Raw genomic sequence first — 42,883 nt, 5'->3', positions numbered from 1 at the left:
GCGGTTCTGCAGGCGGTCGAGGAAGTGGAAAACGCGCTGTCGGCGGTTCGCCGCGATGCGCAGACGGTGGCCGCGCTGCGTGCCCAGGTCAAGACGACCCAGGAAACGCTGGATCTGTCGACCGCCAGCTACAAGGACGGCGCCTCCTCGCTGCTCGACGTTCTCGACGCCCAGCGTCAGGTCTCGCTCGCCCAGGCAAGCCTGGCCGCGGCCGTCCAGCAGATGGCCAGCGACTACGTCGCGCTCAACGTCGCCATCGGCGGCGGCTACAACCCGGGCGGCAACACCGCCCCGGCCAAGCCGGTCGCCGCAAAGGCAAACTGAGACGACGACAGAAATTGAGAAAAAGCCCCGGTTCGCCGGGGCTTTCTTGAGCGCTCGTCGTGTACGATACCGTAAGATACGCCCCTTGCTCATCCGCATCCTGTAAAATCGCTCCCGGTTTCGACTGATCGTCGCAACCGCTCCAGCACCAGTACGGAAACGGGGAGTGAGACAATGGGCAACTTGAAACCGCTAGGCACGGCGCTATTGGCCGGACTGTTCCTGGCGACCCTAGCCGATGTATCGTGGAGCACAGAGCAGGCGCAGCAGCGCCAGGCGGGGCGTGACATCAAGCAGACCACGCGGCAAAGCGCCCGCGATACCAAGCAGGATTGCCGCGCCGCCAATCAACAAAGCAACGCGGCATGCCGGCAGGACAAGCGGCAGACCAAGCAGAGCGGTCGGCAAACCGCGCGCGACCTGAAATACTGAAACGCCACGGAGACTCGCAACGCTCCGCTTCGACGAAGCGCTGCGTATCTCCCTAATGTTGCGATCACATGCTGGCCTGCACGCTGTGCAAGCCGGCATAGATCCCGTCGCGCGCCATCAGATCCTCGTGCCTGCCCTCCTCGACGATCCCGTCGGCAGTGAGCACGAGGATGCGGTCGGCGTGGCGGACCGTCGACAGGCGATGCGCGATGACGACGGTAGTGCGCCCCTTGGCGAGCCCAAGCAGCGCCTGCTGCACCGCCCGTTCGCTCTCATTGTCGAGCGCGCTGGTGGCCTCGTCGAAGATCAGGATCGCCGGGTTCTTCAAGAACGCCCGCGCGATCGTCAACCGCTGCCTCTGCCCGCCGGAGAGCCGCACCCCGCGCTGGCCGATGTCGGTATCGTATCCATCGGCAAGCGCCGTGATGAACTCATGCGCATTGGCCGCCCGCGCCGCAGCCTCCACCTCCGCATCGGTGGCATCCGGCCGCCCATAACGGAGATTGTCGGCAACCGAGCCGGCGAAGAGATACACGTCCTGCTGCACCACGCCCACATGTCCGCGCAGCGACGACAGCGTGACATCGCGGATATCGGTGCCATCGATCAGGATCGACCCGGCCTGCACGTCGTAGAAACGGGGAATGAGCGAGCATAAGGTGCTCTTTCCCACCCCTGACGGACCGACCAGCGCCACGAACTCGCCGGGGGCGATGGTGAAGGACAGGTTCTCGAACACGCCACTCGTGTCGGCATCATAACCGAAGCTGACATCCTCGAACCTGATTTCACCCTTCGGCGTCGACAGCGTATGGGCGCCCGGGCGATCGACGATATCGGGCTCGACATCGAGGATCTCCATCGCCCTCACGAAGCCCGTATAGCCCTCCTGCCAGAGCCGCACGAAATTGGCGAGCCGCTGCACGGGATCGACGAGCACCGCGACGCAGAGCAGGAAGGTCAGGAGATCGGCCACCGTCATCGCCGACGACACGATCCTGATGCCGCCGATGACGATGACCAGGATGGTGATGAACTGCGCGAAGCTCTCCGTTCCCACGGAAAACCACGCCTCGCTGCGATAGCCATCGGCGCGGCTCACGAGAAAGCGCTCGTTCTGATCGGCGAAACGATCCCTCTCAAGTTTCTCGTTGGCGAAGGACTGCACGACGCGGATACCCGCAAGGCTGTCTTCCAGCCGCTCGTTGACGCCGGCGATCTGCTGCTTGCTGCGTTCAAGCGCGCGGTTCATGCGGCGATTGAAATGCAGCGCGTAGGCGATTGCGAGCGGTGTCAGCAACAGGATCAACCCTGCCAGGAGAGGATCGATATAGAAGAGCACCAGCATGGCGCCGCCATATTTGAGGATGGCGATCGAGACATCCTCGGGACCATGGTGGAACAGCTCGCCGAGCCAGAGGGAATCGCTGGTGATACGGCTCATCAGCTGTCCGGTGCGCTGTCGATCGTAGAAGCTGAAGGAGAGCTTCTGGCAATGATCGAACAGCTCTTGGCGGACGGCGGCCTCGATGCGCGCGCCCATCACATGGCCGCGATAATCGACGAAGAACACCGCGATCATCTGCACCGCGAGCAGCGCCAGCATGACGGCGCCGACCTTGAGGATCAGCACGGTGGCCTCCCCCGCATCCGCGATCACGAGAAGGCGGTTGGTGACGATATTGGCGCAGATAGGCAACGCCACGGCGGTCGCCGCGACGAGAATGGCGCAGACGACATCGGCGCAGAGCAACGGCAGATGCGGACGGTAGTAGCTGAGAAACTTGGCGACCCGAGATCGGCGCCGCGCATGTTGATCGGCGGTGGTATCAGGCTCGGACGTGGTCGGGAGTGGTTTACGACGCGGCGCGTCTTTTCGCGCGCGGGCGAATTGAATAGACATGAAGCGGAGTGTCCTTGTGAGTGATCGTTCCTTTCGTTCTGGACAGGATCGCTTTCATGACAGTCTCCCTGGACGAGTTTGCGTTCAGCTTCGCGCCATCCTTAACAGATCAATGGTCCGCCCGCAAAGGCTGCTCCGGGCAGAAATTCAGGAAAACACGCTTAACGTGCGTTAACGGCGCGAGCAGCGCATCGGCCGCCCGTTGGCAGCGCATTCAAGATTCCGATCCGGATCGAGACATTACGGCCTCTGGTGCCAGCCGTTTTCGACCCGTCGTTTCGTTCCGCGACAACGCGTCTGTCGCAGCCTGAAACACCCGCAAGCCTTAACCTTACTGGGTAACCAATCCATTAGCATCCTGTTGAAAACGAAGGCGGTTATGGCAATCTTCAGCCATGACAAACATCCGCTCTCCAAGATTCAACGCCGATGATATGGGACGGTCGCGGGAATGCGAAAGCGTCTGCAAAGGGGCGATAACCGAAGTTGTCCGTCGCGCAATCGCGGCGGGATGGCGTGAAGCAGAAATCGCGCTTCACCTGGCAGATGCAGCAGAAGATTATGTCATCTACCTGGCAACCAAGCCGGACCGTCGCCTGAAGGCGGCAAACAACAACTAGTTGCGAATGGGGGCGACTGACGTCGCCGGAGCAAGGCCTGCTTACGAGGGGAAGCGACCTGCCTGCTCCGAAACATACGCATCGAGACTGCCTGCGGCGCGATCGCCGCACGATGATTTGAGAGCGGCGTCCCACCCGCCGAACAACAGCATGGCCTCTGAAACGAGGCCATGCTGTTTGATTTTCCAGGCTCAGGCTTGCTGGCTCAGCCCTGCGGCCGGTTTCTGAAAGCCTCGGCTTCCGCGTAGAACTTCTTTTCCCACTCCTTGTGGTTATCCAATCCTTCGCGGATGAACGGCGTGAAGACGGCGAGGTTCATCAGCGCCCAGTTGACGAAGCGGGCCGGAAACTTCAGCGGCTTGTCGAAGTCGACGAACAGCACCACGCGGGTCTTGTCGGTGTGGTTCCAGGCTTCGTGCTCATAGGCATCGTCGAAGATCAGCGCCTTGCCTTCCTGCCAGTGGCAGATCTGGTCCTTGACGCGGATGGCGAGCTTGTCGGCCGGCTCCGGCACGATCATGCCGACATGCAGGCGCAATACGCCGTTATAGGGGCCACGATGCGCCGGCAGATGTTTGCCGGGCTCGAAGATCGAAAACATCGCCGTCTTGAGGCCAGGGATCTTCTGCACCGCGCGCCACGTTTCCGGGCATTGCGCGATGTTCTGTTCCGACTTCACACCGAAGCCGAGAAGGAAGAAGGTCTTCCAGCCGGAATCGGTCGAGATTGTCTTCACGTCGGTGGAAATGTCCTGGAAGGTCGGCAGCTCGCTCTGGCGCACCAGCACGCGCTCCAGCTCGGCGCGGATCTGCGGGTAAGCCGCCTCGACCTCCTTCGCCCAGGGGAAGGTGGCATTGTCGTAGACCGGCGGATTGCCGAGCTTGGCGTATTTGAAGTTCAGCTTCTCCGCCCAGGCGACGATGCCCATGAAGAACCGTGTCACGGGGCTCGGGCGCCCCATCGGGGCGATACCCGAGGTGCCGAAGGTCTGTCCCTCGGGCTTGGAATCGGCGGATTTGGGGGAAGAAAGGTCAGCAGTGCTGTCAGTCATGGGTGTTCCAATGCGCGATGCGTAAACTGTCATCTGTCACTCAGGATATGGACATCGCAGCCGATTGCGCAAGTCAGGCCTCCGTGAGGTGAGGTCAAATGTCGCGACCCCGGGGGCCATCTCCCCTGGTGACTGGGGGCTTTCCTCGCATACGACCGGTTTCCACTAAAATCAATGGGAGACGGATTTGGAGAACAGGTTGACCACCAGCACGCCCGCGATGATCAACCCCAGGCCGATGACAGCGGGCGTATCCAGCCGCTGCTTGAAATAGATGAGACCGACGCTGGAAATCAACACGATGCCGAGCCCGCTCCAGATCGCATAGGCGATGCCCACAGGGATGACCTTCAGCGTCTGCGACAGGCAGTAGAAGGAGGCCGCATAGCACGCGACCATCAGCGCGGTCGGCCAGAACCGGCTGAACTGCTGCGAGAGCTGCAGCGCCGTCGTGCCGATGACTTCGAGCGCGATCGCCGTAAACAGGAGCGCATAGACCGCAACCGGTGCCATGATGGTTTATCCTCTATTCCAGGGACGTTAGCGGGCGGTCAGCTCGACGAGGCGCGCCAGAAGCGCCTGGCGCTGCGCGTCGTCGGAGGCGCCGCCGATCATGTCGGCGAGCCAGAGGCCATCGGCGGCGAAACGCACGATCTGCGCATCGATAGACGAGTCCGTACCGACATATTCCTCGATCCGCCCGTCGATCCACTCCCCCCAGCGCTGCCGCAGCCGCGGCTCGGCCAGAAGCGCGATCGTCACCTGCGCCCAGTGGCCGGCGTCGTCAGGACTGTCGCGCAGGCCGGCAACGGCATTGAGATAGGCGCGCGTGAAGCGGCCGTGCGGCACCGGATCCTCGCGCATGCGCTCGTCGAGATCGGCGTCGAAGCGCGCCAGAAGATCCTCGAACAGCGCATTGAGCAACGCATTCTTGGTCGGAAAATGGTGGAGAAGGCCACCCTTGCTGACGCCTGAGGCGCCGGACACGGCATCGAGCGTCACGGCACTCATCCCCTGCTCGTTCGTCAGGCGCGCGGCGACATCCAGCAGCTGCTGGCGGACGACGGCGGGTTGCTTGCGGCGGTGATGAGCGTTTGACATCATGCATAAAGATACCGTCTGGACGGTTTTGTCAAGATATCGTGAAATTCGACCACCGAGGTTGGCGCGAAATGTCGCGCTTGGTGGTGCGGGTTCCGGTTGCGATCGAGGCTGCGGCGGTGCATGAAGGGACAAGCTGTGAGGAGCCGCGCCGTGAGCGAGAACACCATTACACTTTACGAGGCCGTCGGCGGCGACGCCACGATCCGGGCGCTGTCGCACCGCTTTTACGAGCTGATGGACACGCTGCCGGAGGCGAGCCACGTTCGCGCGGTCCATCCGCCGACGCTCGAGGGCAGCGAAGCGAAATTCTACGAATACCTCACCGGCTATCTCGGCGGCCCGCCTGTTTATGTCGAGAAATACGGCCATCCGCGCCTCAGAAGCCGCCATTTCATTGCCGAGATCGGCCCCGTCGAGCGCGACGAGTGGCTGTTATGCTTCCGCCAGGCGCTGGAAGAAACCGTTCCGAACCCGAAGCTGCGCGAGATCATCCTGCCGCCGATCGAGCGGCTGGCCGATCACATGCAGAACAAGCAATAGGCTTGCTATAATGACGCTCAATCAGCGCTTGTCGCCGCTCTTCCTGGTGCTCTCAGGCCTCTTCGGCTTTGCCGGCGTGGCGCTGGCCGCGGCCGCCGCCCATCTCGATGGCGACGGACACTTCCTGGCATCCGCATCCGCCATGTGCCTCGCCCACGCCCCTGCCCTCTTGGCACTGACATTGGCGGGCGAGAAGCTGAAGACCGCATGGCTCGCCGGGCTCCTTATGGGCGTCGGCACGCTGCTGTTTTCAGGGGATCTGGTGACGCTTCGCTTTGCAGGCTCAAGCCTGTTTCCGATGGCGGCGCCCACGGGCGGCTTCGCCATGATGTTCGGTTGGCTGGCAATCGCCGCCGGCGCCGTCTTCCGCAACCGCGCCGTATAATCTGGCTGAAAATAACCGGTCTATGCCTGCTGCGGGATCCGTCCGAAGCGCAGCAGATTGCCGTGCGGATCGTGAATGTAGAACTCTTCCATGTTCCACGGCCGCACCGTCATGTCACTGAGCTTCTCGACCCCGCGCGCCTTGTATTCCGCGTGAAGCGCGCCGATGCCGCCGCCGCGCAGATAGACGGATGTGCGCTCGCAAAGCGACCGATCGTCCGTCAGCCAGAAATGCAGCTCCATCTCGTCGCGACGCAGGATGAGATAGTCCTTGTCCTGATAGACGATCGTCTCGAAGCCGAGCCCGCCGCGATAAAAGGACAGCGTCTCGCCGATATCGAGCGACGGCAAAACCGGCAGAACCTCGATACGATCTGGATTGTCAGCCACCATCGCTCAAATCCCGTCCACGACCTGAAAGCCCTCGAACAAGGGCGGGCCCTTGTACATCGCCTTGCGGTCACCGGCATTGCGATGGGCGGCGCGGAACTGCTCCGACTTCGTCCAGTTGAGGAAATCCTCTTCGCTGCGCCAGATCGTGTGCGAGGAAAACAGCGTATAGCCCTCCTCCGCATTCTCCCGACCGCGCAGCAGACGGAATTCCACGAAGCCGGGCACGTCCGAAAGGCTGGAATCGCGGTTGCGCCAGACATCTTCGAATTCCGCCTCCGACCCGATCGATACCTTGAAGCGGTTCATCGCGATAAACATGGGAGCACTCACGCCTTGCGTTTCCTCTCGGCTTCGGGAGCCTCGAAGGCTATCACATTGCGGCCCTCAAGGGCATCGCGCCCGAGCGGCTTTTCCGGCAATTCGCCCGGCATGCGCGCTTCCCAGATCGGAAACTGCTCGACATTGGGATAGTACCTGCGCCGCTCTTCGCGTTCCATCATCAGCTCATAGAGTTCGGGCACCATGCCATCGCCATTGTGTGCGGCCAGCTTGTGCAGGCCGATCAACGTATACCCTTCCGGGTGTCTATCGCTCATCGGGTGGCGTTTCGCTCGTTCATGGTCGTCAGCGCCCGCTCGAGGCTCGACTTGCTGCCGTTGCGAAGCGGAATGAAGGTCTTGCCGAACTTCTTGCAGCCGGTCTTTACCCTGAGGCACGCATCATGGCTGATACAGTCGATCGGGCAGAAGACGCAATCGACGGAGGGAAGCACCGTATCGATGCGCGACACCGCCTCGCGCAGGCCGCCATCGTGGTGGATCAGCTCAGCGCCGAAGTTGCTGGCGATCTGGCGCAGATGCGCCACCTGGCAGTCGCGCCCGCCGACATAAAGGAAGCTGCGGCCATCGAGTTTGGAACGTCCGGAGGTCTCCTCAACCGTGCCTGTATCCGCACTCACGCGGATTTCCCGGTTAGAACCCTTCTTCGCCTTACGCGCCATTGACCACCCGTTCGTTCATTGATCGGCACACGATTGCTGCGTGTGTGGGTGGACCTTAGTAAACTTGATTTTTAGAGTAAAGTATAAAGTTGATTGTTTTGATCATATTTTCTCAAGGGCCCGATTTTATCAGCGGGCCGCTTGCTGTCAGCGACCCGTCGTGACCTGCACTTCCTGGGTGAAGGTCCAGATCGGCTTGCCCCATTCGGCCGGCAGCGGCGGGAATGGTGCTGCGCGGCGAACGCCATCAACCACGGCGGCGTCGAGTTCGGGAATGCCCGAGCTGCGCGCAACAGACAGGCTGCTCACGCCGCCAGAGCCGTTGATGCTCAACCGGATGCGAACGCTCATCGCGGCATTCATCCGCCGATATTCGGAAGGCACGCGGACGGACCGCCTGATTTTCGATTGCACCTTGCCCGGATAGTTGGCGACAGCGGCACTGCCGGAGCCGCCGCGATTTCCGGCGCTACGCGAATCCTGGTCGGAGGCCTGGTCGACGCCATCGGAAGCGCCGCGTCGGCTATCCTGCTTGTTCTCGCCCTGAGAGCCCGAGCGCGTGACAACCTTCTTCGGCGGCTGCTTCTTCTCGACAGGCTTCGGCTTTTCCACCGGCTTCTGCGCAACCGGCTTCGGGTCCGGCGTCGGCACGGTCTCCGGCTCAGGCGGAATTTCCGCCGTCTCGGTCGGCTGAACCGGCGTCACATCCTCAGGCGTCGCAGGCGGCGTCTCGGTAACCTCCGGCTGAACCTCCGTCGGCACCTCGGTTGCCATCGGCTGAACGACCGAGGTCTCGGCCGGCACCTGCGATGTCAGCACCTCAGGCTCGACCGCCGTCATGTTCTCAGGCGAGACGCGCGTCACTTCCTGCGTTGGCGCGACAGGCTGCGGATCAACCGGCTGCGCGTCTGGCTGAACCTCTGTCGGCTGCTGCGCGACTTCAGGCTGCACCTGTTCCGCCACGATCTCTTCCGGCTGCGGCTCGGCCGTCTCCTCACCCGACGATGCCTGGTCGAGATCCGAATCGCCGAGCATGATCACACTCACCGTCTCGCCCGCCTCTTCCTCCGGCTGCTCCGGAGTGACGACGACGCCGACGATCAGGGCGATGGCGAGCGCGCTGTGGAAAATGAAGGAACCGATGCAGGCAGCCGTCACGCCGAGCTTGCCGCGATGCGGCCGGGTGGCCGCCGGCATCTCGACGCTCGCATCCATCAGCGGCGCCGCCGCATGGCCGTTGCTTGCGCTGCGCGGATCCTGCGGGAAGGACGAAATCTGCGCCTGGCGCGTGTAGTGCAGAACAGCCTCGGCGGCCGGCTGGCGTGCCACGTTGCGAAGATCCGACAGCTCGTGGCCGGGATGCATGCCCGGATTGTTGTCGTTCACACCGCCATCGGCGACCGCCTCGTCGAAGAGAACCTGTCTCGCCTTTGATCTCGCTGAAACCACCATTTTGGACGCCTTGTACCGCTGCAACGGAAGAGGCCGGGGCTACCCCCGGCCGTCACTCAACCTTCGAAAGGAATGGAAACCTGGGAGCGGGTCACAAGACCCTTCATGCACTCGCCCTTGTCAGGCCCTTCGCACGCCGGCGTGTCATTGATCAGCAGCCGCGTCACCGCCTCGCATTTCACGTTCGGCATATCGAACTGCCGCACCCGCTTCTTGCCCTGCGGCAGATCGCGAAAATCGAGAACGGTGATCTTGTCGACGGCGTTCTTGTCGTTGAAGAAGGCAAGCTCGAAGGACACTTTGGTGATCGCTTGCGGCAGCGTGTTCAGCGCCACGAAGGTCATCATGCAGCCCTTCTGCGAAGGCGCCAGCGCGTTGAGCTCGACATCGAGCGCTGCCTTCGGCGCGGCGGCCGTGGCGGGCTCCTGCGCATAGGCCTGGATCGCGCCCGAAAGGACCAGGGAGCCGGCTGCCAAAAGCGTTGCAAATCGGGTGACCGGCCTCGTGACTACCATTGCGTCTCTCCACTGAAATTCTGAAACTTGACTACAAAGTCCGCTATTGCGTCTTTAAAAAATGATGACTATGAAAGTCAAGATAATTGTAGGTCGTAAGGGCATTTTTGGCCCACCTAAAGAAGCAAAAAAGCCAACGAAATGATGGTCGATAAGCCGGACACACTGAAGCAAACGCTGTTGGCGCGCGACGCCATGGCCGAGGTCCGAATCCTGGAGAGCAGCGAGATTTTTCGCGGCGCCAACGAGATCGTCATTCGCCACGACGGCGCCTTGTACCGGATGAAAATCACCCGCCAGGGCAAGCTAATTCTGAATAAGTAGGGGTAGACATATGACTGAGAACACCAAGCCGTCGCCGGCCGAGATCCGCGCCTTCCGCGCCGAAAACCCGAAGATGCGCGAGCGCGATATCGCCGCCCAGCTCAAGGTTTCCGAAGCAGCGCTCGTGGCCGCGGAAGTCGGCATTTCCGCCACCCGCATCGACGGAAGCGCGATCAAGCTCCTGGAGCGCGTCGCCGAACTCGGCGAAGTCATGGCGCTCTCGCGCAACGAAAGCGCCGTTCACGAAAAGATCGGCGTCTACGAGAATATCAAGACCGGCGGCCAGGGCGCCATCGTGCTCGGCGAAAACATCGACCTGCGCATCTTCCCGAGCCGCTGGGTCCACGCCTTCGCGGTGACCAAGAAGGATGGCGACCAGGAGCGCCTGAGCCTCCAGTATTTCGACAAGGCCGGTACCGCTGTGCACAAGGTGCATCTCCGCCCGACCTCCAACGTCGAGGCCTATCACTCTATCGTGAACGACCTCAAGCTTGAAGACCAGTCGCAGGACTTCGTTGCCGACGACAGCAAGACGGTGGCCGACGAGAGCGGCAGCGTCACCAAGGACGAGCTGCGCGACCACTGGAGCAAGATGACCGACACGCACGAGTTCTTCGGCATGCTGCGCAAGCTGAAGATCGGCCGCCAGGCCGCCGTGCGCACCGTTGGCGACGACTTCGCCTGGCAACTCGACAACACCGCGACCGCAGAGATGATGCACGCCTCGGTGAAGTCCGGCCTGCCGATCATGTGCTTCGTCGGCAATGACGGTATCGTCCAGATCCACTCCGGCCCGATCTTCAACATCCAGCCGATGGGTCCGTGGATCAACATCCTCGACGAAACCTTCCACCTGCACCTGCGTCAGGACCACATCGCCGAGACCTGGGCCGTGCGCAAGCCGACCAAGGATGGCCACGTCACCTCCGTCGAAGTCTACGGCGCCAATGGCGAAATGATCATCCAGTTCTTCGGCAAGCGCCACGAAGGCTCCGCGGAGCGCGCCGACTGGCGCGACATCGTCGAAAGCCTGCCCAAGGCGACCAGCGTTGCGGCGTAAGCCGAAGGAGATGACGATGCCGAACCATAATAGCGGTTCATTCAAGAAGACATCCATGCTGCGGGGCCTCATGGCCCTGCCGCTGGCAGCCTCGCTCCTCGCCTTCTCGCCGGCTGCCCATGCCGAAGACAAGATCGACAGCACCCGCCTGATCTCGATCGGCGGCGACCTCACCGAGATCATCTATGCGCTCGGCGAAGAAAAGCACCTGATCGCCCGCGACACGACGAGCCTGTTTCCCGAACAGGCCCTGAAGCTGCCCGACGTCGGCTACATGCGCGCGCTGTCGCCCGAAAACATCCTCGCCATGAACCCGACGGCGATCGTCGCCGTCGAAGGTTCCGGCCCGCCGGAAGCGCTGACGGTGCTGCGCAGCGCCAGCGTCCCCTTCGAGACGGTGCCGAACGCCTATACGCGCGACGGCATCCTCGCCAAGATCGACAAGGTCGGCGCGCTCCTTGGCGTCGAGCCAAAGGCAGCCGAACTGCACAAGCAGGTCGCGACCGATCTCGACGCGGCAATCGCCGACGCTGCCAAGCACCCGGAAAGCGAACGCAAGCGCGTTCTCTTCATCCTCAGCATGCAGGGCGGCAAGATCATGGCTTCGGGCACCGGAACGGCGGCCGATGGCATCATCAAGCTCGCCGGCCTGGTCAACGCCGTCGGTACCTTCCCGGGCTACAAGCCGCTGACGGATGAGGCGATCATCGAAGCCAAGCCCGACGTCATCCTGATGATGAACCGTGGCGATGGCGCAGGCACCAAGAACGAAGACCTGATGAGCCAGCCGGCGCTGGCACTGACCCCTGCCGTACAGAACAAGGCGATCATCCGCATGGACGGCCTGCACCTGCTCGGCTTCGGACCGCGCACCGCAAGCGCCGTGCGCGAACTCACCAAGGCGATCTACGGGGGCTGACCATGGCGGTACTGAACGACATGGACGGACGTCGCATCGTGTTTTCGGCCTCGGGGATGCGTGAGCGTCACCGGGCCGGCGATCGCTCGCTGCTGGCACTGGCGGTCATCGCGCTGCTGGTGGTCGGCTCCGTCCTGTCGTTGCTGTTTTCGGTCACAACGGGCGCCTCGGATGCGTCCTTCCTCGACGTGATCGCCAATGTCACCGGATCGGATGATGCGCTCAGCATGCGCGACCGCATCATCATCTTCGACATCCGCATGCCGCGCGCCATCCTCGGCTTCCTCGTCGGCGGTTCGCTGGCGGTGTCGGGCGCCGTCATGCAGGGCCTGTTTCGCAACCCGCTGGCCGATCCCGGCCTCGTGGGCGTCTCCTCCGGCGCCGGCCTCGGCGCGGTCGTCATGATCGTGCTCGGCGGCGGCTTTGTCGCGCCGCTTTACGTTTTGCTCGGCATCTACGCGCTGCCGCTCGCAGCCTTTGCCGGCGGCCTCGCCACGACGCTGCTGCTCTACCGCATCGCCACCAGCAACGGCCAGACCTCCGTCGCGACCATGCTGTTGGCCGGCATCGCGCTCGGCTCGCTTGCCGGCGCCATGACCGGCCTGCTCGTCTACATGGCCAACGACCAGCAGCTGCGCGACCTCACCTTCTGGGGCATGGGCTCGCTCGCCGGCTCGACATGGACCAAGATCGCGGCCGCCGGCCCGATCATCCTCCTGTCCTTCGTCGTCGTCCCCTTCCTCGCCAAGGGCCTGAACGCCATCACGCTCGGCGAAGCCGCAGCCTTCCACATGGGCGTTCCCGTCCAGCGGCTGAAGAACATCGCCATCGTCACCGTCGCGGCCGCCACGGGCGCATCGGTCGCCGTCAGCGGCGGCATCGGCTTTGTCGGCATCGTCGTGCCGCATGTACTGAGAATGGCGATCGGCCCCGATCACCGCTATCTCCTGCCGGCCTCGGCACTGCTCGGCGGTTCGCTGTTGATCTTCGCCGACGTGATCGCCCGCACCATCGTTGCGCCCGCCGAACTGCCGATCGGCATCATCACCGCAGCCGTCGGCGGCCCGTTCTTTCTCTGGATCCTGCTGCGCCAGCGTTCCCGCCTTGCCCTTTGAGTATCTGCCATGATCGAAGTCTCCGGCGTCTCCGTCCGCCTGTCGGGCAAAACCATCGTTGAAGACGTCGGCTTCACCGCCGCCTCGGGCAAGCTGACGGCAATCGCCGGGCCGAACGGCTCCGGCAAGACGACGACGATGAAGGCGGTATCCGGCGAACTCCCCTATAACGGCTCGATCCGCATCAACGGCGAGGACGTGCGCGGGCTGCAACCATACCAGCTGGCGGCCGTGCGCGGCGTGCTGCCCCAGGCAAGCAACATCTCCTTCCCCTTCACAGTGCGCGAAATCGTCCGCATGGGTCTGACCTCGGGGCTGAACCGCAATCCCGAACGCGCCGAGCAGACGGCAGCCAGGGCGCTGGCTTCCGTCGATCTCGACGGCTACGAAGGACGCTTCTATCAGCACCTCTCCGGCGGCGAACAGCAGCGCGTGCAGCTTGCCCGCGTGCTTTGCCAGATCTCCGAACCCGTCGTCGACGGCAAGCCGCGCTGGCTGCTTCTCGACGAGCCGGTCTCCAGCCTCGACATCAGCCACCAGCTGACGATCATGCGCCTCGCACGCGCCTTCTGCGATGCCGGCGGCGGCGTCATCGCCGTGATGCACGACCTTAACCTGACGGCGCTCTTCGCCGACCAGATCATTCTCATGCAGCAGGGTGGCCTCGCGGCCCGCGGCACGGTGCACGAGGTGCTGACCGACGAGACCATGCACTCGGTCTTCGGCTGCCCGCTGCGCATCAACAAGGTGCCCGACGACGGCACCCCTTTCGTGCTCGCCCACAGCGCTGTCGGCGGCTGATCACGCACGGAACCTTTTGCCCACAGCCGGCGTTAAGCCATTGATTTGGGTCATTGCCGGGCATCTGTGTTCATGCAAGCTTGCGTTCTGATCCTGTGTTTAACCAGGCGGTGCGAAACCGCGCCGTAACAATGGAGAAAACCATGGCATCTTTCCTTCAGTCCGGCCGTCACCGTCGCAATGGCAGCGCCGCTCTTCACAACATCGAGGCAACGGTCGAGGACCAGATCGCGTCCCTTCAGGATGAGATCGCGTCGCTGACGAAGCTGATCAGCAAGAACTCGCGCAAGCAGAGCGAAAAACTCAGCGCCCAGGCGGCATCCGGCTACGAAGATCTCGTCGCCCGCAGCGAGGACTTGCTGCGCGACCTGCAGGATGGTTATCTGCGCGGCGCTTCCGAAGTGCGCGACACCGTTCGCAGGCACCCGGTCGCCACCATCGGCGCTGCTGCCGCATTCGGACTGGTCGTTGCCCTCCTGGCACGACGCTAAGGAGGCTAGATGCTGTTCCCGATCCTCAGCCTCCTGGTAGGCACGAGTGTTCACCGCACCGTTGCGCGCACCAAGCGCAACGGTATTTTCATTGCCATCGCCGCGATTTTCGTGCTGACCGCCTATGCGCTGGCCGTCACAGCCGGCGCGATCTGGCTTGCCGGCATTTACGGCGCTGTCGGAGCAGCACTCTTTCTGGCGGCCTGCGCGCTTCTGATCGCCATCATCGTGATGATCATCATGATGGTGATGAATGCGCAGGAAGCGCGACGCGCTAAGGAACGCAAGCAGGCATTTGAAACTGCTGCTGCGGCCAGCCTCGGGATCATTCGCTCGCAGCCGCTTCTGACCGCCGGCGTCATTGCCGCCATGGTCGCCGCCAATCTCTTCACCTCGAAGGATCGCGACTGACGGCGCTTGCGCTTGCGCTGAACGCATAAAAAAACCGGCGCCTGCAAGGGTCAGCCGGTTTTTCATTGTCTGATCAATGCGCTCTCAGAAGGCGAAGGCCTTCGAGGTCAGCGGCGACGAGGTCGCATCCGGTCCGAAATCGGCCTCACCGGTGATCTGCAGCATTTCCTGCAGCCGCTGGCGGGCGCGATTGACGCGGCTCTTGATCGTTCCGACCGCGCAGCCGCAGATTTCGGCAGCTTCCTCGTAGGAGAAGCCGGAGGCGCCGACCAGAATGATCGCTTCACGCTGGTCGCTTGGCAGTTGCTCGAGCGCCTTCTTGAAGTCCTGCAGGTCGAGCGCGCCATATTGCGACGGGTGCGTCGCCATTGATTCCGTGAACAGGCCGTCGCTGTCCTGAATCTCGCGTCCCGCCTTGCGCATCTGGCTGTAGAGCTCGTTGCGCAGGATGGTGAAGAGCCAGGCCTTCATGTTGGTGCCCATCTCGAAGTGGTCCTGCTTGGCCCACGCCTTCATGATGGTGTCCTGCACGAGGTCATCGGCGCGGTCATGGCGACCAATCAGCGAGATGGCGAATGCGCGCAGGCTTGGGAGAGCCGAAAGGAGCTCGCGTTTGAAGCTTGGTTGCTGCTTGTCCATAGATCAACCTTCACTTCGCTGCTTTGGCCGAGGCCATTTCGGCCTGGTCGAGCTTTTCGAGGAGATCGAGGAAACGATCGGGAATCGCTTCTTCCTGAACGGCAGCGTAAAGCGACCTCAAACGCACCCCGATCTGGCTGTTGGGATCCATGATGTCGCTTGCACGTAACTCAGCGCGTTGGCCGTCTATGTCTTCGTTGTTCCGGCTTGTCATTAACTTTTCACTTCTTGTCCGTTGTCTCTAAGCCTCGCGTACCGCTGCGGGAAAACCTTCATTCCGGTCCCCCGCCGCCTCGGTCGAATTCTCGCCGGACAACCCTCTCGGAATGCATGTCATGTCGCAGGTCAGTTTACGATGAGCCCCTTCTCGTGGGCAGTAGAATGCGCGGTGGTAAAAAAAGTTCCTGATCATCTGGAACTTTTTTCAGGTAGTGTGCGTTCTCGATGCACTGGAGCTGTTTTTCGGCCCTGCTTATGGGAGCTTTCTATGACACTTTCTACTCGAATTGCGCCGCACCTTCCTTATCTGCGCCGCTATTCACGGGCGTTGACCGGCACACAGACATCAGGCGACGCGTATGTTGCCGCAGTGCTTGAGGCAATCATTGCCGACATATCCATTTTCCCTGACACATCGAACGACCGCGTTGCACTCTACAAACTGTTCACGACGCTGTTTGGTTCCTCGACAGTGCAGGTTCCAGAGCCCTCCTCCCCTTACGCCTGGGAGCAGCGCGCCACCATCAACCTCGGCAAGGTCTCGCCGCGCGCGCGCCAGGCCTTCATCCTGGCCTCGGTCGAAAACTTCCGCGTCGGCGAAATCGCCGAAATCCTCGACAGCGAGGAGAGCGAAGTGGCGACCCTGCTCGACAGCGCATCGCGCGAGATTTCCCGCCAGGTCGCGACCGATATCATGATCATCGAGGACGAACCGCTGATCGCCATGGATATCGAGCAGATGGTCGAAAGCCTCGGCCACCGCGTCACCGGCATCGCCCGCACCCACACGGAAGCCGTGGCGCTCTATAACAAGACCAAGCCGAGCATGGTTCTCGCCGACATCCAGCTTGCCGACGGCAGCTCGGGTATCGACGCGGTCAACGACATCCTGAAGACCTCAAGCGTGCCGGTGATCTTCATCACCGCCTTCCCCGAGCGCCTTCTGACCGGTGAGCGTCCCGAGCCGACCTTCCTCGTCACCAAGCCATTCAATCCTGACATGGTCAAAGCTCTGATCAGCCAGGCGCTTTTCTTCAACGAAAGCACGAAGGCAGCCGCCTGACGCTATATTTCAGCCATTGCGGAACAATGCGAAAGGGGGAGCGTTCCAGTCCAGCTGCAGCGCTCCCCGGATATTAAGATTTTATCTAGCGCTTGCCTCTAAAAAGAAGCGGTGGGCAGACGTGACCGAGAATGCTCGGGTCTGCTGGCGGCATAAACGGATTGAAGGAAAGGCGGCTGGGTGAAGAGGACTGGACCATTGGCCGGCACGCCCTTCGCATTGGAAGGCAAGGAGCTCTTGATGGAGCGGGCGCTCGCGAGCGCCGGCATCGCCGTTGTCTATCAGGATCCCGACCTCGGCATCGTCTACGCCGAGAACCTCCCTTCGCATCTTGAACACGCCGTTCTCCCCGGCGGCAGCGACGCCGACATGTTCGGCGAGGTCCACGCACGCAATCTCGAAACACTGAAGCGCAAGGTGCTGGAAACCGGCACGCCCGCCAGTACCGAGGCCGACATCGCCATCGACGGCGAGATGCGCACCTACGAAATCAAGGTGCAGCGCGTCACGCTCGGCCATGAGATCGGCCTGCTGTCTATTATCACCGAGATAACCGAGACCAGACACCGCGAGAAGGTGCTGAAGTCGCTTCTGCGCGAACTCTCGCACCGCTCGAAGAACCTGCTCGCCATCATCCAGGGCATCGCCACGCAGACCGCCCGCAACACGCTGTCTCTCGACAGCTTCCTCGTGAAGTTCCGCGGCCGGCTTCAGTCGCTGTCGAACTCGCAGGACCTCATCACCGACAGCAGCTGGCGCGGCGCCTTCCTCTTCGAACTCACCCGCAAGCAGTTCGCCCCCTATTGGCCTGAGAGTGCCGGCCCCCTGCCCGTCACCGGGCTCAATGTTCACCTGACGCCGAACGCCGCGGTGCATGTCGGTCTTGCGCTCCACGAGTTGATCGTCAATTCGGCGACCTTCGGCGCCATTGCCGGCGGTGCGCCCGCGATCGCGCTTGACTGTCAGGAAACCACCCACGGCGACCGCAAGGCGATCAGCTTCACCTGGACCGAAACGCTGCCCAACGACGAAGTCCACGAGTTCAGCGACAACAGTTTCGGCCGCATCGTGCTCGAGCGCGTCGTGCCCTCGTCGGTCAACGGCAAGGCCGATCTGCGCCTGACGCCAGGCCGCATCGAGTATCACCTGCTGATCCCCGATACCGAATTCGAGATCCTCAAGCGCGCGCCGCAGCAGGTCGGCGGCGTCTGACCGTCACTATCTTGCATTCCATCAATTTTTATTGAATCCCGCGCACAAGAAAACAGCCAGTGCGAGGGCGGCGCACCGGCTGTTTTCACTCACCGGGAGGGGACCGTGAGTGTGATCCGAAGGTGGTTTGGGGGCGCGCATTTTTGGGTCGATGCGATCACCATTCGGATATCGCCATAACGGGCTGTGCGAGGAATGGTTCCCGCTCTTCACGAAAAATCTCTGATTTTTTCAATTATTCTTCCGCTGTGAAGATCGGCGCGGCCGCAGGCGCTCATCGAGCAACTTGACAGCAATCAACTCAAAATCGAAAAGCCGTTCTAAAACAAAAGGATAAATTGACCCTCAAGCCCGCCTCATGCTAAAATTTTACCGTTTGATAAATTTTTTATCCTGAGTTACGCTTCGTCCCACTGGCCGTTTACCTATAATGAGGGAACTTCAATGGAACGTCTGGACACTGGGATTCATGCTGGCCGGCTTTCGCCCGCCGAGTATGACAAGAATTTCTCCGATCTTCACCCCCGCCTCGACAAGCACGAGGCCCTGGTCGCCTCCGACCGCTGTTATTTCTGTTATGACGCGCCCTGTATGACGGCCTGTCCCACCGCCATCGATATCCCGCTCTTCATCAGGCAGATATCGACTGGCAATCCCCTCGGCTCCGCCAAGACCATCTTCGATCAGAACATCCTGGGCGGCATGTGCGCCCGCGTCTGTCCCACCGAAGAGCTCTGCGAGCAGGCCTGTGTGCGCAACACGGCCGAGGAACGCCCCGTCGAGATCGGCCGCCTGCAGCGCTACGCCACCGATGCGGCCATGCAGGCTGGCAAGCAGTATTACACCCGCGCTGCTTCGTCAGGTAAGAAGATCGCCGTCGTCGGCGCCGGCCCGGCCGGGCTTGCTGCCGCGCACCGCCTCGCGGTCAAGGGCCATGAGGTCGTGATCTACGACGCCAAGCCGAAATCCGGCGGCCTCAACGAATACGGCATCGCCACCTATAAATCCGTCGATGGCTTCGCACAGAAGGAAGTCGACTATGTGCTCTCGATCGGCGGTATAGAAGTCCAGCACGGGCAGTTGCTCGGCCGCGACTTCCAGCTCGCCGACCTGCAGTCGCAATATGACGCCGTCTTCCTCGGCATCGGCCTCTCGGGCGTCAACGCACTGCGCGTCGAGGGCGAAAACCTTGCAGGCGTTGATGACGCGGTCGATTTCATCGCCGCGCTGCGCCAGACTGACAACAAGGCCGACATCGCCATCGGCCGCCGTGTCATCGTGCTCGGCGGCGGGATGACCGCCATCGACGCGGCCGTGCAAGCAAAGCTACTCGGCGCCGAGGAAGTGACCATCTGCTACCGCCGCGGCAAGGAGCATATGAACGCCTCGGAATTCGAGCAGGATCTCGCGACCTCAAAGGGCGTCATCATCCGCCACTGGCTGGCGCCGAAGGCGATCCTTGCGCAGGACGGCAAGGTCGCGGCCCTTGAGGTCGAATACACCACGCTGTCGGAAGGACGCCTGGCGACCACCGGCGAAACCGGCGTCATTGCCGCCGACCAGATCTTCAAGGCGATCGGCCAGGCCCTCGTCTCGTCGAGCCTTGGAAGCCTGCGCCTGGAATCCGGACGCATCGTCGTCGACGCCGAAGGCCGCACCTCGCTTGACGGCGTCTGGGCCGGAGGCGACTGCGTCTTCGGGGGCAACGACCTCACCGTCTCGGCCGTCGCCAATGGCCGCGACGCCGCCGAATCCATTCACCGCATGCTGGCCGCCGATGCGCAGCCGGCCGTTGCCGTCGCCTGAAGGGGAGAGTGAACCATGGCTGATCTCCGCAACAATTTCGTCGGCATCAAATCGCCGAATCCCTTCTGGCTCGCCTCGGCGCCGCCAACAGACAAGGCCTACAACGTCGAGCGCGCCTTCAAGGCGGGCTGGGGCGGCGTTGTCTGGAAGACGCTCGGCGAGGAAGGCCCCCCGGTCGTCAACGTCAACGGCCCGCGCTACGGCGCGATCTGGGGCGCCGACCGCCGGCTACTCGGGTTGAACAACATCGAGCTCATCACCGATCGCGACCTCTACACCAACCTGCGCGAGATGAAGCAGGTGAAGATGAACTGGCCGGACCGCGCGCTGATCGCCTCGATCATGGTCCCCTGCGAGGAGGAGAGCTGGAAGGCGATCCTGCCGCTGGTGGAAGAGACCGGCGCCGACGGCATCGAGCTCAACTTCGGCTGTCCGCACGGCATGTCCGAGCGCGGGATGGGTGCCGCCGTCGGCCAGGTGCCTGAATATATCGAGATGGTGGTGCGCTGGTGCAAGCAGTACACCCGCATGCCCGTCATCACCAAGCTGACGCCCAATATCACCGACATCAGGAAGCCTGCCCGCGCAGCAAAAGCCGGTGGCACGGACGCGGTGTCGCTGATCAACACGATCAACTCGATCACCTCGGTCAATCTCGACACCTTCTCGCCGGAGCCCTCGATCGACGGACGCGGCAGCCATGGCGGCTATTGCGGCCCGGCGGTCAAGCCGATCGCGCTCAACATGGTGGCCGAGATCGCCCGTGATCCGGAAACCCAGGGCCTGCCGATATCAGGCATCGGCGGCGTCACCACCTGGCGCGACGCGGCCGAATTCCTGGCGCTCGGCGCCGGCAATGTGCAGGTCTGCACGGCGGCGATGACCTACGGCTTCAAGATCGTCCAGGAGATGATCTCGGGCCTCTCCGACTGGATGGACGCCAAGGGCCACCGCAACCTCGACGACATTACCGGCCGTGCCGTGCCCAATGTCTCCGACTGGCAGTATCTGAACCTCAACTACATCGCCAAGGCCAAGATCGACCAGGACGCCTGCATCAAGTGCGGCCGCTGCCACATCGCCTGCGAGGACACCTCACACCAGGCGATCACGCAGTTCGTCAACGGCGTCAGGCACTTCGAGGTGATGGAAGACGAGTGCGTCGGCTGCAACCTCTGCGTCAACGTCTGTCCCGTCGAGAACTGCATCACCATGGAGCAGCTTCCATCCGGCAGTCTCGACGAACGCACCGGCAAGACCGTCGACCCCAACTACGCCAACTGGACGACGCACCCGAACAACCCGATGGCCAGGCAGGCCGCGGAGTAAAAAGTCCAGTCATCAGAATACAAAGCAGCAAACTGTAAGGTGACACTTTACAGTTTGCTGCTTTGTGATTATATGTCTTCATGAGGATACGGAATATTCTCCATAAAGGCCTTCGACGGTTCGTCATCGATGACGACGCGTCCGGCCTCCAGCCGGCTGTCGTGGCCAAGCTGCGCCGTATGATTTCCTATCTGCAGGATATGCAGACGGAAGACGAGCTAAGGGCTATTCCAAGCTGGAAAGCGCACCAACTCACAGGCGACCGGAAAGGCACTTGGAGCCTGTTTGTCACCAAGAACTGGCGGCTTACATTTCGTATCGACAACGCGGAGATCGAGGTTATCGATCTGAACTACGAAGACTATCACTAGGAATAACCCCATGACGGACGCAATTGGTATTCGCGTAAAAAGCCCCGCACATCCCGGCGACTTTCTGAAGCACGAGGTCTTGGAAGAGCTTGAGCTTTCGGTCACCGATGCCGCGCGCGTCCTCGGCGTGACCCGCCCTGCCCTTTCCGCCCTGCTCAACGAGCGCGCATCGCTCTCGCCGGAAATGGCGCTGCGGTTCGAGAAGGCTTTCGGGCTTTCCATGGATACGCTGATGCGCATGCAAAACAGCTTCGACATCGCTCAGGCCCGCAAGCGTGAGAACGACATCAACGTCAAGCCCTATCGCCCCGGCTCGCATCCGTAACCCGACCCGAAAACACCTTCCGATAAGCCCCCGGGCTGGTCCCCAGTCGCTTGCGAAAGTGATGCCGCATCGTTGCCGGCGTGCCGAAGCCGCAGGCGATGGCGATGTCGTCGAGCGATGCCTCGCCCTTGCGCTCCAAGAGTTCGCGCGCATGCCGCAGCCGCTCGGTAAGCAACCATTCGCCGACGCTCGATCCCGTCGTCGCTTCGAAGCGGCGCTGAAATGTGCGCTGGCTCATCCCCGCCTTTACCGCAAGCAGGCTGATCGGCTGCTCCTCGTTAAGTCGCGCCCGCATCCATTCGATGAGTGGCCCGAGCCGCACGCCTTCGCGCGGCTGCGGCACGGGAGCGCGGATGAACTGCGCCTGCCCGCCCTCGCGATGCGGCGGCACGACGAGGCGCCGGGCGACCGAATTGGCCGCCTCCGCGCCGAAATCGCCGCGCACCACATGAAGGCAGAGATCGATGCCGGCCGCACTGCCCGCCGCCGTCAGCATCCGCCCCTCGTCCATGTAGAGAACGTCGGCATCAAGCCCGATCTCGGGATAGCGCTCGGCGACGGAGGCGACATAGCGCCAATGCGTCGTCGCCCGCTTGCCCGAAAGCAATCCCGAGGCGGCCAGAACCGCAACACCTGAGCATAGCGACATGATCCGCGCCCCTCGCCCATGCGCCGCTTGCAACGCCCTTATCAGGCCATCCGGCACAGGCGCATCGATCGCCCGCCAACCGGGGACGACGATCAGATCGGCATCCTCGAGATCTTCGAGACCACCATCGACGGTCACGCTCAGCCCACCGGCCGCGCGAAGCGGGCCGGGTTCGACGCCGCAGGCGCGAAAGCGATACCAGTTCGACCCCATCTCCGGCCTCGGCAGGCCGAAGACTTCGTAGGCGATGCCGAATTCGAACGTGCACAGGCCGTCATAGACGAGCACGGCGACTTTGGGTCCTGATAGTGCGGCAATATTTGGCATGATCTTTACGCCAGTCGTCATTATGGCCAGTTTCGCCAACACCTATCATCGCGCATCTTCTGCGGCAACAGCAACGACAGGAGACCCTATGACCGACATGATCCTCGAACCACAGCCCGCAACCCAAGCCGCGACACCAAGCTACGTCGCCGAAACTCCGGCCGCGGCACCGGAGGCAATCGCCGCCTACTATGCCCGCAAGCTCGCCTTCGAGACCGATTGCTGGGACGTTCACGCCTCGCTTGCATCAGGGCGCATCGACTTCGTCCTCCTCGACGTCCGCTCTCCCGCCATGTTCGCCCTGTCGCATGTGCCCGGCGCCCAGAACCTGCCGCACGGCAAGATGACCACGCACCGCATGTCCGCGTGGCCATCGGGCACGCTCTTCGTCGTCTATTGCGCCGGCCCACATTGCAACGGCACCGACAAGGCGGCCCTTCGCCTCGCCACGCTCGGCTACCGGGTCAAGGTAATGATCGGCGGCATGACCGGCTGGGCGGACGAAGGCTTCGATTTCGAAACCGGATCGTCCAACGCTACAGCATAACGGCGGGCATATGCGCCGAACGGGGAGATTGAATTTTCCGCGCCGGCGCGCATAGTCATCGCAGGCTGGAGAGGTGGCCCGCATGACCCGTCATATCGTTGCCATCGGCCCGCTGCCGCCGCCGCTTCACGGCTTTTCCTTCGCCACCGCGGCGATGGTGGAGCTGCTCTCGGAAGACCATACCGTCGTCACCAGCAACCTCTTGCCACCGGCAGGCGGTTCCCGCCTCTGGCGGCATCCGGCGAAGGCAATCAGGGTCTTCGCCGCGCTCGCCAGCCTTGCACGCGAGCGCGGCCATGCCGACAAGGCCTGCTACCTCGCCTGCGACGGCGGCTTCGGCCAGCTCTATACGCTGATGCTGGTGGCGTTCGCTCGGCTCTTCGCCTACCCGACCTACCTTCATCACCACAGCTTTCGCTACATCGACCAGCCGAGCTTGACCATGCGCGCCATCCTGGCGCTCGCCGCTCCCGACCTCACCCATGTCTTTCTCTGCGGCATGATGCGCGACCGCTTCACCGACGCCTATGACCGGCGCCTGCACACCGCCATCATCTCCAACGCCGCCTTCGTGCCCCCGCAAAGCGAGGACGCGGTTATCCCCGCCCGCCCACTGACGATCGGCATGCTCAGCAACCTCAGCCGGGCCAAGGGGCTAGAGACGTTTCTCGATCTGCTGCGTCAGGCGATCCTGCAGGGCTTGCCGATCCGCGCCATCCTCGCCGGCCCGGCGACTGACAGCACCGACCGCGCCATGATCGACGCGGCGCTGAATGAATTCGCGGGCGCGCTCGATTATCGCGGCCGCGTGCTTGGCGACGACAAGGCGAAGTTCTACCGCGATATCGACGTCTTCGTCTTCCCGACGACCTACGCCAACGAGGCCCAGCCCCTGGTCGTCTTCGAGGCAAAGGCGGCCGGAAACGACGTGATTGCCTTTGATCGCGGCTGCATCCGCAAGCAGCTCGATGAGACCGACCTCCTCATCCCCGCCGATGGCGCGTTCATGGAAATAGCCATCGCCTGGCTCTCGGAAATCCCCTCGGACGACAGGCGAGACCAGCGAAGACATGAGGTCCGGCAGGTCTACGAGATCAGGCAGAAAACCGCGCGCAAGCAGGCGAAGTCCTTGATGCAGTGAAATTTCCGGCCCGGCGGGTGGAAATCCGGATGGCTTGACGCATATTTTCAATCCTGCTCATTAGAGATCTATCTCGCGTCCCGAACCGAAAACTGGAAATCCCACAGCATGCCCCCTTGCAGCGCGCTTCGCGCCCACACCAGCGATTGCCACGCAGCGGCAGACGTTTTTCCAGTTCGCCCGATGGCAGACGCTGCCCCGCATGATCGGGAGCATGGTCCATCGTGAGCGAGAATTCGAGCGAGAATTTCGGCAAGGTCGACCTTACCAATTGCGACCGCGAACCCATCCATCGTCTCGGCGCCATCCAGCCTTTCGGCTTTCTGCTGGTCGTGTCATCGGACTGGATGGTGGCGCGCGCCTCCGCCAATCTCGAACATTTCGTCGGCATCGCCTGCGATGAGATCATCGGCCAGCCCGTGTCGCGCGTCATCAGCGGCAAGACCATGCACACGCTGCGCAACCGGCTGAGCATCATGCGCGGCCCCGACGTGGTGGAGCGCCTCTTCGGCATCGAGCTTTCCGAAGGCGGCCCGCTCTTCGACATCGCCATCCACATGAGCGACGAGCAGGTGGTGATCGAGGCCGAGCCCTCGCAGGAGGGCGCGCAAGGCGGCTCGCCGGTGTCGATCCGCAGCATGATGGGCCGTCTCGACCAGGCCGAAACGCTGGAGGCCTTCTTCCGCGAAGGCGCCCGCCAGGCCCGCGCGCTCACCGGCTTCGACCGCGTCATGGTCTACCGCTTCGATGAAAGCGGCGCCGGCGAAGTGGTGGCGGAAGCCGCGCGCGCCGGCATCGGCTCGTTCCTTGGCCTGCATTACCCGGCCTCCGACATTCCCGTGCAGGCGCGTGCGCTCTACACCCGCAATCTCTTCCGCATCATCGCCGACATCGACGCAGTCAACGTGCCGCTTGTGCCTGAGATCGATGCGCATGGGCGGTCGCTCGATCTCTCCATGTCGATCCTGCGCTCGGTGTCACCCATCCACATAGAGTATCTGAAAAACATGGGCGTCGGTGCCTCGCTGTCGATCTCGATCGTCGTCGACGGCAAGCTCTGGGGCCTGTTTGCCTGCCATCACTATTCCGCCCGCCTACCCTCCTTCGAGCGCCGCACGACATCGGAGCTGTTCGGCCAGATGTTTGCCTCAAGGCTGGAGAGCCGCGAGCGGCGGCTTGCGCTCGAGTTCGAAACCAAGGCCCGCCAGATCGCCGACCGGCTGCTGACCTCGGTCGCCGACAATGCCAGCCTGCTCGACGATCCCTCCTGGCTGATCGATGCGCTGGCCGACGCGATCCCGGCCGATGGCATCGGCGTATGGATCAACGGCCGCTCGGCGCTGAACGGCATCACGCCGTCGCAGGCCGAATTCGGCGAGCTCGTCCGTGTCCTCAACCGCAACTCGGCCGGCCGCGTGTTTTCGACCGACAGCATCGCCGAGACATGGCCGGGGACGATGTCCGGCGACATCGTGGCCGGGCTGATCGCCATTCCGATCTCGCGCTCGCCGCGCGACTACGTGGTTCTGTTCCGCCAGGAAATCGTGCGCTCCGTGCGCTGGGCGGGCGATCCGCACAAGCCCGTCGAATACGGCCCGAACGGTCCGCGCCTGACGCCGCGCAAGAGTTTCGAGACCTGGTCCGAGCTGGTGCGCCAGCACTCGCAGCCCTTCTCCGCCGCCGAACGCCGCGTTGCCGAAACCATTCGCGTCACGCTGATCGAGGTCGTGCTGCGGCTGACCGATGAAGCCAACGCCGTGCGCCAGCAGGCCAACGAACGGCAGGAACTGCTGATCGCCGAGCTGAACCACCGCGTGCGCAACATATTGAGCCTCATCAGCGGCCTGATCCGCCAGTCACGCGGCACGACGGACAGCACCGACGAGTTCATCGGCCATCTCGAAGGCCGCGTTCAGGCGCTGTCGCGCGCGCACGACCAGATCACCCGCGACCACTGGGCGCCGGCGCCGCTGCGCGCCCTGCTCCAGGCCGAAGCCGCCGCCTATCTCGGCCCGAATGCCGCGCGCATCATCATGAACGGGCCGGAAGTGCTGCTCGCGCCGCAGGCATTCTCCATCTCGGCGCTGGTCTTCCACGAACTCGTGACCAACAGCGCCAAATACGGCAGCCTCTGCGACAGCGGCACCGTCGGGGTCGATTGGCACAAGGACGACGCCGGCAATCTCGTCATCCACTGGCGCGAAAGCGATGGCCCGCCCGTCAAGCAGCCGACCCGCCAGGGCTTCGGCACCACGATCATTCGCCGCTCGATCCCCTATGAGCTCGGCGGCCAGGCGGATGTACGCTACGAGCCTGAAGGCCTTGAGGCGCATTTCCTGATCCCCGAGAAGTTCGCGACCTTCGCCGATGGCGCGGTCTCTCTGCTGCCGGAACAATCGCTGCAATCGGCCAAGGCCATTCTGGAGACGATCAAGGATCGGCCACTGGATGGGCTCGACATCCTGCTCGTCGAGGACAATCTCATCATCGCCATGGATGGAGAGGACATCTTCCTGCAGCTCGGCGCCCATAGCGTATCGCTTGCGCCGAATGTCTCGAACGCCTTGGCGGTCATCGACAACCGCAAATTCGACCTGGCCGTTCTGGACGTCCATCTCGGTGAGGAAACGAGCATCGCCGTGGCCGAAAGGCTGGCCGCGAAGGGCGTGCCGTTGATCCTGGCAACGGGTTATGGCGAAGGAGTATCGCAGGCCTATGGCGCCCTCGGTGCCAACCTGCTGCAGAAGCCTTATACGATAGAAAGCGTCGCAAGCGCCCTGTCGCGCATCGCGCCGATCGCCAAATCATGACGCAGGCTGGTTGGTCCGCACACTGAGACCATCCACGAAGAGCTGTTCGAGAAAACGCGCCGCGTCCTCGAACCGCCCCTCGCCGGATTGCCCCTGCCCGAGCACGGCGCGCACCTGCACGTCGAAGTCGGCGTAGTGCTGTGTCGTCGACCAGATCGAGAAGATCAGGTGGTAGGGATCGCACTTGACGATCTTGCCGGCCTTGGCCCAGGCGCGGATGACCGCGGCCTTCTCGTCGACCAGTTCCTTCAGCGGCCCCTTCAGCTCGTCTTCGATATGCGGCGCGCCCTGCAGTACCTCATTGGCGAACAGGCGGCTCTCGCGCGGAAAATCCCGCGCCATCTCAAGCTTGCGGCGGATATAGCCGCGGATCTCGCTCTCGGGATTGCCTTGCGCATTGAAAGCGCGCAGCGGCTCGAGCCAGGTGAACAGCACGCGGTCGATCAGCGCCCGGTGCATCGCTTCCTTGGTGCGGAAGTAATAGAGCAGATTGGGCTTCGACATGCCCGCCACCTCGGCGATCTGGTCGATCGTCGATCCGCGAAAACCGCTCACCGAAAACACATCGAGCGCCGCTTCCAGGATCTGTTCTTCTTTCTCCTCCTGGATGCGGGTGCGCCGCTGTGTTTTCGCAGCTCTCGGTATCGCCATGTCGCTAATTTTTCTCTTTCAAATTCAACTATTTCAGTCAACTTTAACAATCGGCGATCCGCTGCCGAAAAACCGGGCATATGCCCTGAATTTTGTCTGTATTTTTCCTGATTTTCGCCTTGAGCCCGACGCCGGAAGTTGTAATGTTTACCAGTCGGTCAAATTATCCGTCAGAAGCAAATCAAAGGCAACTGACGATTTTCAGACGCCAATAAAACAAACAAAGGCGCTGAAATTGGCCCCGGGAACAAGCGGACATGCTGACGCATGCCGCAAAAACTGGTGAGGAATACGGATATGGTGGCAGCACCAGGCGAGAACATGCGCGTCAACGGGGACCGTCTCTGGGACAGTCTTATGGACATGGCGAAGATCGGCCCGGGGATCGCGGGCGGCAACAACCGCCAGACGCTGACCGACGCCGATGCCGAAGGCCGCAGCCTCTTCAAGACATGGTGCGATGCAGCCGGCATGACCATGGGCGTCGATAAGATGGGCACGATGTTCGCGACCCGCCCCGGCACCGACCCCGACGCACTCCCCGTCTATGTCGGCTCGCATCTGGATACACAGCCGACCGGCGGCAAGTATGACGGCGTGCTCGGTGTGCTCGCCGCGCTTGAGGTCGTGCGCACCATGAACGATCTGGGCATCAAGACCAAGCACCCCATCGTCGTCACCAACTGGGCCAACGAGGAAGGCGCGCGCTTCGCCCCCGCCATGCTCGCCTCCGGCGTCTTCGCCAGCGTCCACGACATCGACTACGCCTATTCCCGCAAGGACCCCGAGGGCAAGACCTATGGCGACGAGTTGAAGCGCATCGGCTGGCTGGGCGAGGAAGAGGTCGGTGCCCGCAAGATGCACGCCTATTTCGAATATCACATCGAGCAGGGTCCGATCCTCGAAGCCGAAAACAAGCAGATCGGCGTCGTCACCCACTGCCAGGGCCTCTGGTGGCTGGAATTCACGCTGACAGGCCGGGAAGCCCACACCGGCTCAACCCCGATGAACCTGCGCGTCAATGCCGGGCTCGCGATGTCCCGCATCATGGAAATGGTGCAGGGTGTGGCGATGGGCGAACAGCCGGGCGCCGTCGGCGGCGTGGGCCAGGTCTTCTTCTCGCCGAACTCCCGCAACGTCCTGCCGGGCAAGGTCGTCTTCACCGTCGACATCCGCACCCCCGATCAGACCAAGCTCGACCGCATGCGCGCAAAGATCGAGGCCGAAGCCGCCAAGATCTGCGAGGCCCTCGGCGTCGGCTGCTCGGTCGAGGCCGTCGGCCATTTCGACCCCGTCACCTTCGACCCGAAGCTGGTCGACGCCGTCCGCAACGCCGCCGACCGGCTCGGCTACAGCCACATGAACATTATCTCCGGCGCCGGCCACGACGCCTGCTGGGCCGCCAAGGTGGCGCCCGCAACCATGGTCATGTGCCCCTGCGTCGGCGGCCTCAGCCACAACGAGGCGGAGGAGATCTCCAAGGAATGGGCCTCGGCCGGCGCGGACGTGCTGTTCCACGCGGTGGTGGAGACGGCGGAGATTGTCGGATGACCATGCAGCCGCTATATTCGATACCGGCTGAACTCGCGGAGACCATTGCATGTCTTCCTCTACAGAAAACCTCGTCCTTGAACACCTGCGCGCGATCCGCGCCACGCAGGATCGTCACTCGGACGACCTCATCGAGATCAAGGAGCGGCTTGGTTTTCTCGAACAGCAATATGCGAGCATCTCGCGGCGCGTCGATCGCATCGATGAACGCCTTGAGCGCGTCGAGCGCAGGCTCGACCTCGTGGAGACCTGAGCCAGCCTTCAACGAGCATTTTCCGGAAGGCGTATTTCATATTCATTAGACTGCTGGACACGGCGCGACGGCACCGTGAACGGTGCCCCGTCTTATAAAAAACAGGGAACCCGACCAATGAGCACAGTCATCAAGAACGGCACCATCGTCACCGCCGACCTGACCTACAAGGCGGACGTGAAGGTCGATGGCGGCAAGATCGTCGAGATCGGGCCCAACCTCTCCGGAACAGAGACGCTCGACGCCACCGGCTGCTACATCATGCCAGGCGGTATCGATCCGCACACCCATCTCGAAATGCCCTTCATGGGCACCTATTCTTCCGACGATTTCGACAGCGGCACGCGCGCGGCGCTTGCCGGCGGCACGACGATGGTGGTCGACTTCGCCCTTCCTGCCCCCGGCCAGTCGCTGCTCGAAGCGCTCACCATGTGGGACAACAAGTCCACCCGCGCCAATTGCGACTATTCCTTCCACATGGCGATCACCTGGTGGAGCGAGCAGATCTTCAACGAGATGAAGACGATCGTTCAGGACAAGGGCATCAACACCTTCAAGCACTTCATGGCCTACAAGGGCTCGCTGATGGTGAACGACGACGAGATGTTCGCTTCCTTCCAGCGCTGCGCCGAGCTTGGCGCGCTGCCGCTTGTCCACGCCGAAAACGGCGACGTCGTCGCCTCCATGTCGGCGAAGCTGCTCGCCGACGGCAATAACGGCCCCGAGGCCCACGCCTATTCCCGCCCCGCCGAAGTCGAGGGCGAGGCGACCAACCGCGCCATCATGATCGCCGATATGGCCGGCTGCCCTGTCTATATCGTCCACACCTCCTGCGAACAGGCGCACGAAGCCATCCGCCGCGCGCGCCAGAAGGGCATCCGCGCCTATGGCGAGCCATTGATCCAGCATCTGACGCTCGACGAGACCGAATATTTCGACAAGGACTGGGACCACGCCGCCCGCCGCGTCATGTCGCCGCCCTTCCGCAACAAGCAGCACCAGGACAGTCTCTGGGCGGGCCTCGCCTCCGGCTCGCTGCAGGTCGTCGCCACCGACCACTGCGCTTTCACTACGGACCAAAAGCGTTACGGCGTCGGTGATTTCACCAAGATCCCCAACGGTACCGGCGGCCTGCAGGACCGCATGCCCATGCTCTGGACCTACGGCGTCAACACCGGCCGCCTGACGATGAACGAATTCGTCGCCGTCACCTCCACCAACATCGCCAAGATCCTCAACATCTACCCCCGCAAGGGCGCCATCCTCGTCGGCGCCGATGCCGACCTCGTGGTCTGGGACCCGAAGCGCTCCAAGACGATTTCGGCCAAGACCCAGCAATCCGCGATCGACTACAACGTCTTCGAGGGCAAGCAGGTCACAGGCCTGCCGCGCTACACGCTGAGCCGTGGTGTTGTCGTCGTCGAGGAAGAGACGATGAAGACCCGCGAGGGCCACGGCGAGTTCGTCAAACGCGAGCCGGTGACCGCCGTCTCGAAGGCGCTCTCGACCTGGAAGGAAATCACCGCGCCGCGCAAGGTCGAACGATCCGGCATTCCGGCAAGCGGGGTGTGATCGATGGCACGCGGCAGGCTGGTTCTTACTCTCGTTTCGCTGGCCGCGCTGACCTCCGCGGCAAGCGCCGACACCTTGCCGATCAAGGGAAGCTACGGCAACAAGGATGGATGCGCCTACGCCAAGTCGGGCGAATCCACCGGATCGGAAAATTTCTTCCTCCTGACATCGGAAGCCATCACCACGGCGGCCTCCGCCTGCACCATCGAGAAGGTGCTGAAGACCGAGGGCAAGAACTTCACGGCCAAGGTCTCCTGCGAGGCCGAAGGCGAAGAAGCGGCAAGCGAGGACACGGCAAAGATCACCTATGGCTCGAAGGGCTACACGATCGGCTTCACGTCGGATGCCGGTATAAAGTGGGGGCCGCTGCCACTATGCAAGTGACATCACACCGGCACGTTCCCATCCAGCTCCGGCAACAACACGACGCTCTCCTGCTCGTTGGGATCGGTGCGCGCGATGATCGCCGTGCAGGGCGTGCTGCTGAGATTGGCCGGCAGGTGCGGCACACCTGCGGGAATGTAGAACAGCTCGCCGGCATGCACGATGACATGGTGCTCGAGGTCATCGCCGTACCAGGTGTGGGCCTCGCCCGACAGCATGTAGATCGCCGTCTCGTGCGCCTCGTGCAGATGCGCCTTGGCGCGCACGCCGGGCGGGATGGTGAGAAGATGCATGCAGATACCCTTGGCGCCGACCGTCTCGGCGGCAATGCCCTGGAAATAGCTCAGCCCCTGCTTTCCGTCGTAGGAATGGTCGGGGCGCACGATATGGCAGGTCGGTTTTGATGTCGCATCCATCGTCGTCCTCCTCAAAGCTTGCCGGCGCGGCCAAGACCGCCGCCCATGATATCACGCAAACCGCCGCCGCGCGGGGAAAACAGGATCGATCCGCATTGACGCAAGCAGCCTCCGTCGTATCCGCTAAGAACCTCTGCCTGACCTACCAGGCCAATGACGCGCCGGTGCATGCGCTGAGCAACGTCAACCTCGATGTCCGCAAGGGTGACTTCGTCTCCTTCATCGGCCCATCCGGCTGCGGCAAGACCACCTTCCTGCGCGTCATCGCCGATCTCGAGAAGAAGACCTCGGGCGATATCACCGTCAACGGCATGACGCCCGAGGAAGCCCGCAAGGCCCGCGCCTACGGCTACGTCTTCCAGGCACCGGCGCTCTACCCCTGGCGCACCATCGACAAGAACATCGCGCTGCCGCTCGAAATCATGAACTATCCGGCCGATGAGCGACAGAAGCGCATCGCCGAGGCGCTCGATCTCGTCGGTCTCACCGGCTTCGAGAAGAAGTTTCCCTGGCAACTGTCAGGCGGCATGCAGCAGCGCGCCTCAATCGCCCGCGCGCTCGCCTTCGACGCCGATCTGCTTCTGATGGACGAGCCCTTCGGCGCGCTGGACGAAATCGTCCGCGACCATCTGAACGAGGAACTGCTGAAGCTCTGGGCGCGCACCAACAAGACAATCTGCTTCGTCACCCACTCGATCCCCGAGGCGGTCTATCTCTCGACCAAGATCATCGTCATGTCCCCCCGCCCCGGCCGCGTCACCGACATCATCGACTCGCCGCTTCCCCGCGAACGCCCGCTCGACATCCGCGAGACCCCGGAGTTCCTCGAAATCGCCCACCGCGTGCGGGACGGGCTGAGAGCGGGGCATAGTTATGAGCATTAGAGGCTTGCACTCCGTGGCTACCCCCCTCTGCCCTGCCGGGCATCTCCCCCACAAGGGGGGAGATTGGCTGGGGGCATCCGCTCGCTCCACGCTCATTGTTTGGCTGAGAACGGGCCACGAGTCGATCTCCCCCCTTGTGGGGGAGATGTCCGGCAGGACAGAGGGGGGTAACTCACGGCACACCCTCGCCAATGCGAGGCAAGCCGCATGACCCCAGACACCCTCAAGGACAAGATCATCCCCGTAACCACCATCCTGGCCGCCCTCGTCGCCATCTGGTACGTCGCGGCCATCCTGATGAACGCCTCCTTCCAGCGCGACATGGACACCCGCGCCGGCCAGACTCCCACGACGATGGAGTTCATCGAGAAAACCCTCTCGCAGCCCAAACCCCTCCTGCCCGCGCCGCACCAAGTGGCGCAGAACGTCTTCGAGAACACCTTCCTGCGCAAGCTCACCAGCAACCGCAGCCTCGTCTATCACTCGGGCGTCACGCTCTCCTCCACCGTGCTGGGTTTCACGCTCGGCACGCTGCTCGGCATCCTGATCGCCGTCGGCATCGTCCACATTAAGGCGCTCGATCGCAGCCTGATGCCATGGATCATCACCTCGCAGACCATCCCGATCCTGGCGATCGCACCGATGGTGATCGTCGTATTGGGCGCCATCAACATCACCGGCCTGATCCCCAAGGCGCTGATCTCGACCTATCTCTCCTTCTTCCCCGTCACCGTCGGCATGGTGAAAGGCCTGCGCTCGCCCGAGGTCATGCTGCTCGACCTGATGCGCACCTATAACTCCTCACCCGCCCAGACCTTCTGGAAACTGCGCGTACCGGCCTCCGTGCCCTATCTCTTCACCTCAATGAAGGTGGCGATCGCAGCCAGCCTCGTCGGCGCCATCGTCGGCGAACTGCCGACAGGTGCGGTGGCCGGTATCGGCTCCAAGCTGCTCGCCGGCTCCTATTACAGCCAGACCATCGACATCTGGGCGGCACTGATCGCCGGCTCGCTGCTGGCGGCACTCCTGATCATGGTCGTCAGCATCGCCGCCAGGATCGTCGATCGCGCCATGGGCGGGAGGTCGGCATGAAGAACGCGTCCTGGCAGGCGCTCGTCGCCCTCCTCCTCACCATCGCGGCCGCGGCAACGCTGCCGCTGTTCTCCGCCACTTCGGGCAAGCCGCCATCGACAGGCCTGACGGCGATCACCTTCATCCTGATCGCGGCATCCGCCCTCATTTCCCTGCTGCCGCAATCGAAGACCAGCCGCGCGACGGTGCTCTTCATCGGCGCCCATGGTGGCGCATGGCTGCTGCTGTCGAGCCTCACGGGCAACGAAGGCTACGCGGCAAAACCCTTCTTCCTGCTGATGGCGGCCTGCTGGTTGCTCGCCTGGCGCACCGTCAGCGAGATCGTCGAGATCAGAACCAACACCCGCGCCGACGACACGGCATTGCGGCTCCTGGTGCCCGCCATCTTCGGCGCCTGGATCCTCATCCTCTGGGAAACCGCCACGCGCGGCGCCGGCATCCCCTTCGTCCTCCTGCCGCCGCCGAGCGCCATTGCAGCGCGCATCGTCGGGTCGCTCCCGATCCTCGGCGATGATGTCAGGCAGACGATCTTCAAGGCCGTGCTTGCGGGTTATGTCATCGGCTGCGGCGCCGGCTTCGTCGTCGCCATCCTCGCCGATCGCGTCGCCTTCCTGCGCCGTGGCCTGCTGCCGATCGGCAACATGGTCTCGGCCCTGCCGATGATCGGCGTCGCCCCGATCATGGTCATGTGGTTCGGCTTCGATTGGCAGTCCAAGGCCGCCGTCGTCGTCATCATGACCTTCTTCCCGATGCTGGTGAACACAGTCGCCGGCCTCGCCGCATCCGGTCCGATGGAGCGCGACCTGATGCAGACCTACGCCTCCAGCTACTGGCAGACGCTGCTGAAACTGCGTCTGCCGGCGGCCATGCCTTTCATTTTCAATGCATTGAAGATCAACTCGACGCTGGCGCTGATCGGTGCCATCGTCGCGGAGTTCTTCGGTACGCCGATCGTCGGTATGGGCTTCCGCATCTCCACCGAGATCGGCCGCATGAATGTCGACATGGTCTGGGCCGAAATCGCCGTCGCGGCGCTGGCAGGCTCGATCTTCTATGGCGTCGTCGCCCTCGCTGAGCGGGCGGTGACGTTCTGGCATCCGTCTATCCGTGGTGGCTAGGCGTCATTTATTCCCGACACTGGGGTCGGGCGTAAAAAAGAAAGAGGGAACAAGAAAATGAAAAAACTGGTTCTTGCAATGATGGCGAGCGCCATGGCGATGGCGGCAAGCCACGCGATGGCCGCCGACAAGGTGACGCTTCAGCTGAAGTGGGTCGCCCAGTCGCAGTTCGCCGGCTATTACGTCGCCAAGGACAAGGGTTACTACGAGGAAGAAGGCCTCGACGTAGACATCAAGCCGGGTGGGCCTGATATCGCGCCCGAGCAGGTGATCGCCGGCGGCGGCGCCGATGTGATCGTCGACTGGATGGGCGGCGCGCTGGTTGCCCGCGAAAAGGGCGTTCCGCTCGTCAACATCGCCCAGCCCTTCCAGAAGTCCGGCATGGAACTGATCTGCCGCAAGGACGGCCCGATCAAGACCGAAGCCGACTTCAAGGGCCACACGCTCGGCGTCTGGTTCTTCGGCAACGAATATCCGTTCTTCGCCTGGATGAACAAGATCGGCCTGAAGACCGATGGCGGCAAGGACGGTGTGACCGTGCTGAAGCAGAGCTTCGACGTGCAGCCGCTCCTGCAGAAGCAGGCCGATTGCATCTCCGTCATGACCTATAACGAATACTGGCAGGCGATCGATGCCGGCTTCAAGCCTGAGGAACTGACGGTCTTCAACTACACCGCCATGGGCAACGACCTGCTCGAGGACGGCCTCTACGCCAATGAAGAGAAGCTGAAGGACCCGGCCTTCAAGGAAAAGATGGCCAAGTTCGTCAAGGCTTCGATGAAGGGCTGGAAGTACGCCGTCGAGAACCCCGACGATGCAGCCGAGATCGTCGTCGATGCCGGCGGTCAGGACGAAAACCACCAGAAGCGGATGATGAGCGAAGTGGCCAAGCTGATCGGCGACGGCACCGGCAAGCTCGACACCACGCTCTACGACCGCACCGCCAAGGCCCTGCTCGATCAGAAGATCATCAGCAAGGAACCGACGGGCGCCTGGACGCACGACATCACCGACGCGGCGGCCAAGTAAGAAACGGTTGCCAGATCACCTTAAGAACAGGAAACGCGCGGGCTGGCACCGCGCGTTTCTCATTTAAATCACAAAAAATTCGTGGCGTTGTCGGATCAGCGTCGGCTGGCGCGTCATAGGAATGACGGAATTGCGGATCAACAAACCGAATGCCGGCATCACGGAATGGTGATTGATCTCGGCCGTCGAGATTACTAATGTGCGCCGCGAGGAATTATTTTCTGCCGGGCTTGTGCGTGGGGCAAAACGATACCACGTACATGTCGGATTTGCCGGACGAGGGTCATCTTACGAAGTAAGATACGGCAATGATGCGGGAATATTTCTGAGCTTGCACTTACGGGAGAAGGCCTTCGCGAGCTGAGGACAAGGCGCGAGTTTGGCCAACCTTTTTCAAAGACTGGACAAAGACGCATGGTACGCATGACGCCTAAAACTCTACGCGCCTCCACCCTTATCGCGGCTGCCTTTGCCGCATCGGTCGCGTTCGCGCAGGAAAACCAGCCGCCCAAGACGCAGCAGAACCTGCCCGTGATCGTGGTCACGACTGCGGCCAAGCGCGCGCTGGTCGATCGCGTCATCGGCACCGGCACGATCCGCCCGATCGAGGAAGTCTATATCCAGCCGCAGGTCGAGGGTCTCTCCATCCGCGCGCTCAACGTCGATGTCGGCGACAAGGTCGAGGCCGACAGCACGATTGCGACGCTGAACGATGATGCGCTGGTGCTGCAGAAGGCGCAGATGATGGCGACCAAGGCCAAGGGCGAGGCAAGTCTCGCCCAGCTGCGCGCCCAGCTGGTCGAGGCCAAGGCCAATGCCGAACAGGCCCGCCTGCAGCAGTCGCGCGCCGACGAGATGGGCAAGAAGGGCACCGTCTCCACCGCCCAGGTCGAGCAGGCCGACGCCACCGCCGCGACCGCCAATGCGCGCGTCTCCTCGGCGGAACAGGCAATCGAGGTGGCGATCGCCGACCTGAAGGTGATCGACAGCCAGATCGCCGATGCCGACCTGAAGCTGGCGCGCACGGACGTGAAGACGCCAGTGTCAGGCGTGATCTCGGCCAAGAACGCCCGCATCGGCGCCATTGCCGCCGGCACCGGCGAGCCGATGTTCACCGTCATCAAGGATAGCGCCATCGAGCTCGTCGCCGAGCTGTCGGAAACCGATATTCAGAAGATCAAGGTCGGCCAGCGCGCCATCGTCACGCTGTCGGGCAACCGCACGAAGATCGAAGGCAAGGTCAGGATCGTCTCCCCGACGGTCGACCAGTCGACCCGGCTCGGCCTCGTGCACATCTATATCGACGACGAGAGTGCTGCCCGCTCCGGCATGTATGCCAGCGCCGACATTATCGTCGCCGAAAAGAACGACATCGCCCTTCCGCTGTCGGCGGTCACCACAGGCCGTAACGGCTCCACCGCCCGCAAGGTCGAAGACGGCGTCGTCAAGCAGGTGAAGGTGACGACAGGTATCCAGGATGGTGGCTTCGTCGAGATCTCGGAAGGCCTGAAGGAAGGCGACACCGTCGTCGCCAAGGCCGGCGCCTTCGTTCGCGATGGCGACAAGATCACCCCTGTCACCGAAGCCGTATCGGCACAATCGAACTGACCGAGGCCAATCCATGAATTTCTCCGCATGGTCGATCCGAAATCCGATTGCGCCGCTGCTCGCCTTCGCGCTGCTGGTGTTCGTGGGCATCCAGGCCTTCTACAAGCTGCCGATCACCCGCTTCCCGAATATCGACGTTCCCGTCGTTTCCATCACCGTCACGCAGAGCGGCGCCTCACCGGCCGAGCTCGAAATGCAGGTGACCAAGGAGGTCGAAGACGCGGTCGCCTCGATCAGCGGCATCGATGAAATCCAGTCGACGGTCACCGACGGCCAGTCGCAGACGGTCGTCGTCTTCCGCATCGAGAAGCCGACCGCCGAAGCCGTTCAGGATACCAAGGACGCCGTCGACAAGATCCGCAGCGATCTTCCCGCCGGCATCGAGGAACCGATCGTCACCAAGGTCGATGTCGAAGGACAGGCGATCCAGACCTTTGCCGTCTCCTCCCCCAACATGACGCTCGAGGAACTCTCCTGGTTCGTCGACGATACCGTCAAGCGCGCCCTGCAGGGCCAGCCCGGCATCGGCCGCATCGACCGCTACGGCGGCGCCGACCGCGAAGTGCGTGTCTCGCTCGATCCCGGCAAGCTCGACGCCTATGGCATCACCGCCGCCGACGTGAACCAGCAGCTGCGCGGCACCAACGTCAACCTCGGCTCCGGCCGCGGCCAGGTCGCCGGCAACGAGCAGACGATCCGCACGCTCGGCGACACGCGCGACGTCTCGCAGCTCAACACGACAACCATCAGTCTGCCCAACGGCCGCTTCGTGAAGCTCTCCGAGCTCGGCACGATCGACGACACCTACGAGGAGCAGAAGTCCTTCTCGCGCTTCAACGGCACGCCATCGGTCACCTTCGCTGTCTTCCGCGCCAAGGGCGCCAGCGAAGTCTCTGTTGCCGAAACCGTTTCGGAAAGCCTGACGGAGATTCGCAAGGCCAATCCGAACGTCAAGATCGAGATGGTGGATGACAGCGTCTACTTCACCTACGGCAACTACGAGGCAGCTCTTCACACGCTGATCGAAGGCTCGATCCTCGCCGTCATCGTCGTCTTCCTCTTCCTGCGCAACTGGCGCGCGACGCTGATCGCCGCCGTGGCACTGCCCTTGTCGGCCATCCCGACCTTCTGGATCATGGATATCATGGGGTTCTCGCTGAACCTCGTGAGCTTCCTGGCGCTGACGCTGGCCACCGGTATTCTCGTCGATGACGCGATCGTCGAGATCGAGAACATCGCCCGCCACATCAAGATGGGCAAGACGCCCTACAAGGCGGCGCTCGAAGCGGCAGACGAAATCGGCCTCGCCGTTATCGCCACCAGCTTCACCATCATCGCCGTCTTCGTGCCGGTGTCGTTCATGCCTGGTATCGCCGGGCAATACTTCATCCAGTTCGGCCTGACGGTCGCCTTCTCCGTCTTCTTCTCGCTCGTAGTGGCGCGTCTCATCACCCCCTTGATGGCCGCCTATCTGATGCGAGCCGAAGACGGTATGGAAGACCATCACGACAATGACGGCACGATCATGCGCGGCTATACGCGCCTGGTCACCGGCACCACGCGCAAATGGTACTGGCGCTACACCACGCTGCTCTGCGCCATCGCCTTCCTGATCGGCTCGATGATGTTGCTCAGCCGCGTGCCCGGCAGCTTCATGCCGCCGGACGATTCCTCGCGCGTCGTGCTGTCCGTCGAACTGCCGCCGAACGCCACGCTCGAAGACACCGCCGCCGCATCGAGCAAGGTCTACGACGCGGTGCGCGGGATCGACGGTGTGGAAAGCGTCTTCGTTCTCGGCGGCGCCTCGCCCAAGGGCGATCTCGAGCTGCGCCGTGCAACCGTGCGCGTCATCCTCGGCAATATCGATCACTCCCTGCTGAAGACCCTCGTCAACAAGGGTCTCGGCGGACTGCCTGTCATCGGCAACCTGATCCCGAAGATGGAAGAACACGGCCGCACGCGTCCGCAGTGGGATGTCGAAAAGGATATCTTCGCCGCCGTGCGCGGTATTCCTGATGTGCGCATCTCCAAGGTCAACGACCGCGCCGAGCGCGACCTCACCTTCAACTTCCTTTCCTCCAACGAGGACGATCTGAACGAGGCCGTCAGCCTGCTGGAATCGAAGCTGCGCGCGTCGCCGATCCTGGCCAACGTCTCCTCCGAGGGCGCCCTGCCCCGTCCGGAACTGCAGATCCGCCCGCGCATGGCCGAAGCCTCCCGCCTTGGCATCACGCCGCAGCAGATCTCGGAGACGATCCGCGTCGCCACCATCGGCGATATCGACGCCAACCTCGCCAAGATCTCGCTCGACGACCGGCAGATCCCGATCCGCGTGCAGGCATCGCTCGATGTCCGCCGCGATCTGGCCGCCATCCGGGCGATCAAGATCAAGACGGCGAGCGGCGCCAGCGTTCCGCTCTACAGCGTCGCCGATGTCGACTATTCGGAAGGTCCGAGCTCGATCAAGCGCAACAACCGCAACCGCGTCGTCGCCATCGGTTCCGACGTGCCCTTCGGCACCGCGCTCGATACCTCGACCGCCGAGTTCAAGCGCATCGTGTCGGAAACCGAGCTGCCGAAGAGCGTGCATCTGGCCGAAAGCGGTGACGCCAAGGTTCAGGGCGAAATGGTCCAGAGTTTCGGCAATGCCATGCTGATGGGCCTGATGCTGGTTCTGGTCGTGCTGATCCTGCTCTTCAAGGACGTGATCCAGCCCTTCACCATCCTGTTCTCGCTGCCGCTTGCGATCGGCGGCGTGGCGCTCGCGCTGATCGTCACCCAGAACGCGCTCTCCATGCCTGTTCTGATCGGCATACTGATGCTGATGGGTATCGTCACCAAGAACGCCATCCTGCTCGTCGATTTCGCGATCGAGATGAAGCGGCATGGGATGGAGCGTGTCGAAGCCATGGTGGAAGCCGGCCGCAAGCGCGCCCGCCCGATCATCATGACCTCGATCGCCATGTCGGCGGGCATGCTGCCCTCGGCGCTCGGTGTCGGCGAAGGCGGCTCGTTCCGCTCGCCGATGGCGATCGCCGTGATCGGCGGCATCATCGTCTCGACGGTGCTATCGCTCGTCGTCGTCCCCTCCTTCTTCCTGATCATGGACGACCTTTCCCGCCTGCTCGGCTGGCTCTTCGGCCGCCTTGTCGGCAAGAAGGACGAAGAGCAGCTGCCGCTCTCGCCCGAGGAACTCACCACCGCCGTCACCAGCCTCGACGGCCGCGTCACCGCGATCGAGAAGCCCGACGACAAGAAGGGCAAATCCGGCGGCAACGTCGTTCGCCTGCCGCCCTTCGCGGCGGAATAATCGGATCACACGAAAAAGCCGGGGTTCGCCCCGGCTTTTGATCTTCGGCTTCATGAAATCTCCGCAAGTGGCGCATGGCTGCGACCTCAGGCTTTCTTGTTTCTTGCTCCCACTTGATGCAGATCAACTTTCACCGCAACCATTCCGGCTAGTTTAAGCGCATGGCAGGCGTGGCCTGCGACCGACGAATGTGGAGAAAGAGATGACGACGGGCTTGAAACTGAGCAATGTGCACAAGGCCATGCTTGGCGAAACCATTCTTTTTTCCGGCCTCAACCGGGATGAGCGCAACGCGCTTCTCGCTTGCGCGACCATCGTACGCTACCAGACGCATGACATGCTGTTTCATCAGGGCGAACGGGGCGAGTATTTCTATTGCGTGCTGACGGGCTTCGCCCGGCTCTATCGCCTCGGCGGCGACAATCAGGAAGGCGACATCCGTATCTGCGAGCCCGGCGACAGCTTCGCCGAATGCCTGGTCACCGATGGCGGCGATTATCGCTATGGCGCCCAGGCCATGGAGCACTCGATCTTCGCGCGCTTCAATCTCGAACAGGTCCGGGCGCTGGTCGAACACCGGCCGCATATCGGCATCGCGATCATGCGCAGCCTCTCGCAGCACCTGCTATCGACGATCGATTGCCTGGCGAGCGACCGCATGCAGACCGCACCTCAGCGCGTCGCGACCTATCTGCTCACCCATTGCAAACCGGAAGGTCTTGCGGCGAAGATGCGGCTCCCCTTCCAGAAAAGCCTGTTGGCGCGCAAGCTCGGGCTGGCGCCCGAGGCACTCTCCCGCGCCTTCTCGTCGCTGCGCGCCGCCGGCGTTACCGTCAGCGGCCGCTCGATCGAGATCAGCAATCTCAACGTCTTGAAGACGATCCCGGCGATTACAAGCCGCCATGCACCTTGAGGAAATCGACGATGGCACCGATGCCGTCGCCGCGCTTCATGTCCGAGAACACGAAGGGGCGCGTATCGCGCATGCGCGTCGCGTCCCGGTCCATCACGTCGAGATCGGCGCCGACATAAGGCGCGAGATCCTTCTTGTTGATGACGAGAAGGTCCGACTTGGTGATCCCGGGCCCGCCCTTGCGCGGAATTTCCTCACCCTGGCAGACCGAGATCACATAGATGGTGATATCGGCGAGATCGGGCGAGAAGGTCGCGGCCAGATTGTCACCGCCCGATTCGATGAAGACCACGTCGAGATCGGGAATGCGCTCGTTGAGGCCGGCAATGGCCTGCAGGTTGATCGTCGCGTCTTCACGAATAGCGGTGTGCGGGCAGCCGCCTGTTTCCACGCCGACAATGCGCTCCGACGGCAGCGCCTGCATGCGCATCAGCGCCTCGGCATCCTCGGTCGTGTAGATGTCATTGGTGACGACGGCGACCGAATATTGGTCGCGCATCGCCTTGCAGAGCTTTTCCGTCAGCGCTGTCTTGCCCGAGCCGACCGGCCCGCCGATGCCGACCCGCAGAGGTCCATTTCCTGATTTCATATCGTGCACTCCAATCGAGAATAATCATAGCGCGTCAACCGCAAGGCGGCCACCGGCAAATGGCGCAGATCGTTAGCGACAAGCGCCGTTGTCACGACCGGAAAAGCCGCGTCGATTGCGTCTCGTGCCGTAGCGAGACGATATCGGCCTGCACCGTTGCCGAGCCCAGCTCATCGAGCGTCGCACCCGCCGCCCGCCGCGCGAGCAGCGCGATATCCCCTTCCCGCGCCGCCATG

General features: G+C 62.7%; 51 protein-coding genes (1 of these 51 only partly in view). 34 read left to right on the top strand and 17 right to left on the bottom strand.

The annotated features are described in order from the left end of the window. Together ACCD05_RS23340 and ACCD05_RS23335 are read left to right on the top strand one after the other, a co-directional pair. Nucleotides 1-324, top strand: a 324-nt coding sequence (locus ACCD05_RS23340) for a TolC family protein (protein ID WP_413395642.1), incomplete at its 5' end; no start/stop codon positions are given. A 174-nt stretch (nt 325-498) separates the two neighbouring features. Next, the gene (locus ACCD05_RS23335; protein WP_209191322.1) at nt 499-756 is read left to right on the top strand and encodes a hypothetical protein; all 258 of its coding nucleotides are present in this window, start codon (nt 499-501) and stop codon (nt 754-756) included. 64 nt (nt 757-820) lie between these two features. Here the strand turns inward: ACCD05_RS23335 and ACCD05_RS23330 are convergent, their stop codons facing one another. Then, nucleotides 821-2,659, bottom strand: coding sequence for an ABC transporter ATP-binding protein (locus tag ACCD05_RS23330; RefSeq protein WP_413395640.1), 1,839 nt, complete (start codon nt 2,657-2,659; stop codon nt 821-823). Between the two features lie 56 nt (nt 2,660-2,715). Here ACCD05_RS23330 and ACCD05_RS23325 point away from each other — a divergent pair, with 56 nt between their 5' ends. Continuing rightward, the gene (locus ACCD05_RS23325; RefSeq protein WP_209234735.1) at nt 2,716-2,970 is read left to right on the top strand and encodes a hypothetical protein; all 255 of its coding nucleotides are present in this window, start codon (nt 2,716-2,718) and stop codon (nt 2,968-2,970) included. Between the two features lie 84 nt (nt 2,971-3,054). Then, nucleotides 3,055-3,279, top strand: coding sequence for a hypothetical protein (locus ACCD05_RS23320; protein ID WP_018897204.1), 225 nt, complete (start codon nt 3,055-3,057; stop codon nt 3,277-3,279). Nucleotides 3,280-3,484: 205 nt separating this feature from the next. On the opposite strand, the gene ACCD05_RS23315 is transcribed toward ACCD05_RS23320, so the two are convergent. The 3 genes from ACCD05_RS23315 to ACCD05_RS23305 all read right to left on the bottom strand — a co-directional run bounded on the left by ACCD05_RS23315 (nt 3,485) and on the right by ACCD05_RS23305 (nt 5,431). Then, nucleotides 3,485-4,330, bottom strand: coding sequence for an aspartyl/asparaginyl beta-hydroxylase domain-containing protein (locus ACCD05_RS23315; protein WP_112980372.1), 846 nt, complete (start codon nt 4,328-4,330; stop codon nt 3,485-3,487). A 171-nt stretch (nt 4,331-4,501) separates the two neighbouring features. Next, the gene (locus ACCD05_RS23310) at nt 4,502-4,843 is read right to left on the bottom strand and encodes an SMR family transporter (protein WP_047514405.1); all 342 of its coding nucleotides are present in this window, start codon (nt 4,841-4,843) and stop codon (nt 4,502-4,504) included. Between the two features lie 27 nt (nt 4,844-4,870). Continuing rightward, nucleotides 4,871-5,431, bottom strand: a complete 561-nt coding sequence (locus tag ACCD05_RS23305; RefSeq protein ID WP_209234845.1) for a TetR/AcrR family transcriptional regulator — start codon at nt 5,429-5,431, stop codon at nt 4,871-4,873. Between the two features lie 153 nt (nt 5,432-5,584). On the opposite strand from ACCD05_RS23305, the gene ACCD05_RS23300 reads away from it, so the two are divergent. Both ACCD05_RS23300 and ACCD05_RS23295 read left to right on the top strand, forming a co-directional pair. After that, nucleotides 5,585-5,974 (top strand): group II truncated hemoglobin, encoded by a 390-nt coding sequence (locus tag ACCD05_RS23300; protein WP_047514411.1) that lies wholly within the window; start codon nt 5,585-5,587, stop codon nt 5,972-5,974. Between the two features lie 10 nt (nt 5,975-5,984). Next, nucleotides 5,985-6,359: a DUF423 domain-containing protein gene (locus tag ACCD05_RS23295; RefSeq protein ID WP_413395636.1), complete on the top strand. Its 375-nt coding sequence runs from the start codon at nt 5,985-5,987 to the stop codon at nt 6,357-6,359. A gap of 20 nt (nt 6,360-6,379) precedes the next feature. On the opposite strand, the gene ACCD05_RS23290 is transcribed toward ACCD05_RS23295, so the two are convergent. From ACCD05_RS23290 to ACCD05_RS23265, 6 genes are all read right to left on the bottom strand, one after another. Then, complete coding sequence (locus ACCD05_RS23290) at nt 6,380-6,751, bottom strand: bleomycin resistance protein (protein ID WP_018897198.1); 372 nt, start codon at nt 6,749-6,751, stop codon at nt 6,380-6,382. 3 nt (nt 6,752-6,754) lie between these two features. Continuing rightward, on the bottom strand, nt 6,755-7,069 hold the full coding sequence (locus tag ACCD05_RS23285; protein ID WP_413395660.1) for an antibiotic biosynthesis monooxygenase family protein: 315 nt from the start codon (nt 7,067-7,069) through the stop codon (nt 6,755-6,757). Nucleotides 7,070-7,077: 8 nt separating this feature from the next. Then, on the bottom strand, nt 7,078-7,347 hold the full coding sequence (locus ACCD05_RS23280) for a hypothetical protein (RefSeq protein WP_026282764.1): 270 nt from the start codon (nt 7,345-7,347) through the stop codon (nt 7,078-7,080). Continuing rightward, complete coding sequence (locus ACCD05_RS23275; RefSeq protein ID WP_413395634.1) at nt 7,344-7,751, bottom strand: DUF2325 domain-containing protein; 408 nt, start codon at nt 7,749-7,751, stop codon at nt 7,344-7,346. Before ACCD05_RS23275 ends, ACCD05_RS23280 begins: the two co-directional genes overlap by 4 nt. Before the next feature lie 147 nt (nt 7,752-7,898). Next, a complete protein-coding gene (locus ACCD05_RS23270; RefSeq protein ID WP_413395632.1) occupies nt 7,899-9,203 on the bottom strand; it encodes a TonB family protein in 1,305 nt (434 codons plus the stop codon). 56 nt (nt 9,204-9,259) lie between these two features. Next, nucleotides 9,260-9,718, bottom strand: a complete 459-nt coding sequence (locus tag ACCD05_RS23265) for a hypothetical protein (protein ID WP_413395630.1) — start codon at nt 9,716-9,718, stop codon at nt 9,260-9,262. 141 nt (nt 9,719-9,859) lie between these two features. On the opposite strand from ACCD05_RS23265, the gene hemP reads away from it, so the two are divergent. The 7 genes from hemP (at nt 9,860) to ACCD05_RS23230 (ending at nt 14,839) form a co-directional block, all read left to right on the top strand. Further along, the gene (gene hemP, locus ACCD05_RS23260) at nt 9,860-10,042 is read left to right on the top strand and encodes a hemin uptake protein HemP (RefSeq protein WP_047514434.1); all 183 of its coding nucleotides are present in this window, start codon (nt 9,860-9,862) and stop codon (nt 10,040-10,042) included. Nucleotides 10,043-10,052: 10 nt separating this feature from the next. After that, a complete protein-coding gene (locus tag ACCD05_RS23255; RefSeq protein WP_413395628.1) occupies nt 10,053-11,102 on the top strand; it encodes a hemin-degrading factor in 1,050 nt (349 codons plus the stop codon). A gap of 10 nt (nt 11,103-11,112) precedes the next feature. Beyond that, nucleotides 11,113-12,021, top strand: a complete 909-nt coding sequence (locus ACCD05_RS23250) for a heme/hemin ABC transporter substrate-binding protein (RefSeq protein ID WP_413395658.1) — start codon at nt 11,113-11,115, stop codon at nt 12,019-12,021. Between the two features lie 20 nt (nt 12,022-12,041). Next, nucleotides 12,042-13,136, top strand: coding sequence for a FecCD family ABC transporter permease (locus tag ACCD05_RS23245; RefSeq protein ID WP_413395656.1), 1,095 nt, complete (start codon nt 12,042-12,044; stop codon nt 13,134-13,136). Nucleotides 13,137-13,145: 9 nt separating this feature from the next. Further along, nucleotides 13,146-13,937, top strand: coding sequence for a heme ABC transporter ATP-binding protein (locus ACCD05_RS23240; protein ID WP_413395626.1), 792 nt, complete (start codon nt 13,146-13,148; stop codon nt 13,935-13,937). 143 nt (nt 13,938-14,080) lie between these two features. Further along, nucleotides 14,081-14,428, top strand: coding sequence for a DUF883 family protein (locus tag ACCD05_RS23235; RefSeq protein WP_018897187.1), 348 nt, complete (start codon nt 14,081-14,083; stop codon nt 14,426-14,428). Between the two features lie 9 nt (nt 14,429-14,437). After that, entirely contained in the window at nt 14,438-14,839 is a 402-nt protein-coding gene (locus ACCD05_RS23230; protein WP_413395624.1) for a hypothetical protein, read from the top strand. 84 nt (nt 14,840-14,923) lie between these two features. On the opposite strand, the gene ACCD05_RS23225 is transcribed toward ACCD05_RS23230, so the two are convergent. After that, a complete protein-coding gene (locus tag ACCD05_RS23225) occupies nt 14,924-15,478 on the bottom strand; it encodes an RNA polymerase sigma factor (protein WP_018897185.1) in 555 nt (184 codons plus the stop codon). A 10-nt stretch (nt 15,479-15,488) separates the two neighbouring features. After that, nucleotides 15,489-15,692 carry a NepR family anti-sigma factor gene (locus tag ACCD05_RS23220; RefSeq protein ID WP_018897184.1) on the bottom strand — a complete coding sequence of 68 codons (204 nt, stop codon included), beginning with the start codon at nt 15,690-15,692 and terminating at the stop codon, nt 15,489-15,491. A gap of 273 nt (nt 15,693-15,965) precedes the next feature. On the opposite strand from ACCD05_RS23220, the gene ACCD05_RS23215 reads away from it, so the two are divergent. The 6 genes from ACCD05_RS23215 to ACCD05_RS23190 all read left to right on the top strand — a co-directional run bounded on the left by ACCD05_RS23215 (nt 15,966) and on the right by ACCD05_RS23190 (nt 21,803). Beyond that, nucleotides 15,966-16,760 carry a response regulator gene (locus ACCD05_RS23215; protein WP_413395622.1) on the top strand — a complete coding sequence of 265 codons (795 nt, stop codon included), beginning with the start codon at nt 15,966-15,968 and terminating at the stop codon, nt 16,758-16,760. Between the two features lie 198 nt (nt 16,761-16,958). Further along, nucleotides 16,959-17,972 carry an HWE histidine kinase domain-containing protein gene (locus tag ACCD05_RS23210; RefSeq protein ID WP_413395654.1) on the top strand — a complete coding sequence of 338 codons (1,014 nt, stop codon included), beginning with the start codon at nt 16,959-16,961 and terminating at the stop codon, nt 17,970-17,972. A gap of 444 nt (nt 17,973-18,416) precedes the next feature. Then, a complete protein-coding gene (locus tag ACCD05_RS23205) occupies nt 18,417-19,778 on the top strand; it encodes an NAD(P)-dependent oxidoreductase (RefSeq protein ID WP_413395620.1) in 1,362 nt (453 codons plus the stop codon). Nucleotides 19,779-19,793: 15 nt separating this feature from the next. Continuing rightward, nucleotides 19,794-21,107, top strand: a complete 1,314-nt coding sequence (gene preA / locus ACCD05_RS23200; RefSeq protein WP_113197450.1) for an NAD-dependent dihydropyrimidine dehydrogenase subunit PreA — start codon at nt 19,794-19,796, stop codon at nt 21,105-21,107. Between the two features lie 80 nt (nt 21,108-21,187). Next, on the top strand, nt 21,188-21,478 hold the full coding sequence (locus ACCD05_RS23195) for a type II toxin-antitoxin system RelE/ParE family toxin (RefSeq protein WP_413395618.1): 291 nt from the start codon (nt 21,188-21,190) through the stop codon (nt 21,476-21,478). 10 nt (nt 21,479-21,488) lie between these two features. Next, nucleotides 21,489-21,803 (top strand): HigA family addiction module antitoxin, encoded by a 315-nt coding sequence (locus ACCD05_RS23190; protein ID WP_413395616.1) that lies wholly within the window; start codon nt 21,489-21,491, stop codon nt 21,801-21,803. On the opposite strand, the gene ftrA is transcribed toward ACCD05_RS23190, so the two are convergent. Continuing rightward, on the bottom strand, nt 21,772-22,800 hold the full coding sequence (ftrA, locus tag ACCD05_RS23185) for a transcriptional regulator FtrA (RefSeq protein WP_413395614.1): 1,029 nt from the start codon (nt 22,798-22,800) through the stop codon (nt 21,772-21,774). The genes ACCD05_RS23190 and ftrA overlap by 32 nt on opposite strands. A 76-nt stretch (nt 22,801-22,876) precedes the next feature. Between ftrA and ACCD05_RS23180 the strand changes: the two genes are divergently transcribed. The 3 genes from ACCD05_RS23180 (at nt 22,877) to ACCD05_RS23170 (ending at nt 27,277) form a co-directional block, all read left to right on the top strand. Next, the gene (locus ACCD05_RS23180; RefSeq protein WP_413395652.1) at nt 22,877-23,326 is read left to right on the top strand and encodes a rhodanese-like domain-containing protein; all 450 of its coding nucleotides are present in this window, start codon (nt 22,877-22,879) and stop codon (nt 23,324-23,326) included. 82 nt (nt 23,327-23,408) lie between these two features. Beyond that, entirely contained in the window at nt 23,409-24,467 is a 1,059-nt protein-coding gene (locus ACCD05_RS23175) for a glycosyltransferase family 4 protein (protein WP_413395612.1), read from the top strand. A gap of 224 nt (nt 24,468-24,691) precedes the next feature. Next, the gene (locus tag ACCD05_RS23170) at nt 24,692-27,277 is read left to right on the top strand and encodes an HWE histidine kinase domain-containing protein (RefSeq protein WP_112980387.1); all 2,586 of its coding nucleotides are present in this window, start codon (nt 24,692-24,694) and stop codon (nt 27,275-27,277) included. On the opposite strand, the gene ACCD05_RS23165 is transcribed toward ACCD05_RS23170, so the two are convergent. Then, nucleotides 27,272-27,928, bottom strand: a complete 657-nt coding sequence (locus ACCD05_RS23165; protein WP_018897122.1) for a TetR family transcriptional regulator C-terminal domain-containing protein — start codon at nt 27,926-27,928, stop codon at nt 27,272-27,274. The two genes, ACCD05_RS23170 and ACCD05_RS23165, sit on opposite strands and share 6 nt — an antisense overlap. Between ACCD05_RS23165 and ACCD05_RS23160 the strand changes: the two genes are divergently transcribed. From ACCD05_RS23160 to ACCD05_RS23140, 5 genes are all read left to right on the top strand, one after another. Then, nucleotides 27,927-28,214 carry a hypothetical protein gene (locus tag ACCD05_RS23160; RefSeq protein ID WP_413395610.1) on the top strand — a complete coding sequence of 96 codons (288 nt, stop codon included), beginning with the start codon at nt 27,927-27,929 and terminating at the stop codon, nt 28,212-28,214. The genes ACCD05_RS23165 and ACCD05_RS23160 overlap by 2 nt on opposite strands. A gap of 11 nt (nt 28,215-28,225) precedes the next feature. After that, nucleotides 28,226-29,479 carry a Zn-dependent hydrolase gene (locus tag ACCD05_RS23155; protein WP_413395608.1) on the top strand — a complete coding sequence of 418 codons (1,254 nt, stop codon included), beginning with the start codon at nt 28,226-28,228 and terminating at the stop codon, nt 29,477-29,479. A gap of 49 nt (nt 29,480-29,528) precedes the next feature. Next, on the top strand, nt 29,529-29,732 hold the full coding sequence (locus ACCD05_RS23150) for a hypothetical protein (RefSeq protein ID WP_018897120.1): 204 nt from the start codon (nt 29,529-29,531) through the stop codon (nt 29,730-29,732). 117 nt (nt 29,733-29,849) lie between these two features. Next, a complete protein-coding gene (gene hydA / locus ACCD05_RS23145; protein WP_413395605.1) occupies nt 29,850-31,304 on the top strand; it encodes a dihydropyrimidinase in 1,455 nt (484 codons plus the stop codon). A 3-nt stretch (nt 31,305-31,307) separates the two neighbouring features. After that, nucleotides 31,308-31,688, top strand: a complete 381-nt coding sequence (locus ACCD05_RS23140; RefSeq protein ID WP_413395603.1) for a hypothetical protein — start codon at nt 31,308-31,310, stop codon at nt 31,686-31,688. Nucleotides 31,689-31,690: 2 nt separating this feature from the next. Here ACCD05_RS23140 and ACCD05_RS23135 read toward each other — a convergent pair whose 3' ends face one another. Further along, entirely contained in the window at nt 31,691-32,104 is a 414-nt protein-coding gene (locus tag ACCD05_RS23135) for a cupin domain-containing protein (RefSeq protein WP_047514486.1), read from the bottom strand. Nucleotides 32,105-32,199: 95 nt separating this feature from the next. On the opposite strand from ACCD05_RS23135, the gene ACCD05_RS23130 reads away from it, so the two are divergent. The 7 genes from ACCD05_RS23130 to ACCD05_RS23100 all read left to right on the top strand — a co-directional run bounded on the left by ACCD05_RS23130 (nt 32,200) and on the right by ACCD05_RS23100 (nt 42,058). After that, nucleotides 32,200-32,988, top strand: a complete 789-nt coding sequence (locus ACCD05_RS23130) for an ABC transporter ATP-binding protein (protein WP_413395650.1) — start codon at nt 32,200-32,202, stop codon at nt 32,986-32,988. Between the two features lie 207 nt (nt 32,989-33,195). After that, a complete protein-coding gene (locus ACCD05_RS23125) occupies nt 33,196-34,080 on the top strand; it encodes an ABC transporter permease (protein WP_413395600.1) in 885 nt (294 codons plus the stop codon). After that, nucleotides 34,077-35,198: an ABC transporter permease gene (locus ACCD05_RS23120; protein WP_413395598.1), complete on the top strand. Its 1,122-nt coding sequence runs from the start codon at nt 34,077-34,079 to the stop codon at nt 35,196-35,198. Before ACCD05_RS23125 ends, ACCD05_RS23120 begins: the two co-directional genes overlap by 4 nt. A 57-nt stretch (nt 35,199-35,255) precedes the next feature. Further along, entirely contained in the window at nt 35,256-36,227 is a 972-nt protein-coding gene (locus ACCD05_RS23115; RefSeq protein ID WP_413395596.1) for an ABC transporter substrate-binding protein, read from the top strand. Between the two features lie 414 nt (nt 36,228-36,641). Next, nucleotides 36,642-37,835 carry an efflux RND transporter periplasmic adaptor subunit gene (locus tag ACCD05_RS23110; RefSeq protein WP_413395594.1) on the top strand — a complete coding sequence of 398 codons (1,194 nt, stop codon included), beginning with the start codon at nt 36,642-36,644 and terminating at the stop codon, nt 37,833-37,835. Between the two features lie 13 nt (nt 37,836-37,848). Further along, nucleotides 37,849-41,145 carry an efflux RND transporter permease subunit gene (locus ACCD05_RS23105; RefSeq protein WP_413395592.1) on the top strand — a complete coding sequence of 1,099 codons (3,297 nt, stop codon included), beginning with the start codon at nt 37,849-37,851 and terminating at the stop codon, nt 41,143-41,145. Nucleotides 41,146-41,347: 202 nt separating this feature from the next. Continuing rightward, nucleotides 41,348-42,058 (top strand): Crp/Fnr family transcriptional regulator, encoded by a 711-nt coding sequence (locus ACCD05_RS23100; protein WP_047514505.1) that lies wholly within the window; start codon nt 41,348-41,350, stop codon nt 42,056-42,058. On the opposite strand, the gene ureG is transcribed toward ACCD05_RS23100, so the two are convergent. Both ureG and ACCD05_RS23090 read right to left on the bottom strand, forming a co-directional pair. Continuing rightward, nucleotides 42,036-42,647, bottom strand: a complete 612-nt coding sequence (gene ureG / locus ACCD05_RS23095) for an urease accessory protein UreG (RefSeq protein WP_047514508.1) — start codon at nt 42,645-42,647, stop codon at nt 42,036-42,038. The two genes, ACCD05_RS23100 and ureG, sit on opposite strands and share 23 nt — an antisense overlap. A gap of 91 nt (nt 42,648-42,738) precedes the next feature. Continuing rightward, nucleotides 42,739-42,883: the 3' end of an urease accessory protein UreF gene (locus tag ACCD05_RS23090; RefSeq protein ID WP_413395589.1), read on the bottom strand. Its footprint extends 527 nt past the window's final position; only the last 145 of its 672 coding nucleotides appear in the window; its start codon lies off the right edge, out of view — the gene reads right to left on this strand; its stop codon occupies nt 42,739-42,741.

It is taken from the genome of Rhizobium sp. Rhizsp42 (assembly GCF_047304155.1).
In the GTDB taxonomy this organism is placed as follows: Bacteria; Pseudomonadota; Alphaproteobacteria; order Rhizobiales; family Rhizobiaceae; genus Rhizobium.
Note: the sequence above shows the minus strand (reverse complement) of the source record. Positions and strands in the feature narration are given on the sequence as shown.

Bases quoted from the DNA above. Each gene is read 5' to 3' on its own strand.
- ACCD05_RS23335 (WP_209191322.1), top strand. From the start codon at position 499: ATGGGCAACTTGAAACCGCTAGGCACGGCGCTATTGGCCGGACTGTTC.
- ACCD05_RS23330 (WP_413395640.1), bottom strand. From the start codon at position 2,659: ATGTCTATTCAATTCGCCCGCGCGCGAAAAGACGCGCCGCGTCGTAAA.
- ACCD05_RS23325 (WP_209234735.1), top strand. From the start codon at position 2,716: ATGACAGTCTCCCTGGACGAGTTTGCGTTCAGCTTCGCGCCATCCTTA.
- ACCD05_RS23320 (WP_018897204.1), top strand. From the start codon at position 3,055: ATGACAAACATCCGCTCTCCAAGATTCAACGCCGATGATATGGGACGG.
- ACCD05_RS23315 (WP_112980372.1), bottom strand. From the start codon at position 4,330: ATGACTGACAGCACTGCTGACCTTTCTTCCCCCAAATCCGCCGATTCC.
- ACCD05_RS23310 (WP_047514405.1), bottom strand. From the start codon at position 4,843: ATGGCACCGGTTGCGGTCTATGCGCTCCTGTTTACGGCGATCGCGCTC.
- ACCD05_RS23305 (WP_209234845.1), bottom strand. From the start codon at position 5,431: ATGTCAAACGCTCATCACCGCCGCAAGCAACCCGCCGTCGTCCGCCAG.
- ACCD05_RS23295 (WP_413395636.1), top strand. From the start codon at position 5,985: ATGACGCTCAATCAGCGCTTGTCGCCGCTCTTCCTGGTGCTCTCAGGC.
- ACCD05_RS23290 (WP_018897198.1), bottom strand. From the start codon at position 6,751: ATGGTGGCTGACAATCCAGATCGTATCGAGGTTCTGCCGGTTTTGCCG.
- ACCD05_RS23285 (WP_413395660.1), bottom strand. From the start codon at position 7,069: ATGTTTATCGCGATGAACCGCTTCAAGGTATCGATCGGGTCGGAGGCG.
- ACCD05_RS23280 (WP_026282764.1), bottom strand. From the start codon at position 7,347: ATGAGCGATAGACACCCGGAAGGGTATACGTTGATCGGCCTGCACAAG.
- ACCD05_RS23275 (WP_413395634.1), bottom strand. From the start codon at position 7,751: ATGGCGCGTAAGGCGAAGAAGGGTTCTAACCGGGAAATCCGCGTGAGT.
- ACCD05_RS23270 (WP_413395632.1), bottom strand. From the start codon at position 9,203: ATGGTGGTTTCAGCGAGATCAAAGGCGAGACAGGTTCTCTTCGACGAG.
- ACCD05_RS23265 (WP_413395630.1), bottom strand. From the start codon at position 9,718: ATGGTAGTCACGAGGCCGGTCACCCGATTTGCAACGCTTTTGGCAGCC.
- hemP (WP_047514434.1), top strand. From the start codon at position 9,860: ATGATGGTCGATAAGCCGGACACACTGAAGCAAACGCTGTTGGCGCGC.
- ACCD05_RS23255 (WP_413395628.1), top strand. From the start codon at position 10,053: ATGACTGAGAACACCAAGCCGTCGCCGGCCGAGATCCGCGCCTTCCGC.
- ACCD05_RS23250 (WP_413395658.1), top strand. From the start codon at position 11,113: ATGACGATGCCGAACCATAATAGCGGTTCATTCAAGAAGACATCCATG.
- ACCD05_RS23245 (WP_413395656.1), top strand. From the start codon at position 12,042: ATGGACGGACGTCGCATCGTGTTTTCGGCCTCGGGGATGCGTGAGCGT.
- ACCD05_RS23240 (WP_413395626.1), top strand. From the start codon at position 13,146: ATGATCGAAGTCTCCGGCGTCTCCGTCCGCCTGTCGGGCAAAACCATC.
- ACCD05_RS23235 (WP_018897187.1), top strand. From the start codon at position 14,081: ATGGCATCTTTCCTTCAGTCCGGCCGTCACCGTCGCAATGGCAGCGCC.
- ACCD05_RS23230 (WP_413395624.1), top strand. From the start codon at position 14,438: ATGCTGTTCCCGATCCTCAGCCTCCTGGTAGGCACGAGTGTTCACCGC.
- ACCD05_RS23225 (WP_018897185.1), bottom strand. From the start codon at position 15,478: ATGGACAAGCAGCAACCAAGCTTCAAACGCGAGCTCCTTTCGGCTCTC.
- ACCD05_RS23220 (WP_018897184.1), bottom strand. From the start codon at position 15,692: ATGACAAGCCGGAACAACGAAGACATAGACGGCCAACGCGCTGAGTTA.
- ACCD05_RS23215 (WP_413395622.1), top strand. From the start codon at position 15,966: ATGACACTTTCTACTCGAATTGCGCCGCACCTTCCTTATCTGCGCCGC.
- ACCD05_RS23205 (WP_413395620.1), top strand. From the start codon at position 18,417: ATGGAACGTCTGGACACTGGGATTCATGCTGGCCGGCTTTCGCCCGCC.
- preA (WP_113197450.1), top strand. From the start codon at position 19,794: ATGGCTGATCTCCGCAACAATTTCGTCGGCATCAAATCGCCGAATCCC.
- ACCD05_RS23195 (WP_413395618.1), top strand. From the start codon at position 21,188: ATGAGGATACGGAATATTCTCCATAAAGGCCTTCGACGGTTCGTCATC.
- ACCD05_RS23190 (WP_413395616.1), top strand. From the start codon at position 21,489: ATGACGGACGCAATTGGTATTCGCGTAAAAAGCCCCGCACATCCCGGC.
- ftrA (WP_413395614.1), bottom strand. From the start codon at position 22,800: ATGACGACTGGCGTAAAGATCATGCCAAATATTGCCGCACTATCAGGA.
- ACCD05_RS23180 (WP_413395652.1), top strand. From the start codon at position 22,877: ATGATCCTCGAACCACAGCCCGCAACCCAAGCCGCGACACCAAGCTAC.
- ACCD05_RS23175 (WP_413395612.1), top strand. From the start codon at position 23,409: ATGACCCGTCATATCGTTGCCATCGGCCCGCTGCCGCCGCCGCTTCAC.
- ACCD05_RS23160 (WP_413395610.1), top strand. From the start codon at position 27,927: ATGTCGCTAATTTTTCTCTTTCAAATTCAACTATTTCAGTCAACTTTA.
- ACCD05_RS23165 (WP_018897122.1), bottom strand. From the start codon at position 27,928: ATGGCGATACCGAGAGCTGCGAAAACACAGCGGCGCACCCGCATCCAG.
- ACCD05_RS23155 (WP_413395608.1), top strand. From the start codon at position 28,226: ATGGTGGCAGCACCAGGCGAGAACATGCGCGTCAACGGGGACCGTCTC.
- ACCD05_RS23150 (WP_018897120.1), top strand. From the start codon at position 29,529: ATGTCTTCCTCTACAGAAAACCTCGTCCTTGAACACCTGCGCGCGATC.
- hydA (WP_413395605.1), top strand. From the start codon at position 29,850: ATGAGCACAGTCATCAAGAACGGCACCATCGTCACCGCCGACCTGACC.
- ACCD05_RS23140 (WP_413395603.1), top strand. From the start codon at position 31,308: ATGGCACGCGGCAGGCTGGTTCTTACTCTCGTTTCGCTGGCCGCGCTG.
- ACCD05_RS23135 (WP_047514486.1), bottom strand. From the start codon at position 32,104: ATGGATGCGACATCAAAACCGACCTGCCATATCGTGCGCCCCGACCAT.
- ACCD05_RS23125 (WP_413395600.1), top strand. From the start codon at position 33,196: ATGACCCCAGACACCCTCAAGGACAAGATCATCCCCGTAACCACCATC.
- ACCD05_RS23120 (WP_413395598.1), top strand. From the start codon at position 34,077: ATGAAGAACGCGTCCTGGCAGGCGCTCGTCGCCCTCCTCCTCACCATC.
- ACCD05_RS23115 (WP_413395596.1), top strand. From the start codon at position 35,256: ATGAAAAAACTGGTTCTTGCAATGATGGCGAGCGCCATGGCGATGGCG.
- ACCD05_RS23110 (WP_413395594.1), top strand. From the start codon at position 36,642: ATGGTACGCATGACGCCTAAAACTCTACGCGCCTCCACCCTTATCGCG.
- ACCD05_RS23105 (WP_413395592.1), top strand. From the start codon at position 37,849: ATGAATTTCTCCGCATGGTCGATCCGAAATCCGATTGCGCCGCTGCTC.
- ACCD05_RS23100 (WP_047514505.1), top strand. From the start codon at position 41,348: ATGACGACGGGCTTGAAACTGAGCAATGTGCACAAGGCCATGCTTGGC.
- ureG (WP_047514508.1), bottom strand. From the start codon at position 42,647: ATGAAATCAGGAAATGGACCTCTGCGGGTCGGCATCGGCGGGCCGGTC.